This window comes from Ruegeria sp., from assembly GCF_028066395.1.
GTDB lineage: Bacteria > Pseudomonadota > Alphaproteobacteria > Rhodobacterales > Rhodobacteraceae > Ruegeria.
Genome location: NZ_JALCBM010000023.1, coordinates 1 through 55924 on the forward strand (window position 1 = coordinate 1; position 55924 = coordinate 55924).

Sequence of the window (55924 nt, forward strand, 5' to 3'; positions counted from 1 at the left end):
ATCCCGGAATACAAATCTCTCAAAGTGTCACAACGATCAAAATCGTTGCATTGTCCCAGGTCAGGACAGCGGAAAACCCATCTGGGCGGCATGGGGCGATGTGACATGGGTCTGCAGCTTTGCAAATGATGCGACACATGCCTTCCTTGGCGCCAACCAGTGGGGTTTCTTTCCGATCTTCGAGATGACCGGAGACCCCGAGATGGCGAAGGCCGGGCCTGACCTCTACACCGGGTACTCGGGCCGGTTCGACACGGAACGGCCACCTCCTTTCCCGCGAAGCATCAAAAAGGAGGCCAACGATCTTTCGGTAAGGGGAAAGACCGGCTTGTGGGCGGTTTTAGCGCGACCAGTCGCCTTCCAGATCCTTCTGCGGCGCACCGAGCAGCATGCTCAGCATCCGGCGCGAACGATAAAGACGCACTTTGGCCAAGCAGAGGAAGGCAAGAAGGCGTTCTTGCCCTCCGCCCACCCGGCGCGAACGCAAAATGGTTCGGATTTCTGCCAAGGGTGACCCCGCCATCGCGATCGCCCGGATCAGCCAGCGCGCCTTGCCTGCAGAGGTGGTCACGTAATCCGGATAGGCGTGGGCGATGTGCCGGTCCCATTTCTGCGCCAGTTCCGCGAATGTCTTGCGCGCCGGGTGATAGGCGATCATGTCGGCGACATAGATGGTGGTGAAGCCCATCGCGCCTGCCCTCAGCCCCCATTCCTTGTCTTCCGCCACACCAAGCCCGACGAACGGACCGACCTTGTGGAAAATCTCGGCCCGCATGGCCAGATTGCCGGTGCCGGAATAGCCTTCGGCGATATGTTCGTGGTTGCGGTAGGAATAGATGCTCTCATACGGCTCTAGAAAGGTCGGGTGACCGGGGGTGGCGTATTTCACCTGCACGTCACCACCGATCACTTGCGTGCTCGACGATTGGAACGCAGTTTCGATTGCGGAAAGCCAGTGGTCATGGGCGTGGCAGTCGGCGTCAATGAAGGCCAGAATATCTCCGGTCGCGGTGTTTGCGCCCAGATTGCGGGCCGGACCGGGGCCGGGTGTTGTTTCCTGCAACAACTGCACATCGGGGAATTCGGCGCAGATATCGTCAGGCAGGCGTTTCGAGCCATTGTCGACCACGATGATTTCCAGATCGGCGGTGCTGTCCGCCTGCTGGCGCAGGGTCGTCAGGCAGACCCGAAGATATTCGGGTTGATTGTAATGAGGGATGATGACTGAAATCCGCATCGCGAGCCCCTAGAAAAATTCCTGCAAGAAGGTTTCCAGCGCATAGACCGCCCACAACGTCTTGGAGTGGTCCGCCTGACCTGCACGGTGTTCCTTGGCCTGTTGCAGGATTTGCCCCGCATCCAGATAGTTTGCCGAAACGCTGCCGGACCCGGACATCAGATCACAGAGCGGATCATAGAGCGGGCCCTGGAACCATTCGGCCACGGGCATGCGGAAACCGATCTTGGGGCGGTTCAGAACGGCCTCGGGCAGGCGCGATTGCATGGCGGTGCGCAGGATGCGCTTGGTGACACGACCCTTGATGCGCCAGTGATCGGGCAGGGATGAGGCGAACTCGGCCAGCCGGGCATCCATGAACGGCGCGCGGCCCTCGATTGAGGCGGCCATCGTCATGGTATCCATCCGCTCCAGCAGATTGTCAGGCAGCCATGAGGTCTGGTCGAAATGCAGTACGCGGCGCAGGGCGGATGCCCCGGGGGCGGCGTTGAATGGCACGGGGTCGCGGGGCCGGTCTGACGCCCCACCTTTCCAAAGGGCGGCGCGTTCTGCTGGGGACATCAGGCCGAACCAGCGGATCATGCGGTCCTGAAAACAGGGCTCTTTCAATGCATTCGCAGCGATGCGCAGGCGGCGCGCACGCACCGGTGTCACCGAGGTGGCCGCCAGCAAAGACCGTGAGGCCAGCGGCAACAGACCGGCGGGCATCATGCGGCCCAGATGCCCCTCGGCCAGATGTTTGGGGTATCCGCCGAACAGCTCATCCGAGCCTTCGCCGGACAGCACGACCTTTACATGTTTTGCGGCCTCCAGCGACATCATATGCAGCGGGAAATCGGCGCTGTCGGCCATGGGCGCACCACGATGGCGGCTGAGTTCGGGCAGTTTCTCGGAGATCTGGTCGGTGTTCAGCTCAATCGGCGTATGGATCGCCCCCAGCAGATTGGCGGTTTCTTCCGCCGCCGTCAGTTCAGTCTTCCGGTCGCCCTGAAACCCGATCGAGAATGTGCGGATCTCGGGCACGCCCAGATGTGCCAGCGTGGCGACGATGGCCGAGGAATCCAACCCGCTGGACAGAAACGCGCCCACCGGCACGTCCGAGCGCATGCGCAGGCGGACAGAGGCATCGAACACGTCCAGAAACTCTTCGACCGGGTTGGTGGGCGGCGTGAAGGCATCGGCCCCGCGCTCTTCGGGCGGTATCCAGAACCGTTTTTCTTCGATCTGGCCCGCGTTCCACCGCAGATAGCTGCCGGGCCGCAGCTTTTGGACACCTTGGAAAAACGTGTTGGGTGAGGGAACGTAGCGTTGGCACAGATATTCGTAGATCGACTGAGTATCGAGCGATGTGCGGAACTGGGGATGACGCCGGAGGCTGGCAATTTCCGAGGCGAACAACAGCCCCTCACCCTTGCTGGTCGGGAAGCGGTACAGGTACAGGGGCTTTTTGCCGTAAGGATCGCGGGCCAGAGTGACCGACCGATCCGCGTGATCATAGAGGGCAAAGGCGAACATGCCGCGGAACCGGGCCAGCCCGTCAGCCCCCCAGAGACGCCAGGCTTCCAGAATGACCTCGGTGTCGGAATTCGTTCTGAACTGTGCACCTTTTTCGGCCAGTTCTGCGCGCAGCTCGACGAAATTATAAATCTCGCCGTTATAGACGATGGTGAACCGCCCGTCATGGCTCTCCATTGGCTGGGTTCCCCCGGCCAAATCAATGATCGACAGGCGCCGATGCCCCAACGCGGCCACGTTTTCGTTGTCCAGCGGCAGGACGATAGCGCCTTCGCCATCCGGGCCGCGATGTGCAATGGCATCCGTCATGTTTTTCAGGACACCCTGATCTTCGGGTGCGCCTATCCAGCCGGCGATGCCACACATGCGAAATGTCCTCGTACAAAGAAACTAAAGACCAACAGGGTATGTGTAGGCAAAGGGTAAACGTTTCGAAAGGGCATAAATTTCAGGGTTAGGTCAATTTCGCCGGAATTGAGCGGTTTGCCGCGTTCCGGTCATTGTCAGTACGGAAATTTCCGTTTCCGAAAAGGCGACTATCTATGACTTTTCCATGTATAGAATGGTTTTGGGCAACAACAGGTTGGGTTGCTCGGCAACCTTGCGACCGGCAGGGTGTCTTCCCTGCCGGTCGCGGCAATCATGTCCTAGCCATAGACCAGATTGGGCAGCCATGTGACGACCCATGGGAACAGCATACATACGGCCAGCCCAACGATCTGCAGGAACAGGAAGGGTAGGGCGGCCTTGAAGATATCCACCATCGGAATCGACGGGGGAGCCACGCCGCGCAGGTAGAACAGGGCGTAGCCGAAGGGTGGTGACAGAAAGCTCATTTGCATGTTGACCAGGTAGAGAACCCCGAACCACAGCACCAGATCGTTGGGATCGTCAAAGCCGAAGGCCGCCGCCCCCAGCGCCTTGATGATCGGCACAAAGATCGGCACGCAGAGCAGCAGGATACCGACCCAGTCCAGAAACATGCCCAGCACCACCAGCAGGATCTGCATGACGATCAGGATGCCCCATGGACCCAGACCGGCGTTCTGCATGGTCTCTTGCACAAACTGCTGACCGCCCTCCAGCACGTAGAGGCCGACAAAGATCGTCGCGCCAAACATGATCCAGATCACCATGGCCGAGGCTTTGAGCGTGGTCAGACACGCCTCGCGCACAGTGGGCCAATCCAGCTTGTTGTGGATCGCCGCCACGATGAAGGCGCCGAATGTGCCGATGCCTGCGGCCTCGACCGGGGTGGCCACGCCCGAGAAGATGACGCCCAGCACGATGATGATCAGTGCAATAGGGGCGGACATCTTGCTGAGAAGGCGCAGTTTTTCGGCATTCGAGATACGTTCTTCGACCGGGATCGGCGGGCCAAGCTCCGGGTTGATGTAGGATCGGATCACCACGTAGAGGATATAGAACCCCGACAGCATCAGGCCGGGGATAACCGCACCGATGAACAGCTCTCCGACCGATTGTTCGGCTACCACGGCGTAGATGATCGCCAAAATGGACGGCGGGATCAGGATACCAAGCGTACCCCCGGCCATGATCGAGCCCATGGCGATTTTGGTGTCATATCCGCGTTTCAGCATCGCGGGCAGGGCGATGATGCCCATGGTCACCACGGCGGCACCGATCACGCCAACCATCGCGGCAAGAACGGTTGATGCCAGAATGGTCGCCGCCGCCAACCCGCCTTTCAAACCGCCCAGCACCTTGTAGATCACATCGAACATGTCGTTGATGATCCCGGCGCGTTCCAGCATTGCGGCCATGAAGATGAACAGCGGGATGGCCGATAACTGATAGTTCGTCATCAGCGGGAAAATCCGGCTGGGCACGATATTCAGCGCCCGCGCATCGCCCAGCACGAACAGAAAGACACAGGCCAGACCCCCGGTCACAAAGGCCAATGGCAGACCGGCCATCAGCAACACCAGAAGCGAGCCGAACATGACGAGCGTCAGCAGCTCGATGGACATTTCCAGACCCATCGGTCAGTACCCCCGTGCAATCGTTCGGATGTCTTTGGACAGTTTCGACACCCCCTGCAAAATCAAAAGTGCCGCGCCCACGACCATCATCCATTTCATCGGCCAGAGCGGGATTTCCCATTCGTTGAAGCTGATCTCGCCCCAGCGGATATTCGGATCGGTCCAGTCGCCGAAGGTCAGTGCGCCGAACATCTCGAAGAAACCCATATTGCCGCGCGCCCATTCCGAGACGACCGAGTTGCCGGTCGGCACCGCAATCGCGTCCATCGCAAAGATGTACGAGGTCACCAGCAGGGTCCCGGCAAAGATGAAGAAGAAGATCGAGGTGAACAGGTCCGCCCAAGCCTTTTTCGGCCTGGTCAGCGGCGCGTAGAAGATATCGACCCGCACATGGGCCTCGGTCAGCATCGCATATGATCCGGCGATCAGATATTGCATCCCGAACATCAGATACATGGATTCATGCGCCCAATTGGTTGGCGCGTTGAAGACATAACGGACGATGACTTCGTAATAATAAACGAACACCGCGATCACGGCCCAGTAGCTGACGAATTCCCCGGCATAAAGCGACAGGCGGTCGATCCAGTTCTCGGCATATTCATGGTCGGCTTTGCGCGCGCCCGGGTCCATTTCAGCGGCACGCGCGGCGGTTTCTTCGTCGATTTCCATTTCCGGCTCGTCCGGTTCGGCATCTGCCTTGGCCCGCGCGCTGGCAACCAGTCGTGGCAGCAGCAGGGCGTCGATGGCGATGAAGGCCAGAATGGTGAAAAAGGCATAACGCGCCACCGAGCTCCACAGCGCGCGTGCCGCCCCCGAGGTTTCGGCCAGCGGCTGTGCCTCAGCCCGTGCGGCTTCGGATTCAGCCAGCCGTTCGCGCCCGGTTTCGATGGCTTTCTCGGCCCGGTCCAATGCCCGTTCGGCGCGCCGTTTCTGCAGGGCGGTGCCGTCCTGGGCCGCGTCAACGGCGGCGCGCAGCTCATCCAGACCGCTTTCGGCGGTGGCGACGCGTCCGGTTTCCCGTTCGATGACACGCTCGGCCTGACGGACCGTGTTGATCGCGTTGGAAAAATCATTCCGCGCGGTGCGTTCCTGACCGTTGGCATAGAGGATCAGCAGGAAGACCGGCAGATAGACCAGCCCCAGAAGGCTGCGCAGATAGAACCGGTGCAGACCCAGTATCCCGCCGGTCACAAGGATCAGATAGCCCAGCGGCAATCCATAGGTGCGTTTTTCGGGTTGGGCGCGGCGTGCCAGCACCATGGCCAGAACGGGAAAGGCGATCAGCCCGATCCAGTAGAGCCAGTGCGGCAGCGTGAAATCGACGCTCGGCATGTTGTATTCCGAATTTCTAGTACAGACAGGCCCGCGCGGATTGAATCCGCGCGGGCTGGTGGTCTTGCGTGGGGGTTACAGATTCAGTGTCTGCCCTTCGATCATCTCGGGCGTCACGTAGCCCAGCGAACCGGACATCATGTAGTCGAGCTGAATTTTGAACACGCGCGCGGCGTTCTTGTCGCGGTTGGCGTATTTGAACCAGATCGGCACGGCGATCTCGGTCATCAGTTCCACGTCGTCCTGCGACAGACGGGTGATCTCGGTGCCCTCGGCCTCGAACTTTTTCCAGGCTTCCTGATCGGCGGCCTGAATCGCGGCATGGTGCAGGTCGGAATAGACATGGGTTTCCATTTCCACGAATTCCTGCATCTGCGGGCTGAGCTTGTCCCACGCGGTCTTGCCGACGGTGATGTCCATGATATCGACCGGCTGGTACACCGACATGAAACCCGGAGGACCCATCACGATGTAATCGGTCACCTGGCTGAAACCCAGGGCGTGATTGACCGCAGGCCCGACAAAGTCGGCCACGTCGATGGTGCCTTTCTCCAGCGCCGGGAAAATCTCGGACCCCGGCAGAACCGTGGTTTCCGCACCCAGTTCTGAGAACACCTCGGCCACCATACCGCCGGGCAGGCGCATCTTGCGGCCCTCGAAATCATCGACCGAACGGATCGGCACCTTGGAGTGGATGATGTTCGGCCCGTGATGGACCGGCCCGACAAAGTGCAAGCCCTGCGCGCCCAGCAGCTCGCGCGCAATTTCAAGACCGCCGAGACCGTAGTAGAACGTGTCATATTCATGCGGCTGGCGCAGACCCAGCGGGTATGAGCTGAGGAACACAGCCGCCGGAATGATACCTTGATAATAGATGGTAAACGGGTTGATCGCGTCCAGAACGCCGTTTTTCACCGCATCGGCCAGCTGAAAATCGCCCACCACGTCATTTGCGCCGAAGGCCTGAAAGGCCAGTTCGCCGCCCGTCTTTTCCTCGATGGTCGCGCACCAGTCCTTGAAGACCTGCAGCCCGATGCCGCCGGGCCAGGATGTCTGGATTTTCCACGTGGTCCCTTCACCCGCAGCTGTTGCGATATGCGGGGCCGCCAGAGTTGCCGCCGCGCCACCAGCCAGGCTTTTGAACGCGTTGCGGCGTGTCATAAGCAATTTGGTCATATTTTCCTCCCGTTACTGCACCGATGTGTCGCGAAAAGACACAGCGATGCGGGACCACATAGGGCGGGGTCGGAAAATTGGTAATAATTTTTTTCCAATACCTGTCGCCCTCAACGCAACGTGAAGGTTAGCGGGCGGCGAAGTGCATATTTTGTCTGGGGATTTTCTCGGCAAACGCAGCCATCAAACCGCGTGGTCAGGGGTGAGGCCGCGCCTTTGGCACGGCCTCAGGATGTATCAGAACCGTTTGGTCACCGTCAGGAAGTAACGACGGCCTTCGGTGTTGAAATCGTCGCCGAACGCGTCGGTGCGTATCAGCGTGTTGTTGGTCACGTTCAGGATGCCGCCATACATGGTCACGCTGTCGGTGATGTCGTATTGGGCCAGCAGGTCTGCCGTGGCGATGGCATCGACCGTGGTTGCCTGTGAAAGAGCGCCACTGTCGGGAATCCAGGTGTATTGCTCGGACACATAATTCCCAGCCACCGACAGCAGCAGCTTGTCATTGACCGCCCAGTCGGCCCGCAGGTTGATCGTGTGATCGGGCTGATAGGTCAGCGGGCGTTCCACGGATTCCGTCACTTTTGCATCCAGATAAGTGTAGTTCCCGGACAGGGACACAGTGCTTGTCAGCTCGGTCGAAAAGGCCAGTTCCAGACCGCGGGTCGTGACCCTTTCAAGGTTCTGGTAGGTGAACATCGGATTGCCATCACCGGCAAAGCCTACAAAGTTGTCATAGGTCGGTGCCAGCGCCGTATCAAAGGTCCGCGCAGGGGGGAACTGGATCATGTTCTTGATGCGGTTTTCGAACAGGGTGGCGTCGAAGTTCACCCGCGCGGTGGCATAAGATACCCCGATTTCCGCGTTGATGCTGGTTTCGGCCTCAAGGTCTTCGGAGCCGACCAGATAACACCCGCCACCACAGGAAATCTGCGTCCAGTTCGGGCTGGTCTCCAGCAAGGTTGGCGCCTTGAAGCCGGTCGATACGCCGCCCTTGACGATCCACTCATCGCTCAGCTCATAAACGCCATAGATGCGGGGGCTGAAGTTGGTGCCGTATTTCTCATGATGGTCCAGCCGCGCGCCAAAGGTCACCTCAAGCCGGTCCGAGAACTCGATCCGGTCCTCGGCAAAGATCGCCGCCTCCCAGTTCGAGGTGGTGCCATCCCCGGTCAGGTTGAACGGGTCATCCAGGCTTTGCGATTCAAACGAGGTGCCGATGGTCAGGTTGTGCAGAGCGTTTGCCCCTCGGACCGTGGTGATCTTGCCGTCCAGACCATAGCTGCGCGACGTGTTGGGTTCTATGTTGCCAAGCGAACCGCTGACGCCGACCTCGTTCTTGATCTGGTCGGTCCACAGCCGAACCTCACTGTCACCAAAGGAATGGTTGCCGAAATATGTGATGTTGGCGTCATTGCGCGTCATCGGCACTTCGGCGTGTTGGCGTTTGGAATAGCCATAGTTGAAATCCAGCCTGTTGGCGCCATCGATTTCCCAGGCCAGCGTTCCGTCGAAATAGCGGTTCTTGCTTTCCGGGATGCCGGTGCTTGGAGGCCGGTTGGAACTGGTTCGGGGCGGGTTGATATCCGCGTCGTCGGCCTCGCGCCGGGTATAGCCGCCACTCAGACGGAAGGACAGGTGGTCATTGATCGGGCCGGTCAGGGTCAGGCCGGTGCGATAGGCATCACCTGCCTTGGGGTTGTCCTGCAAGGTGTAAGAGCCGGTGATCGACCCGCTCAGCACGTTTTCGGGTTCTTTGGTGATGATGTTGATGACCCCACCGATGGCATCGGCCCCGTAAAGCGAGGACATTGGGCCGCGCACGATCTCGACCCGCTCGACGGTTTCGATATCCACCCAGTCCAGATCAAAATCGTTGCCGCGGAACAGGTTGGGGTCGGAATTGACACGCTGCCCGTCGATCAGGATCAACGTGTATCTCTCGCCCAGACCGCGCAGCTGAACCTTATTGAGGTTGGCGCTGCGCTCGATCGTGACACCAACGGACCGGGCCAGAACCTCGGACAGGTTGTTGGTGCCGTATCCGGCGATCTCTTCGGCGGTGATGACCGAAATGCTGGCCGGGGCCTTGCGCACCTCGGTCGGTGTCCCCGAGGCGGTGACGACAATATCTTCCAGTTCGGTGATTTCGGCATCCTGCGCGGCAACCGACGAGGCGGCCGTGAGGCCCGCGACGACAGCCAGAACAAATCTGTTTGTCTTTGTTGCAGCTTTGTGTCCCGGTCGCAGGCCGGACATTCGGGTGGTCGTGTACATAGTGGCGAAGCCCTCGTCTTGATTTATCGTTGGCGGATCAAGAGACGTTTGGCTGTCCGGCCCGGCATGTTTTTGCAGACAGGAACCAGGTCGCTCACGCATTCTTGACTTTTTTGGTGGGTTATGAGACATCCGTGCCGCTAGCTCTATGAGAACCGCTATTGAGAAAGCGACAAAGGTATTTGCACAGGTACCAGCACGGCTCGGGGACATGGCAAGCATCCACACTGAGACAGCTGTGAATGCAGGTAAGACAATGACAGTTGACTATTATCCCGGCGGATTGCGCATCGGGCACATGAACGAAAACGTCGATTGCCCCCGCAACACCGACGCCTTTCGGATCGAATCCAAATTCATCGTCCTGATCGTGCTCAGCGGGCGGCAGATTTTCACCATTGATGGTCGAAAATTCGTGCTTGAGGCAAAGGAAGGCGATACTGGCGCAAGTGCGGTGACCCTTGCGGTCAGGTCCAGCGCACATGTGCAGTATCTGGAATCGTCGGGCCATCCGTTGCGCAAGCTGGCGATTGCCGGTCAGCTTGACTGGTTCAACCAGATCCAGCTTGAGGCCGAAGATACCGACCCGACCCATACCCCCGAAACGGATGCGGGCCGGTTTACCCTGGGTTCGGGCAAGTGTTCAGCCACGCTCTGGACCCCCAGCCCGCGCGTGGCGCGTCTGGCCACGCAGATCATTCTGCCCCCGCCCGAGGATAACTGCCAGCAACTGGGGCTTTACCGGATGTCCAAAGGCATCGAGATTCTGCGCTGCATGACCGAGGAACAGGACACCCCACGCCCGGTTCTGGCGCATCAGGTTGATGGGCGGCGCAAGGCCGAAGACATCCGCCTGTATATTCTGGACAACCTCAGCCGTGATCTGACCACTGATCAGTTGGAAGACAGGTTTTGCCGCAACCGCAGGTCCTTGCAGCGGATTTTCAAGTCCGAATACGGTGTCGGTATCTCTGAATTTGTGCGTGGCGAGCGGCTTAAACGTGCCAATTCGGCCTTGCAGAATGACGGGATTTCCATTGCCGAGGCCGCGTTTCTGGCGGGGTATTCCAACACGGCCAATTTCTCGACCGCGTTCCGGCGGGCCTTTGGGATGCCACCCGCGCAGGCGCGCGGGTGTGGGGTTTAGGCCGGTTCGGACAGGCGCGCCTCGCGCAGTTGCTGACGCAGGTCCTTGCGCGACAGCTTGCCCACAGCCGTCTTTTGCAATGTGGTGACGATTTCGATCTCATCGGGGATTTTGAACCCCGCGATCTGACGTTCGCGCAGAAAGCGGCGGATATGGGCGGGCCGCAAGGTCACCCCGTCGCGGGGCTGGACAAAGGCACAGCTGCGCTCGCCCAGGGTGGTGTCCGGGATGGCAACGATGGCCACATCCATCACGCCGGGCAGGGCGAGGATATGGTCCTCGACCTCTTCCGCCGAAAACTTTTCGCCCGCGCGGTTGATATGATCACCGGACCGCCCGCGCACCGTCAGGTTCCCCTGCTCGTCTCGCGAAACAATGTCACCGGTGCAATAGAACCCGTCTTCGGTAAAGGATCGCGCGTTGGCGGATGGGTCGTTGTGATAGGCGCAGATCGTGTAGGGGCCGCGCACTTGCAACTGACCGGGCTGGCCCAGGGCAACGGGATTTCCGGCTTCATCAACCACGCGAATGTCGTCTGCTTCGCTGATCGGGCGGCCCTGCGTGTTGATGCGCACCTGTTGCGGGTCGTCAAGGCGGGTGTAGTTCACCAGACCTTCGGCCATGCCAAACACCTGCTGCAAACGGCACCCGAAGGCCGGTTCGATCTGCCGCGCGATTTCGGGCTGCAACTTGGCCCCGCCGATCTGCATCACCCTGAGAGAGGACAGATCAAAGCGGATGTCCGGCAGCCCGTTCAGCCAAAGCTGCGCAAGCGGCGGCACCAATGCGGTGATCGACACCCGGTAGCGTTCGACCAGCGACAGACAGGCTTTGGCATCCGAACTTGGGGGTAGCACGACGCACCCTCCGGCCAGGAAAACCCCAAGGCTGCCGGGCGAGCTGAGGGTAAAGTTATGCGCCACCGGCAACACCGCAAGATAGCGGCTGGTGCGGTCCAGCCCGCAGATGCGGGCGCTTTCACGCAGAGAGTAGATATAATCGTCATGGGTGCGCGGGATCAGCTTGGGCAGCCCGGTGCTGCCGCCCGAGATCAGCAGGAAGGCAACAGATGCGGGGGAGGGGTCCCGAGGCAGGGTTGCGGGATCTGCACTAACTGCGCTGAACGCCGAAAACTCTTCGGCGGCACCATGCACGATAACCTGTTGCAGGCGGGGGCATTGCGCGATCACATCTCGCGCCATGGGGCGATAGTCGAACCCGTCATGGCTGTCCGCGATGATCAGCCCTTCAGCCTCGGCCCGATCCACGAAATGCGCGATTTCCGTCTGGCGGTGGGCGGGCAGGGCAAAGACCGGATGCATCCCGGCGGCGAACAGGCCAAAGACGGCCACGAAGAACTCGGCACAATTGGGCAGTTGTACAACCACCCGCGCGCCCGGCTTCAGGCCCTGCGCAATCAGTCCGGCCCCAAAATGTGCGGCCCGATGATGCAACTCGCCATAGGTCAGGACGCGGGTGTTTTGTTGCGACGCGTCAATGATCGCGGGCGCGGCTGGTCGTTGACTGGCCCATTGCCGCAACAGCTGCGGAAAGGTTTCGCCACGCCAGTACCCTGCGGTGCGATAAGCTGCGGCACGGGCGTCGGGATAGGGTTGTATAAGCGGTCGCATGTTGCCTCCTTTCGGATATGTGTCGGCTTTCCGTGGCATTCCGCTTAGATCGCCTGATCGTAAATCAGCATGGGCCGCCCGTGCGAGCAGCGCTCGATCCGGCCCTCTACCTTGTAGATATCGGCCAGCAGATCGGGGGTGATGACCTGATCTGGCGGGCCGCTGGCGGTGATGCGTCCGTCCGACAGCGCCACAACCCGGTCGGCCCATGTCAGCGCCAGGTTAAGGTCGTGGCATACAAAGACCCCGATCACCTGTTCGGCCCGGGTGAAATCATGGACGCAGCGCATGACCGCCAATTGATGATGCGGGTCCAGCGCACTGGTGGGTTCATCCAGCAACAGGATATCGGGGTCGCGGATCATCGCCTGAGCCAGCGCCACCATCTGCCGTTGCCCCCCCGACAAGGCGTGCAGCGGGCGCAGGGCCAATGCCTCGATGCCCAGCTTGTGCAGGATGCGCAGGGCGCGGTCCTGCAGCGCCTGATCTGCCGGGGCAAAGGGGTTGGTGGTGGACCGGGCCGGGATAATCACCGTTTCCAGCACGGATAGGGACAGGCCATCCGGCAGGTGCTGTGGCATATAGGCGATATGCTGGGCCCGGTCGGCCCATGAGGCGGTCAGCAGGTCGCATGCTCCGAACCGCACCGTTCCGGTGGCACGCTGCAAACCGGCGATGGCGCGGATCAGGGTTGTCTTGCCTGCCGCATTCGGGCCGATCACCGCCGTCAGGCTGCCCGGCGTCAGATCGGGCAGGTCCACACCACAAAGCACGCGATTAGGCCCGTAACTGGCATGCAGGTTCGTTACAGTCAGCGCTTTCATCAAATCTTGCCTCTTCTGAGGATCAGAACCGCGAAAACCGGAATACCGACCAGCGAGGTCACAACCCCGATGGACAGCAGTACGCCGGGCACCAGGATCTTGCTGACCAGCGAGGCCAGCGACAGGATCACCGCGCCGCTCAGCAGGCTGGCGGGCAGGAACACGCGGTGATCTTCGCCCACCAGCAGCCGTGCGATATGCGGACCGACCAGCCCGACAAACCCGATGGTGCCCACAAAGGCCACCGCGATCGAGGCCAGCAGGCTGATGCGCAGCAGGGTGAAAAACCGCAGGCGCTTGACGTCGATCCCGAAGCTTGCGGCGCGGTCGGTGCCGAAGGCCAGCGACGTCAGCGCATTGCCGGAGGCCAGCGACAGAGGCAGGCAGATGGCCAGGGCGGCGGCAAGAATGGCCAGTTGAGCCCATCCAACTTGCGAGACATTGCCCAGCGTCCAAAACACGAATTGCTGCAGGGCGGCCTCGGACGCCACGAATTGCAGCAGGGCCACGATGGCGTTCAGGGCAAAGACCAGCGCGATGCCCAGCAGGATCAGCGTATCGTTGCCTGTCCCGTGCCGATGCGACAGCGCGCTTAGCAACATCACGGCACCGAAGGCGAAGACAAAGGCATTGCCCGGCACCAGCCAAACGCTCGCCAGACCCGGCAGGCCGATGCCAAAGACAAAAGCCAGCGCCGCGCCCAATGAGGCCGCCGCCGACACGCCCAGTGTAAAGGGGCTGGCCAGCGGGTTGCGCAGAATGCTCTGCATCTCGGCCCCGGCCAGCGCCAGCGCGGCCCCGACCAGAACGGCGGCCACCGCCTGCGGCAGGCGGACGTGACGCAGGATGACGATGTCGCCATGGCTGGCACCGTCCGCGCCAAACAACGCGGCAAGGCTGCGGGACAGGCCCATCCCCGATGGGCCCACGGCCAGATCAAGGCTGATCGACACCGCCAGCAGGGCTGCCAGCGACCAGAGGATCATGACGCGCCGCCGCCGCATCCGGGCGAAAGATGTCAAAACATCAGGCATGGCAATATCTGTCATGGCTGACCGTCCAGACTGGTCCAGATCGCGCCCTTGAACTCGAAGGGCAGGAACCGCGCATTGATCTCATCCAATGTCTGCTGCGGATCGAGATCACCGAACAGATCGGGATGGAACCACTGCGCCATCAGTTCCAGCGCCAGAATATTGAGCGGTGAGTTGTGGATCGAATGCCACATGCCATAGCTGCGCCCGTTGGCCACGGCGTCCAGGTCCCGGATCAACGGGGTGTTCCGGGTCAGGTCAACCAGCGACCTGCGTGCCAAGGCGGGGGGAACGCCGGGGCCGGTAATCAGCCCTTCATCCTGTTCCAACTGCCGCCCGCCTGTGGCGATATAGATATCGGGTTGATAGGCCAGAACAAATTCCGGCGCGATCTGGGCGAATGTGCCGGGGATGATCTCGGCCCCGATATTGTGGCCTCCGGCGGCGGTGATGAACCGGCCCAGGCTCACATCGCTCAGCGACATGCAGCATTGGCGCACCTGCGTGGCCTGCAGATGCATCAGGACCGAGGGGCGTTCGGTCAGCATGGCGGTGCGTTCGGTGATCCGGTCCCGGTGGCTGCGGTAGAATTCGATGAACGCCTCGGCCTGCGCGCCGGACCCCATGGCGGCGGCGGCAATGCGCAGGCTGGGCAGGGTGTTGTCGAACGGGTTGATGCGGAAATCCACATAGACGGTAGGGATACCGGCATGGCCAAGCTGATCGACCAGCTGTGCGGTGGCCGGGCCTGCCGGGTCGCTCAGGATCACCAGATCGGGGGCCAGTGCGATAACCTGTTCCGCTGACACTGACGGAGAGGTCTCGGCCAGTTCCGGCACCCCGGTGATGCCGGGAAACCGCGCCTCAAGTGCGGCGCGCAGTTCCGGTCCGACCCGGGATTTCGAGCCCGCGCCGACAACCCGCCCGCCGATCTCGGGATCGATCAGCGACAGGCCTATGATCTGGCGGAAATCGGACAGGACGATCCGCCGGACGGGGCCGTCAATCGTCACCTCGCGCCCGGCAATATCGGTGACGGTCACGGGGGCCGCAGCAAGGGGTGTCAGACCCACCAGCAACAGGCCGATTATGGCAGTAAGTAATCTCATTCAACGTTGTCCTGAAGCGGAGAGTTTGCGGTTACACCGGCCAGGCCTGCATCCCTTGGCAAACCGAGCGCTGCCAGCATGGCCCCGAATTTCGCGCCGGTTTCTTCGGTCTCTGATTGCGGGTCCGAGCCCGGCACAATGCCCGCCCCGGCATAAAGCCGCGCCTGAGCGCCGCAAATCTCGGCACAACGGATGGCGACGTACCACGCGCCATCGCCAGAGCCATCGCACCAGCCCACCGCCCCGGCATAGAAATCGCGGTCCACCGGTTCCAGGTCCCGGATCAGTTCGGTCGCGGGGCGGTGCGGGACACCGCAAACTGCCGGGGTCGGGTGCAGGGCCGCAGCCAGCACGGCGCTGGGGGTGTCGGGGTCGCGCAGATGTCCTTCGATCCAGGTGCCCAGATGCCACATGGTGCGGGTGCTGGTCAGGCTGGTGCCTTCGGGCATGGTCAGCCGGTCACAAAAGGGGGCCAGCGTATCAAGGATGTATTCCACCAGAAACTGATGCTCGCGCCAGTCTTTGGACGACTGCGACAGCAGCGAGGCCGCCTTGGCATCCTGTGCCAGATCGGCCTGCCTGCGTGCTGATCCGGCCAGAGGATGCGAGCGGATTGCACCCCCGGATTTTGAGATCAGCAATTCCGGGGTTGCCCCCACCAGATGGCGGGACTGCCCATCGCGATCGGGCAGCGGGATCTGAAAGGACGTCACCCCCGGATCATGAGACAGCGCGGCAAACAGCGCACCGGGATCAATCGGTTGCTCAGCCCGGGCCAGCAGGGACCGTGCCAGAACCACCTTGCGCAACCCGCCCGCCGTATCGGCGGCCTTTTCCAGATGCACAAGCGCCCGGGCCACACTGTCATGAAACACTTGCGGTGCGGGTTCGGGATGAACCGAATGAAATCGGGCCGTCATGGCGGGCAAGCTGTCCGCCCGGGGATCGCGGGTGCCTTCGGCCAGGCTGAACATATGGTCGTTGCGGCTGCGATCAAAAGGGAAGGCTCCGGCCACGATGGTATCTACGCCATGCTCGTCGAAGTGACGGGCAAGGCGTATGCCCAGACTTTCGCTGGTGCCGCCGGGCAGGCACCGCATGGGGCCTTGGCCCAGAACCCGGCCTTCCTTGCCGGCAAAACGAAACGCCATGCCCTGCGCCGCCCGGGCCGGGGTGAAATGTTCGGTTTCAGGATGCATTCTGCTCATGACCGTTGTCCTTTCTGCCACCTCTGGGCACTGTCGGGTTTCATGCAGCCCCTGCCGTGGTTTCGGCCCATTCCTCTGCGTTCCCCTGCGCCTTGGCGATCAGCAGGTTCATCAGCGGTCCCAGAACCTCAAGCGAGGCGGGTGAGATGATGTCCTCGTGCGAGGCATGGGGCAGATGGTGGACATCCTGCGCGCCGACATGGCCCAGCCAGCTGGTATCGGGATCGATTTCGGGCAGGTCGGATTTATCGGCGACAAACAATGTGATCTGACCCGAGAACTGCCCGGTGCGCGCAGTCGACAACAGTCGCACGGCATCCCGGTAATTGTCGAAGATATGGCTGAACATTTGTGATTTTTCCCGGTGGAATTCCGCGTCCGCCACATCTGCCATTGCGTCGTTCAGCAGTTGTTCCTGCTCGCGCTCGGCCCCGGCTTCGGCCTCGTTCCCGTCTGGGTCGGTCCAGTCGTGGTGTTCAGCCGGGTACGTGTCCAGCAGGCCGAGGAAATGCACCTGCTGACCGGCAGCTTCAAGACGTTCGGCGATACCAAAGGCGACGTTGCCGCCCAGCGAGTAGCCCAGCAGGTGATAGGGACCCTCGGGCTGAAGTTCACGGACCAGATCATAGTGGCGGTCACAGAGCTGATCCAGATTTTGCGCGGTTGCGATGGGGCCGTCCGGGCGCGGCGATTGCAGGCCGATGATCGGCATGTCGCTTTTCAGATATCGCGCCAGAACGCTGTATTGCCACGACGCGCCCGAGCCGGGATGGATGCAGATCAGGGGCCTACCCGTACCCTTGCGCAGGTGGATCACCGGATCGAACCCGTCCTGGACCAGCGTGCCGACCAGGGCGCCTGCGGCCAGATGTCGGGCCAGATGTTCGACCGTCGCCATGCTCATGATCTGACCCACCTGGATATGACGCTTGAGGTCCTGACGGATGCGGGCCGCCAGCCGCATGGCCAACAGTGAATGCCCGCCAAGGGCAAAGAAATCATCGGTCGCGCTGACCCGTTCCACGTCCAGCAGATCGCAGAATATCCGCGCCAGATCCTGCTCGATCCCCGGTGCAGGTGCGCGCCCCATGGTCTGGCCGCCGGTATCTGGCTGCGGCAGGGCGCGGCGATCCAGCTTGCCGTTGGCGTTGATCGGCAGCCGCTCCAGCACCAGACAGAAGCGCGGCACCATATATGCGGGCAGTTGGGCCGCTAGCGCGGCCAGTGTGGCATCGGGATCAAATGAGGGTCCCTGCGGGACAACATAGGCAACAAGATCGGGGTCTGCCCGGCCTTCGGGCGTGATGGCCAGCACCACGGCCTCGGCGATGTCGGGCTGTCGCAGCAGGCTGCTGGCGATTTCCTGCGGCTCGACCCGTTGCCCCCGGATCTTGATCTGGTGATCGGTGCGGCCCAGATAGATCACCCGCCCCTCATCACCCCACCGTGCCAGATCGCCGGTGCGGTACATGCGTTGACCATCGGCATGGGGATCGGCCACAAACCGGTCCGAGGTCAGCGCCGCGCGGCCCAGATAGCCATCGGCCAATTGCGTGCCGCACAAATACAGCTCTCCGGCCACGCCCACAGGAACGGGGCGCAGCAGATGGTCCAGAATGCGCAGGCCGGTGTTCCAGACCGGTTTGCCGATGGGCACTCCGGTGGCGCTGTCCGCGTGTGGCAAGGCCGGGCAATAGGTCACGTCGATCGCGGCCTCGGTCGGGCCGTAAAGGTTGTGCAGATCAGCCCCGCAGTGGCGGGCAAACCCGGCAACGGCCTGTCCGCTCAGCGCCTCACCGCTGCAAAAGACCTGCCGCAGGCTGGGGCAGGGGGTGCCACCTGCCGTCGCCATGGCCTCGTTAAAGACAGTCAGGACCGAGGGCACAAAATGCATTGTGGTGATCTGATGCTGCCGGATTAGTTCCATCAGCATCTGCGGATCGCGATGGGCATCGGGCGGGGCCATCACCAGCCGGGCGCCCACCAGATAGGACCAGAAGAATTCCCAGACCGAGACGTCAAAGCCGCAGGGCGTCTTTTGCAGGATCGCATCCGCGCCGGTCAGAGGGTATTCGGCCTGCATCCAGAGCAGGCGATTGACGATAGCAGCGTGCGAGATCAGGGCCCCCTTTGGCCGTCCCGTCGTGCCCGAGGTATACAGAAGATAGGCCGGATCACGCCCGCTCAGGTCCGGGGCATCGACCAGATCGCGCACGTCCTGCCCCGGACCGGCAAAGACATCGAAACACAGCCTGGGACAGGTGGCTGCGCCGATATCGATGCCGGTCTGGGTGATAACCAGGCTGGGTCTGCCATCCGATTGCAGAAACTCCAGCCGGTCACGCGGATAGCTGAGATCGAGCGGCAGGTAGATCGCGCCGATTTCGATCACAGCCAGTATCGCGACCGACAGCCGCGCCGAACGCGGCAGGGCCACACCGATCACATCGCCCTTGTGGGCCCCGGCCTGCCGCAGCCTGTCGGCCAGATGCAGGACCTGATGCCGGGTCTGACGAAAGCTCAGCCGGTGGTCGGCATCTTCCAGCGCCGGGGCATCCGGGGTGCGGCCGACCTGCGCCGCGATCAGATCGTGCAAGGTGAGGTCTGGCAGGTGCTGCCCGGTCCGGTTGGTTTCTTCGATCACCTGCGCATCCGGCGCAGGAAGCAGGCACAGCTGTGCAGGGCTTGCAGCCGGATGCTGTATCAGCGCATCGATCATACGGTGCAGCATGCGGCCCACGCGCGCGGCATCCATGGTGGTCTCGCGACTTTCGACGATGAAGCTGATCGTGTCCCCGGGCAGCACCAGCAGCGCCAATGGATAGTGGCTGTAGCCCCGGTTGTGGATATCCGTCACCCGCAACCCGTCCAGGTCCTGATCGAGATAGCTGTTGTCGGGGTAATTCTCGACCACAAGCAGCGTGTCGAACAGGGCCTCGACCCCGGCGATTCGGTGCAGGTCGGCGAGGTTGAGATTGTCATGCTCCATTGCCTGCGCGTGGATATCCTGCATCTGCGCCAGTTGCGTCAGAACCGGGCGGGCCGGGTCCAGATCAACGCGCACCGGGATCGTGTTCAGGAACATGCCGATCTGATCACCGATGCCACTGACCGGGGCCGCGCGCCCGGCAACGGCGGTGCCAAAGACCACATCCTGCCGCCCGGACACTGCGCCGATCACATTGGCCCAAAGCGCCTGCATCACCACATTCAGCGTCACACCACCCTGACCGGCGTAATCCCGCAGGGCGCGGCTTTGTCCGGGTGTCAGCGTCAGGTGATATTCGTCCACCGATCCTGTCGCGCGGTCTTTGTCAAACAGACATGTCGGCGTGCAGCCCTGCAATTGCTGTGCCCAGAAGGTCTCGGCCCCGGTTTTGTCGCGGCTGGCCAGCGCGCGGATAACCGACCCATAGCTTTGATCCAGCGCGCGCGGGCTGTCACCTGCATCGCGATAGGCATCGAACAGGTCACGCAGCAGGATCGGCGTTGACCACCCGTCGATGATCGCATGGTGGATGTTGATCAGCAGAACGTGATGGTCCGGGCTTAGCCTTACCAGCTCCGCCGCAACCATGCAGAGCGGATCGCGCGTCAGGCGCAGATTTCGGCTGGCGGCGGCTTCGATCTGCTGCAGACGGTGATCCCGCGCCGGGCCGGTCAGGTCCGAGATGTCGTGGTCCTTCCACGGCCAGCGCAGGTGTGAATCGGCGGGCAAGGCCATGTAAGGGTCGCCTGCCGGGTCGGACAGGAAAAACCCCGCCAGTTGCGGATGCCGCCGCAAAACGGCGTCGAAGGCGTGGCGCAACCGGGCCGTATCAAGCGCGCCTTGCAGAACCAACCGGGTATGGGCGTTGTAATTTCCCGCCGCATCGCCCAGCGTTGCATGGAACAGAATGCCTTTTTGCGCGGGCAACAGGGGCAGGATTTCGGCAATCTCAACCGACACCCCATCGAATTCCGAGGGGTTAGGCACGTCCGGCGCGGCTATTTCCGTATCCGCGCTGACAGGTTCTAGGGCGGAGGTCAGATCAGCCAATCCCGGCGTCGCAAAGATATCCCGGGTCGTCAGGTGCCAGCCCCGCTTGCGCATCTCGTTACACAGAACCATGGCCGAGATACTGTCACCGCCACTTGCGAAAAAGTCGTGATCCAGCCCGATGGGGGCCACACCCAATACCTGTCCGACCACCTCGCAAACCACCTTTTCCACGGCGGTTCGGGGCGAGCGGCCTTCGGTAAATTGCGGTTTCGGCAAGGCGTTCGGGTCGATCTTGCCATTCACGGTCAAGGGAAAGTGTTCAACCGGGACAATGACAGAGGGGACCATGTAGGCAGGCAGCCGGTCAGATAGCTGCCTGCGCAACAGATCAATGGCGTCACTGTCCAGATTGCCGGTGCAATAGGCCAGCAGGCGATGACTGCCATGCACGGGCTCAGCCACAACATGGGCATCCGATACGATGTCGAACGCTGCGAGGGCCGCGGCCACTTCGGACGGTTCGACCCGGTGCCCGCGCACCTGAACCTGCGTGTCGGCGCGGCCCAGCAGCTCTATCGTGCTGTCATCCCTCCACCGGGCGCGGTCGCCGGTTCGATACAGGGTCTGGCCTGTCGCAAAGGGGTTGGGCACGAAACGTTCCGCCGTCAGGCCGGGTTTGCCGATATAGCCGGTGGCGATGTTGGGGCCTGCCAGGTACAGCTCACCTACTGTGCCAATGGGTTGCGGCGACAGGCAGGCATCCAGAACATGTGCCTGCGCGTTGCCGATGGGGCGCCCGATCACTGGTTGCGGGCGTGTCACAAGGCGCGACATGCAGGCATCGACGGTAAATTCCGTAGGCCCATAAGCATTGTAGGCGATCACGCCTTCCTGTTCGGCCAGTGTATTCCACACTGCGGGCTGCATCGCTTCCCCGCCCAGCAACAAGACCGATGGCCGGTGCGCGGGATGGGTCAACAGCCCCATCTCAAGCATTTGCGCGCAAAATGACGGGGGAATATCCAGCGCATCCAACCTGTGCTGGATCACGGCATCCAGAAACCCCTGCGCATCGTGGCGCTGCGCGTCGCTGAGCACGACGACCTGTTGCCCCATGAGCATCCAGAACAGCTGCTCCCACGCTGCATCGAAAGCAAAGGAATGGGAATGGCCCGCGACCAGAGGGCGGTTCGGGTGGGTTTGCAGATGATGATCCAGAGCCTCACGCAGGAACCCGACCCGGTGAACCGAAAACAGGTTCAACAGCGCCCGGTGCGGGACCATGACCCCTTTGGGCCTGCCGGTACTGCCCGAGGTAAAGACGATATAGGCCGTATCTTCGGGGCGAATCCGGACCTGCTCGGGCCCGGGCGCCGTATCCGGGCACGTCATGAGCCTCGACAGGGTGTCCGGCGCGTCCAGATGCAGGGCAGGCACCCCGCCGGGCAGGTTCTGTGCGGCCTCTGTCGTGGTCAGAATGATCCGGGGCAGGGCATCTTCGCAGATCGCGGCAAGGCGGGCCTTGGGATAGGCGATATCCATCGGCAGATAGGTCGCGCCGCTGATCAGGACGCCAAAGATCGCAATCACCGAAAGTTCGGATCGAGGCAGGGCGACTGCAACCACATCCCCGCGACCCACTCCGCTGTCGCGCAGCAGGTGGGCCAACCGGCAACTGCGACGCAGCAGGTCCGCGCCCGACAAGGTGGTCTCGCCAAAGCGCAGCACTGTGTCCGTGTTTCCGGCCAACACCCCACCCAGCAGGACATCCACAAGGGTTTCCTCGTCCGGAGGCGTCGCAACCAATGGCCCGGGCTGCCAAACGGCCAAGTCTGCCCGTTCCTGCTCGGTTGTCATGGCAAGGTCAGCCAGCGGGATTTCGGGTGTTGCGATAAACTGATCCAGCACGTTGGCAAGCCGTGCGGTGTGGCGGGCAAGATCGTCCTGTGAATATCGGTCTGACGGCGCACGCAGGTCCAGATGAATGCCATCATCGTCCACACGCAATCCAAACTCGGGCTCTTCCAGCGGCCCGATTGCAAGACGGTGCAGCCGGGTTGCATGGCCAGCGAGGGTCGGCTGCTTTTCATAGAGCCGGAAGTTGAGCGTGGCGCTCCACATCCCCTGGCCTGTGCCGGTCAGGCCCAGATCACGTTGAATCTGTTCTACCGGATAGCGTTGCGCCTTGCGCATGTCGCGCATGGCTTGCCGGACCTGCATGGCCAACTCCAACAGGTCTTGCGCAGGGTTCAGACGCAGGCGCAGAGGCAGAACATTGACCACCGGCGCGCTGGAAGAGATCGCCGCAGACCCAAGGCGGCGCATCATCGGCACACCCAGCACCAGATCGAACTGACCGCTGATCCGCGCCACATATGCCGCGATACCTGCGGTCAACAGATCGAAGGCAGCGAAATCATGGCCGTCCACCCGCGCTTCGAACCGGGCAAACCTGTCACGGTCGATCAGGATGGTGCTGAATTGTGCGTTTTCACCGATGCTGGCAGTGCCCTTCGCGCTGTCTGCCAGTTTTGGCGCGGCGGGCAGGTCCGCGCATTGCGCCAGCCAAAATGCGTTGTCGCGCCGCCACGCATCTGACTCACGATAGGTGTGCTGTTCGGCAACCACCTCGGCCACGGATGTGAACGGAGAGGGGGGCGTCTGCGTCCCATCCCGCGCCGCATCATACAAAGCAATGATCCGGTCCGTCAGCACATCCAGACTGTAGCCATCCAGCATGATGTGGTGATAGCGCTGATACCAGATCCAGTGTGCTGCCCCCTCATCCGATCCGATCCGCAGCAGCTTGTGCTTGGGCGCAAACGGGTCTTTCCCCTGATCCAGATCAGATCGCAGAATATGCCATGCCTCGGTTCGGGCGTCCGGGGAGCCGGTCAGGTCCGTGACCTGAATATCGGGCCGTACCGGGGCCGAGGGGATGTCCTGCCGCGCGGTCCCGTTGACCTCGGCAAAGGTTGCGTTGACTGTATCCGCCTCGGCCAGTGCCTGTTCGATTGCGGTGGTCATCCGTGCCGCATCCAGCGGGCCGAAAACCTCGATTGCATGCGCAATCAGGTAATCCTGTGGCCGCGCGGCGATCTGCTGCGCTGTCCAGATGCCTTGCTGTGTGTCCAGCAGTTCCAACATAGTCATGACGGGCTCTCCGCACAATTGGTTTGCCCCGATGTTCAGGGGCGCAGGTCGGTCCAGTTGTCTTCGACGTAGCTGAGGCAAGCCTTGCGGTCGTCAGGGCCGTGCATCTTTTCCCACCCTTCGGGGATGTCACGGAAATCGGGCCAGATACTGTACTGGCCTGCTGCATTGCGCAGCGCGTAGAACTTGTACCGGGTGTCATCGAACGGGTTGGGCTGGGCGCTATCCATCGATCAGGTCCCCGGCTGCGGCCAACTGGTCGCCCAGCACCGACAGGATGGCGCCCATCGTGGGATTGCGGGCCAAACTGTTGAAATCCGCACGGATCCCCTTGGCTTCCCACCGTGCCACCAGGGTCATGAATTCGATCGAGTTCAGCCCGTAGTCGAGCAGGTTTTCGTGGTCGTCCGGCACATCGTCCAGAAAGCTCAGGACATCCTTGCGGATGGTTTCGAGGGTGGGTCTTTTCTCCATGGGTCGCGCGGTCCTTTTCTTTCGGTAAGGGGGATCAGGCAGGGCCTGCATCGACATCAAGCGGTTTGGCGGATCGGGTCAGGGCCAGACCTGTCAGCCCCAGAACCAGAAATATTCCAAGGCTGGAAAGGCCAAGCACCAGCACCGCATGTAACGGCATGACCATGCTGGCCAGTGTGCCCAGGGCCAGAGCGCCCAGAATGTCGCCCATCGCGTCCTGCGCCAGCCACAGGCTGTTGACGCGGCCCAGATAGGCATCCGGCGTCTCGCGCTGGACGATGCCGTATTGCAGAAGCGAGGCGAGCGACATCAGGTAGCCAAACACCACCAGCAGGGTCATCACGGCCCAAAGGCCCGGTGCCACGCCGATTGCCGTAAAGGCCAGCAGCGCGCAGGCGCATAGCAGGATCATCAGAGCAAAGGGCTGGGCCTTGTCGTGGACCCAACCGCTGAGCAGCGCCGCCAGAGTGGCCCCAATCGGGCCCATGGCGTACAGCAAACCGGTCGCCGCATCGCCGGTGGCGAAAACATCCAGGGACAGGGACGGGAACAGCACCCTGATCCCGGTGCAGGCCGTCAGCAGCATTCCCAGCAGAAAGACCACCAGCACCCGTCTGCGCGACACCAGAAAGACAAGGGCGTCCCCCAGCATCGCAAAGGGGTTGCGCGGGGTGGTCTGTTCCGCAGGTAACGGAGCCAAACCACGCAGAACGCTAACAGTGGCGATGGTCGCAAGAGTGGCAAGACCATAGGCCCAGGCCACATCGGCCACGGCCAAAAGCAAACCGGCCAGAGCTGGGCTGCCGATATTGATTACCCGCGAGGTCAGCATGCCCAATGCCCCGGCCTCGACGATCCGCTCGCGCCCGACGACCTTGGGTGCAGCGGCCATCAGGGCCGATACGCCGATGGCTCCGAAAATGCCATCGATGAAGGCCAGCCCGACCAGCGCCGTGACCGACGGGGCAGGCAGCAGCGCGTTGATCGTCAGGGCGGCAAACCCCACCCCGCACACGCTGCGCGCCATCAGGATCAGCTTGCGCTGATCACGGGTGTCCGCCAGCACCCCGCCCAGCAACAGACCCAGAAACAGCCCCGTGGCATCGCTGGCCCCGACAAGGGCGACCCAAAGGGTGGATGCGGTCAGTTGGTAGGTTTGAACCGGCACCGCGACGATCAGAAAGCCAAGCCCCAACAGTGACAGGGCCCGCGCGGCCAGCAAACGGCGGTATTGCGCGTTGTCCCGAAGCAGTGAAAGGCGAATGAAAACAGTGTTTGCCATCGGTCAGCCCCCTGTGCGCCTGTTGTTGCGTGCGCCCGGGCCAAACAGGGTTTCCAGAGCCTCGATCAGGGCCGGGGCCCAGATGGCATAGTCATGCCCGCCGGCATAGGTGCGCGTCTGCACACCCGCACCTTGCGCGCGCAATCGGGCGGCAAGCGCGGCGGTGCTTTCGAGAATGCCCACATCGCCTTCATGCCGCGCGCGCTCATAGCTGCCTGCGGTCAGGACCGCCCGCAGCCCGGGATCGACAGGCAGCGAGGCCATATAGGGTGAAATTGCCTCCCATCCCGGAGGCGCCCACCAGAACGACCCCGAAAGTGAGATGAAATTGCCGATCTGTTTCGGGCGTACCAAGGCGGTATAGGCGGCGGCGAGGCCGCCAAAGCTGGACCCGGCAACGACTACGCGACTTGCATCGAAGTCCTGACCAAACCAGTCGTAGGCGAAAGGGAGGATTTTCCCGGTCAGCATTTGGGTGAACTGATCGTCACAGCCCAGATCCTCGGCCCGTCGGTGCGGCGACACGGCATCGACAAAGACGGTGGCTATCGGGGGTAAGCACCCATCCTGCACCTGTTGTTCGATCCGGCAGGGCAACCCCAGCTGATGCAGATAGGTCGCCCCGTCGAACAGGATTTGCAGCACATTTCCGGGCGCGCCGGGAATGAAACCGGTTGGACGGTGCAACCAGATGCGCCGCCCGGATTTCAGCATGGGATCGGCAATGCGGTGTTCGGTAACATCCCTCGACACCCGACCCAGCACCTGTTTTGCCGCGCGTGTTTGACCTCGCAGGTCATGCAGGCTCCATTGTGCGAACGGGTCGTTGACATGCGGAAACAGAGGCGTCCTGTTCATCGGATCGGCCTGCGCCACGGCCAGCAGAGCCAGACGATTTTCACGGGGTGAGGCGTTGATATCCGGGACATCCGGTGCCAAACGGTAAGAAAGGCGCAGGTCTAGCGGCACGCGAAACGAGGCGAACCACACATCCGTGCCGGTCAAGCGCTGCATCCAGACGTGATCCGGGGCCGGTCCGCCAACCAAGCGGACATTCCGGGCCTTCCCCCGCCACAGGAATGTCACCAACCGATGATCGGCGCAGCCTTCGGGGTCAGGTTCGATCATGGGTGTGCCTACGGACATCACATCTTGCCAGAACGTCGCCACCGAAACGTGTCCCTGCACGACTTTTTGCAGGCGGGGGCTGATCGGCGCGGCACACTCCTGTCCGGTTGTGCCGGTGCCCTGATCCTCTGGCGTGACCACCTTTGTGATGCGTAGTTCGGCTTGGGTGGCCGCGTCCTTGCGAATGGTCAATGTCAATGCATGACCGGTGGCAACAAAGCGAAAACTGTGCAGGTCCTGCGCGCTGTCTAGCAGCACCCGATCCTCTTGACCGTCCTGGCAGAGGATCAGATCGGCGCTGCCTGTGGTGCAGTTCAACCAGCCTTCGACATAGGTGCCCGGTGTCGTTTTTAGCTGTTCTTCCAGCCCAGAAGGGGGCGCTGAAACCATAGTCGGCATGAAATTTTCCAAAGTGATCGCCCAGTATGCATCGGTGTCGAGGGAACGCAGGCTGAAGAAAGAGCGATCTGACTTTGGCTGATGCCCCTTCATGCCTTCACAACCTATGGGCGTCCAGAGCGGTTACGTTTGGGAACGCGACAAATTTGTTTGTCAAACGCCCAGGCCCGCTGTCGCAGGCTGTCTGCCAGCCGGTGAGCGTGGAAGAATTGCCGCATGCCATGAATGAACGTTGATGATGGAATGTGCGTTTCTGCACCCTAACCGGCCCAATGGTTAACCAGGCTGATCAACCCTTAGGGGCACAACAAACCTTTGATCCTATGCGAAAATGCGTTCGAGCCAGCCTTCGAATATCTGAATAGTGGCGGCGTTGGGCTCTGGCCTGTTGCCCCGCAGCAGAAAATGACTTTGCTCGAACGGGACGGCGTCGCCGACGATCGCAATCTCTCGGCCGGTTTCAATCGCCGTCTTTGCGAACCGCTCCAGAATCACGGCATACCCGCCGCCACCGGCCACGATATCCACGGCTGCAATCGTGGTATCGACGGAGTAAGAGGTCGCGGTTTCGGATTGCTGCACATCAAAGGCCGACAGGTATTTTTGCCCCATGTCCTGAAAGCCAAGGATATGTATCAGCGGTTGGTCGGCAAGCTGAGCCATGGACGGGATCCGCCCCCCGGATTTGGCCCCAATCGGGACAATCCGTTCTTTGGAAATCCGACGGGCAGGCATATCCTCCCAATCCCCCAAGCCCAGGCGCAGCTCGACATCGACATTTTCCCGGTTCGTGGATTCAGCCCAGATATTCGAAACCAGACTGACCGAGACCTCGGGGTGGTTTTGCACGAAATCAGGCAGCCGATGCGCCAGAAACAGGGTCGCCGTTGAAATCGGAACCCGCACTGTCAGTTTCTGCAGATGGCTGGTGCCAAACAGGCTGGTGGTGGACAGGTCAATCTCTCCCAACGCGCGGCGGATGGAAAAGGCATAGGCCTGACCAACCTCGGACAGGCTGAGATTGCGGGCGGCGCGGGTGAACAGCTTGCAGCCCAACTGCGCCTCAAGCGACCGCACATGCAGGCTGACGGCGGTCTGGGTGATGCCCAGTTCCTCGGCGGCGGCGGTAAAGCTCATGTGGCGGGCGGCACATTCGAAGGATCGCAACCAGACAAGGTTCGGGGTCTTGGGCATATCACCACCAAAAATTTTTGGCCATTTCCTCGCTTTTTATTCATTTTACTTTGCTCGATCAATGTCTCTAAATCTCCGGCAGGAATGAAACTCCGGCTCAGTAAGGGCGGCATGCGAATAAGGGAGCGCGCGCATGAAAGTAGGATTTATCGGACTTGGGAATGTCGGTGGCAAGCTGAGCGGCAGTCTGCTGCGCAATGGCATTGACCTGACGGTGCATGATCTGAGCCAGGAACTGGTCGACGATTTTGTCTCGCGCGGGGCCAAGCGAGGCGAAAGCCCGGCGCAGCTGATGCGGGATTGCGATGCGGTGATTACCTGTCTGCCATCGCCCGCCGCGTCCGACGCGGTGATGCAGGAAATGCTGCCCGAAATCGGCCCCGGCAAGATCTGGATGGAGATGTCCACCACCGATGAAGAAGAGGTCAAGCGTCTGGGTGCCATGGTGATGGAACGCGGTGGCGCGGCGGTGGATTGCCCCGTGTCGGGCGGCTGCCACCGTGCGGCGACCGGCAATATCTCGATCTTTGCGGGCTGTGACCGCGAGACCTTCGACCAGATCGCGCCGTTCCTGAAAACCATGGGCCGCCGCATTCTGCACACCGGCGAACTGGGCTCGGCCTCGATCCTGAAGGTTGTGACCAATTATCTGGCGACCGCCAATCTTGTCACCTGCTGCGAGGCACTGGTGACCGCCAAGGCGGCGGGCATGGACCTGAACACCACCTATGAGGCGATGAAAATCAGCTCGGGCACCTCGTTCGTGCATGAGACCGAAAGCCAGGTGATCCTGAACGGCAGCCGCGATATTTCCTTCACCATGGATCTGGTGAAAAAGGATGCGGGCCTGTTCCAGCAGGTGGCGGACCGTCACAACGTGCCGCTGGAAATCTCGCCCATGCTGGTTGATATCTTTGACGATGGCATTTCGCGCTATGGCGAGCGGTGCTATTCGCCCAACATCATCAAACGTCTGGAAGAGGCCACCGGTCTGGACATCCGCGCACCGGGCTTCCCGCCCGAAATGCTGGATGATGAGCCCGAAGAGCCCGGCTATGAGGTGATCCCGCAGGGCTCGCAGCTCAAGGCAGCGGAATAAGGCCCGGGGGCGGTTGCTATGAAACGGATCTATACCTTTGGTGGGTTTCCCGCGACGCGCAATCTGACGGTTGCCGATATTCAGGCGGGCAAGGGCACGCGCAAATTCGTGCAGACCACCGCCGTGAACCGGGTCGAGGCCGCCGCCGCCGAAGCCGCCGGGATCGATCATCTGTCGATTGTCGATCATGACCTTGTTGAGGTGCGCGCAGGCGCGCCCAACACCTTTACCACAACGGCCCTGATGGCCAGCGACTATGAAACCCATCAGGACATCCTGCGTGCGGGCATCCGGGCTGCCGCAGCCGGGGCCGATGCGGTGTATACCCTGCGCAGCTTCAAGGTGGTCGAGATGCTGGCCGATGAAGGGCTGGCGGTTCAGGGCCATCTGGGGCTGGTGCCGCGCCTGTCGACCCGCATCGGGGGCTTGCGTGCCTATGGCCGCACCGCCGATGAGGCGATGCAACTGGCCGAGGATCTGCGCCGCCTGGAGGATGCCGGGGCCTATGCGGTGGAACTGGAATGCGTGGCGGATGAGGCGATTGCCGAGATCAGCCCACGCACCGGGTTGATCACCCATTCCATCGGCTCGGGCGGGGCTGCCGACGTGATCTTTCTGTTTCAGGAGGACGCCTGCGGCGACACCCCGAACCCGCCGCGTCATGCCAAGGCTTTTGCCGATATGGCCGCCGCCCGCGCCACGCTTGAGGCCGAGCGCATGAAGGGCCTGACCGCCTATCGCGCCGCCGTTCTGGACGGCAGCTATCCCGATGCGGCCACCAGCATCGCCATGAAGCCCGGCGAACATGAAAAACTGCGCGAAGCGCTCGACAAGCGCCGCCCGTTTCACGAGTAGACCCATGTATCGCAAAGCGTCCCGCAAATATCCCTATGAGCCCCCGCCGTCTCTGACCTGAAGGCAATTGGTTTCTTTCAGGAAAGGACAGGATATGACGACCGCAGACACCAACCCAAACGAACAGGCCAAAGATACGAAATATGACCCCGGCCCGATGAGCCGCGAGTGGTATTGGCACCCGGAACTGCCGGTAAAATACGCCCCCTACTGGAACTGGCCCCCAAAGCTGGGCGTGCTGGGCAAATGGATCTGGCAGAACTGGCTGCAATTCTCGGACCGGTCGATCTTTTTGCTGCTGGCCTTTGCCGTGGCCTACTGGCTGCAGCCGGTCGGGCCAGAGCAGGCCAGCCTTGCATTCGGCTGGGTGGCTTGGGTGTTCATCCGCAACTGGGCACTGTTGCTGATCGTCGCCGGAGGGCTGCATTTCTGGTTCTACGGCATCGACGGGCAGGGCAAGCTGCTGAAATACGACCCGCGCCCTTATATGAAGCGCAAGAATGCGCTGTATAAGTTCGGCTACCAGACCTGGGACAACATGTATTACTCTCTGGTCTTCGGTGCGCCGTTCCTGTCGGTGCTCGAAGTGTTTCTGCGCTGGATGTATGCCAACGAGTATATCGGCACGCTCAGCTTTTCGGCGCACCCGATCTGGTTCATAGCGCTGTTCCCGATCCTGGCCATCTGGCAGAGCTTCCATTTCTACGCCGTGCATCTGCTGCTGCATCAACCGTTCATCTACAAACATGTCCACGCGGTGCACCATCGCAACGTCAACACCGGCCCCTGGTCCGGCATGTCGATGCACCCGGTCGAGGCGTTCGGCTATCTCAGCGCCATCCTGATCGTGCTGATCCTGCCCAGCAACCCGGTGCATATGGTATTTCTGGGCTATTGGCTGATGCTGGGCGCGGCGTCGTCCCATTCGGGTTACGAGGCGCTCTGGGCTAAGGACCGTCAGGCCCTGCTGCTGGGCGCGTTTTTCCACCAGTTGCACCACCGTTATTACGAGTGCAACTACGGCAATGCGGAAATGCCCTGGGACAAGTGGTTCGGCACCTATCATGACGGCTCTGAGGATGCCACCAAACGCACCCGCAACCGCAAGCGCGAGATGCATGCCAAGGGGCAGGTGCACAAGAGCAACTGACAAAAAGGGGGCCGGTTGATCGGGCCCTTTTTTCAACAGAAGGCGACAGTCTTTTGACCGCCCGGGCCGGGATGACGGCGTTTGGCCGGGCCAGCGATACCCAAGCCCATCTTAGTTGTCATCGTTCGCATGATCAGACCGTGGTGATGTGGTGCGGCGAATCCCTTACCTGACCATCGTGCCCGGTGCGTCCGGGCACCGGCATTCCCTAACCGTCATCCGCGTGAACAGACAAAATTCCGTGAGGCGGAGAGCAAATCTGAGTCTGCGCTATTATCACGATTTTTCAATGACTTAAATCTCAATCCCATGGTCAGTGGGCGTCGCGCCCAGCACGTCCTTCACAATCTTACAAATTTGTAAAAGTCGCGCAAGGACGCGGTATCGCTGCTGTGCTTATTGCTCAGTTCAATCGAAGCAGGAATGGATTTGGAATAGTCCGAGACTCACCTCGTAAATGGGCAAACCCGGATCTTATCAAGCAGCCATGGCGCAGTTCGACCACAGCAAGGGCCCGGCCTTTGACAAGCGGAACTGCGCCATACCCGTTACAGGCCATTCTGACCGGGCGACCCGGGTCAGGATGGGACATCGAAGACTACGAAAGGCGCGGCAGATGCAATGTCCGCGTGGAAACAAAAACTGAAGTGTAAAGAGAACGAGGGTGAAATGACGAAGACCTGGCTCAACAACGCAGCCAAATTCATGCTGTGTGCTATGCTTTCCACCGGTGCGTCGCAAGTTGCGGCTCAGGGGTTCGACGATGATGACGACGATGATGACGGCGGCAACTGGGAATTCTTCCTTGGCGCAGGTGCGGAATATGAGCCGGAATATGAAGGTTCCGACCGCTACACGACAGAATTTCAGCCCGGTTTCCAGATCGTCTACAAAGATCGTCTGCTGATCTCACCGCAAGGGATCGGGGCGTTCATCGTCAATCAGGACAGGCTGCGGATTCAGACGGCAATCGGATATGGCGGTGGCCGTAACGAAAGCGACAGCCCCGATCTGGCCGGTCTAGGCGACATCGATGATGGCGCGGTCTTCGCCTTCGGCGCCCAGTACGATCTGACCCGGCGCCTCGCCGCGACCGTGGATGTCGAGAAATACTTCAGCGGCTCCGAAGGGACGCTGGTCACGCTGGGCCTTCAGACGCAGGTGCCGTTCGGCGTTGTCCGCGGCGCCTTGCTGCCCACCGGCGTGCGGCCCGAGGATGTCACCCGCGAACGCGGTCTGGCCCTGTTTGGCGGTGTGTCGGTCGATTGGGCGGATACCAACTATAACCAAAGCTTCTTTGGCATCTCGGCAGCACAATCGGCGGCGTCCGGCCTGTCTCAGTTCAGCGCCGGATCGGGTTTCAAGTCGGTGAATGCGGAAATCGGCTTTCTGCAGCCGCTGGGCAAAGGCTGGGGCCTGACCGGCGCCATCGGCTATTCCCGCCTGCTGGGGGATGCGGTTGACAGCCCAATCGTCAAGTCCAGAGACGCGGTCACCGCTGAACTGGCCGTTGGTTTCAGGTTCTGAGCCACGGCAATCGGTTAGAAGCAGCAACGACCGCCCGAGCCACCACTCATGGATACCCCGGCAGCCGTGCCGGGGTGTTGGCGCGCGGTCTCATGCTTCGAATGGGAAGTTATCCTTTTTGGTCTCAGGAGTTTAGACCCCCTCACCTGAATACGGATCATGAGGATAACTTCCCACTTTCTACCCGGGCAGGTCGGATACGCATATGCGGTCCGGGTCGCGCCCAAGGTTGTTTACAAATTTGTATGGCTGTTTTCAGGGCCGCAACAGTTTCACAACCTATCTAGGTATTGACGCAGTGTGGCGAACGACATTGCCAACGCGTCTGATGATCAAGTGCTGCTGTTATTTGGGAACCAAAAACAAAATGACCAACGATACATGTGAAAACCGCTCTTTCCGTATGAATCGCCGTGGATTTCTGGCGGGTGGTCTGGCCTCGGCCGCTGCGACCAGCCTTCCGTATCAGGGTCTTGCAGCCGAGGATGACCTGTATCTGATCGCGCTTGAGGAACATATCGCAACACCCGAGCTGCTGGAGCGGAACGGCATCAAGTTCCCGCCCAAGGCCCCCATCGGCAAGCTGATCCTTGAAACCGGTGCCAAGCGGATCGCCGACATGGATGCGGCAGGCATCGACATGCAGGTTCTGTCTGCGATGACCCCGGGCGCGCAGGACATTCCCGGGCAGGAAGGGATCGATTTTGCCCGCCGTTTCAACGACTGGATGGCAAATGAGCTGGTCTCGGCCTATCCGAACCGCTTCCGTGCCTTTGCCACGCTACCGATGCAGACCCCCGAGGCTGCTGCGGACGAGCTGGAGCGCGCGGTGAAAGAGGATGGGTGTCTGGGCTGCATGACCTATGGCAGCATTGGAGGCAAGTTTCTGGACGACCCGATGTTCGCGCCGGTTCTGGCCAAGGCCGAAGAGCTTGATGTTCCGATCTATATCCACCCCGCCGCCCCCACGCCGCAGGTGCTGGACGAATATTACAGTGGTCTGGGCAATCCATGGCTGGAAAAGGTCCTGTCCGGTCCCGGCTATGGCTGGCATCAGGAGGTCGCCCTGCAATCGCTGCGGATGATCGTCGCTGGCACGTTCGACAAGTTCCCCAACCTCAAGATCGTCATCGGCCATATGGGCGAGGGGCTGCCATTCTACTTCTGGCGGCTTGAAGGCGATCTGACCTTTGCCACCCGCGACACGCTGAGCAAACCTCCGCAGCAATATCTGCGCGACAATTTCTGGATCACCACCAGCGCGTTCTTTCAGGATGAACTGCTGGATCTGGCCCTTGCCACTATGGGCGAAGACCGGGTGATGTTCGCCGTCGACTTTCCGTTTGCCAAGAACCAAAAGGGCGCGGACTGGCTGCGCGCGGCGGATTTGCCGTTTGAGGTCAAACAGAAGATCGCATCGGGAAATGCGGAAAAGCTGCTTGGTCTGAACCGGTTCTGACCGCGCCCGATTGCCCCTGACCGAAATCACAAACGTTTAATTCAAACCCCAGCGCACCAGCGATTGGTTCGCAAGGAACAGACAACACATGCCAAACGCCGGTAAACTGATCATCTTCTTTGTTCTTGCGCTGTTTACGGCGGCATTCTGGATTCCGGTCAGCCTGCAGGGCGATTTCGGGCTGGATGACCCTTCTGTCTTTATCGGCGGGCTGGCCTATCTGAGCATGTCGCTGGGGATTTTCCTGTCGGCGCGCCCCCGGTTTCTGGAACCGGCCTTTGGCGGGTTGGACAAGATGTACAAGGTGCATAAATGGCTCGGCGTCGCGGCCTTCATCCTGCTGCTGGCACATTTTGCAACCGCGATCGGGGCCGAGAATGATCTGGGCGACGCGCCCGGGCTGGAGGAGCTTGAGGAAGATGATGAGGACAATGATGGCCTGATCGGCGCCTTGGGTCTGTTTTCCATGATCGGCTTTGTCATCCTGACCATCCTCACCCTGAACCGGAAGTTCCCCTATCACCGCTGGCTGCCGACGCACCGCCTGATGGGTCTGTTCTATGCCCTTGTCAGTTTCCACATGTGGCTGGTTCTGAGCGGCGGAGAGGTCCTGCCGATGACCAGCCCCGCCGGGATGATCCTGCTGGTTGCAATGGTGGTTGGTCTGGCTTCGTTCATCTACAAACAGGTGATCTATCCCCTGTTGCACCGTCACGGGTATGAGATTGCCGAGATCCGCGTGCTGGACCGCATCACCGAACTGGTCCTGTCCCCGGTCGCCAATGCGGTACAGTTCCGGCCCGGCCAGTTCGCCTTTGTGACGGTGCGCGCCAAGGGGTTCAAGGAAACCCATCCCTTTACCATCGCTTCGGGGGCCGAAGAGTCGCATTTGAAGGTGTCGGTCAAGGTTCTGGGCGACTTCACGCGCCGTTTGCAGAATGGGTTGCAGCCGGGCACGCAGGTGTCGATTGACGGCCCTTATGGGTGCTTCAACCCCACAGCGGTGCTGGGGCATCAGGTCTGGATCGCGGGCGGTATCGGCGTGACCCCGTTCCTGTCTGCGCTGCGTTCGCTGCCGACAGACAGATCGGGCAGCATCCGTTTCTACTACTGCGTCCGCCATCTTGAGGACGCGGTTTATCTGGACGAATTGCAGCAACTGGCCCGCCAGCATCCCGATATTGAGATCAAGCCTGTTGTCTCGGGCTTCGGGGATCGCATGTCCATCGACCGCCTGAAGGAGGATCTGGATCATCCGTTGCCCGACTGGAACTATTTCTTCTGCGGCCCATCCGGTTTGGGGCAGTCCCTGTTCGCCAAGCTGCGCGAGGCCGGAGTTTCCAAGGCCCAACTGCATCGTGAAGAATTCGAAATGCGCTGAGCCTGCAGCGTCGCCTACGCCGTAAACTCCATTCGGATGAACAGCCCCGATCCCTCCAGTTCCGGGTTCGGGGACAGGACCAGCCGGGCATTGTGCAGATCGGCAATGGTCTTGACCAGCGCCAGCCCCAGACCCGCGCCGCTGTCCGACCGGCTGCGATCCAGCCGGACCGAGGGTTTGATCACCTCGGCATAAGCTTCGGGTGGGATGCCCGGCCCGGTATCGGCCACGCCCAGGGCGTTGGCATTGGCGATCAGGGTGATCCGGCTGCCCTTGGGCGTATGTTTCAACGCGTTCTCAATCAGGTTGACCAGCGCCTGATACAGCAACACCCGGTCTCCCTTTACGGTCACAGGGCCAGAGATTTGTGGAACCAGCGTGTATCCGGCATCCTCGGCCACCGGTTCGAACGTGCTGAATACCTCTTCGGAAAGTTCCGCAATATCAACAGGTTCAAACCTGTTCCTGATGGTGCCGGATTCCAGCCGTGCGATGCGCAGAAAGGCATCGATCACGGCGATGATCTGGTCACATTGCTGCAACGCCTCAATCGTTTCGGCGCTTTCGATCTGATCTTCGGTCTGCGCGATGATGGCCTGTTCCAGCCGCAACCGCAGCCGCGCCAGCGGCGTTTTGAGGTCATGCGCGATGTTGGTGGCGAAATCCCGGGACTGGCGCAGAACGATGTCCAGCCGGTCGATGGTCTGGTCGATCCGATGGCCCAGCACGTCAAGGTCATCCAGCTCTTTCTGCGTGTCGACGCGCAGGTCCAGCCGCCCCGAAGCCACATGTTCCAGAACCAGAGAAATCCGGTTCAACCGACGCTGAGTGCGCAGCCCGAAAAACGCCCCGATCCCCAGCGTAACTGCTGCGATCACCGCGCCGACGATCAAAATGGTGCGCGCGATAACCGACAGGAAATGGGTCCGTAGAACAAGGTTCACGCCGACGATAAGCTTTTGCCCGCTCACGTCACCTGCGTAATACTGCCATTCCTCACCCCAGCGCAGACGGGTCAACTGGAAGGGCTCAAGCTCAAAATCGCCGCTTCTGTCGAAAATCCCCTCGGGCGCGACCGCCTGACTGGCGGCGTCGCTTTGATAATACACCACCACCGTCCCGGAAATCGGATAGTCGTCTCTTTGGAACCCCCGGATGCGGATGTCCGAGGCGATGGCCTGAAACCGCGATTGCAGCTCCAGCGCCACCTGATTGTCGAAATCCCGGCGCACCAGATTGTCGATAATCAGGGCGCCCAGAAAATGCAGGAACAGAAAGACCAGCGCCAGCAGCATGGACTGCCGCAGCGCCGACATTTGTGCCAGTTCTCCCAGAGTGTATCTTCGGCTCAATGACCTGCCCTGTTTATCCTGAAATCAGCAGCCGCAATCGGCAATTCCATTTGTGCCTCAATGGGTTGAACGCCATGTCCAATCGCTGATCCAAGTGGTGTATCCGGGGTTGATGATAGAGCCCTGATGGCGGCTGAACAACTGATAGTTTGCGGGGTTAAGCCTGTGAGGGGGCATCTTTTGCCGACTGTCGATTTTCTTGGCCGAAAGGGATCAGCACAGTGGATTTCGCGTGTTTTCCATCGGGTAAAAAGGTAAAGAGAGGCAGCGGGATGCGCCCTCGGATTGAGGGTGAAAACCCCGACGCGAAACTGCCGGGCCATCCGCCCGAATGCATGTGCCCGAGAAAGGAAAAACCCATGACCAGCCCCATTCGTCTTTTGGCAGATGGCCACCCGGAAACAGGCTTCGGCCCATCAAGCGCCGTCGCCAAAAGTGATTTCACCACCGAGAACACATCTGAAACCATCAGCAGCTTTTTCCAAAGCAAGGATGAAAAGATTTCGGTTGGCGTGTGGGAATGCGCCCCCTGCCGCGAGGAGTTTGATGCCTATCCGGTGGATGAGATGATGACCGTGATTTCCGGGTCGTTAACTTTGACAAGCCCCGATGGCACTGCGCAGACTTTCTCTGCCGGGGATACGTTCTTCATGCCCAAGGGCACGCCCTGCACCTGGGAAATCACCGAGACGCTGCGCAAATTCTACATGATCGCGTCCTAAACGCGTTGCGGCGCAGGATGTCCCTGCGCCGCTCAAAGCCTTTCGGGAGGGGCCTTAATAGCTCAGGTCGTCCAGAATGCGGTCCATCATCGCATCGCAGGCGGCCAGTTGTCCCAGTTCCAGATATTCATCCGGTTTGTGGCCCTGCTTCTCCATCGAGCCCGGGCCGCAGACAATTGTCGGAATGCCCAATTCGTCAAAGAACCCGGCCTCGGTGCCGAAGGCCACCTTGGTTGTCGCATTGCTTTGGGCCAGTTTCTGGGCATAGGCGATGACGGATTCCGTCTCGGCCACATCCAGCCCCGGATAGGCGTTGTATTGTTCCACCTCGACACGGGCCTCGGGCCAGAGGTGCTGATAGGCGGCCCCGACCCGGGCTGCCGCGGCCTGAATCTGATCCAGAATGTCCTTGCCACGATCCGCTGCCAGATGACGGTATTCAAAGGTCAGCTCGGCCCGGTCAGGCACGATGTTCAACGCCTTGCCACCTGACAGCATGCCCACATGCAATGTGGTGTAGGGCACCGAATAGGCAGGATCGGTGTTGCCGTTTTCGGCAAAGATTTTTTGCAGGCTGCGCAGTTCCGACACGAAATCGGTGGCCAGATGCAGCGCGTTGACAAAGTTGGGCGCCAGGGCGGAATGGCCGTTTTGCCCATGACACACCGCGCGCAACGCTGCTTTGCCCTTGTGACCGATGGCCACCTGCATCTCGGTCGGTTCCCCCACGAAACAGGCGCGGGGCTGACCCAGCATGGGCGCCAGCCGATCCAGCATCTGCTGAATGCCGACGCAGCCAACCTCTTCATCATAAGACAGCACGATCTTGAGCGGTTCGCGCAGGTTCGCCGCCGCCGCCCGGTCGGCCAGCGCCAGCACCGAGGCGACATAGCCCTTCATATCGGTCGTGCCGCGCCCGTAGACGCGGTTGCCCTCTTGCGTCAGGCGGAACGGGTCCTTGGTCCAGCTTTGGCCTTCGACCGGAACCACATCCGTATGCGCCGACAGCAACACCCCGTCGCCGCCCGGACCCTTTTCGGCATAAAGCCCGGTCTTGTCACCGGTCGGATCGGTGATGCGGTGAACGACAAACCCGCGCGTTTCAAGGAATTCTTCGGCATAAGCCGCCAGTTCAAGGTTCGAGTTCTTGCTGACGGTGTCAAAGCCAATCAGCTTGTCGAGAATGTCCAGTGTTGTCGTCATGCGCGTGCAACCAGCTTTCAATTTGATTGCCCGACGGCGCAACAAGGGGGGCAGGGCCGTCGGGGAGTTATCAATCGGGGGTCTTTGTTGATATCTTTGGCTGGCAGTTTAAGCGCTTTGGGCCAGACATAAATCTGGATTACCCAAAACAGTGGTTAGGTAAAATCGAACCCCTTGACCAAATTACAGGGTCGAAGGCTGAGCTTGTGAAAATGGCAACTTGTCCGCTTCGACCGCGCTCTGGCAATGGGTGATGAAGGCGGTCATCGTGTTGGTTTCGTTTTCGATACGCGCCTTCAGCAAACCGAACTTCATCGGCCTCAGATCATCCTTGAGCGGAACGAAGATCAGTTCCTTGCCGTCCGGAGACAGGTTGTTCAGCGGGCGGACGTTGGCGATGGAAAAGCCGAACCCGTTTGCCACGAGACTGCGCATGACGGACATGTCTCGGGTCCGTTCGGCCACGTTCGGTTTGATATCGGCCTGTCGGAAGAAGGACAGGAAATATTCACTGCTATAGGGCAAGTCCAGCAAGACCATCGGCAGGTCCCGCAGATCGGTGATCGCGATCTGATCGCGGGTCGCCAGAGGGTGCCCTTCGTTCAGAACCACATAGGGTGGCAGGTCCAGCAGGGGCTGGAAATCCAGATCGGCAGGGATATCGAGGTCATAAGTCAGCGCAATATCCAGTTCGGCCCGGCGCAGTTGGCTGAAGATGTCGGCCTGATTAAGCTCGCGCTGGTCGATGCGGACGGCGGGGTAGATATCTTCGAACTCGCGCCGCAGCCGTGGCAGGACGATCTGCGCGAAGGTGACCAGACAGCCCACGGACAGAACACCCTGAACCTTGCCGGTGATCTCTCCGGCAAGGGTGGCCAGCAGTTCGGCCTCTTTCAGAACGAATTCGGTACGTTCCAGAAACTTGTGCCCGGCCTTTGTCAGCGACAAGCCGCGCGCATGTTCGCGGACAAACAGGTCGATGCCAAATTCGGCCTCAAGCTGGTTTATCGCCGCCGAAATGGACGGCGACGATACGTTCAGAATGTCACTGGCAGCCGAGATGCTGCCTGCCTTGCCAACAGCTACAAAGTATTCAAGCTGACGTAACGTGTAGCGAAATGGCAAAGGCGTGTCCCCGAGATGCGAGGATCAAGCCTTGTACTTGATCCACGTTGTTTTCAAAGCAGTATACTTCTCAAGGGAATGCAATGACAAATCCCGCCCGAAGCCGGATTGTTTCATGCCGCCAAACGGAGTTTGCGCCGACAATGCATCAACCGTGTTGACCGAAACCGTGCCCACCATCAGCTTTTCCGATACGCGGCACGCACGGCTCAGGTTGTCGGTCCAGACCGACGCTGCCAGCCCGTAGATCGAATCGTTCGCCATGGAGATTGCTTCGTCTTCGCTGTCGAAGGGGATGACCGACAGGACCGGGCCAAAGATTTCATCCCGGGCCAGCGGGTTGTCATGGGCCACGTCGTCAAAGATCGTAGGTTGCACGAAACAGCCCTTACCGTCGACGGTGACACGTTCGCCACCGGCCACCAGATTGGCGGATTTCTTGCCTTCCTCGACAAAGCGCATGATGCCTTGGGTCTGCTTTTCGTCGACGATGGCCCCCATTTTCGAGGCCGGGTCCAGCGGGTCGCCGGGTTGGGTGGCCTGCGCGCGGGCGATCAGTTTCTCGACAAAGGCGTCCTTGATCGAGCGTTCGACATAAAGCCGGGAATTGGCCGAGCAGACCTCGCCCTGATTGAAGAAGATACCAAAGGCGGCCATGTCGGCGGCGGCGTCCAAATCCTCGCAATCGGCAAAGATCAGGTTGGGGCTTTTGCCGCCGGTTTCGGGCCAGACCTGTTTCAGGTTCGACTGGCCGGAATACTGCATGAACATCTTGCCGATGCCGGTCGAGCCGGTGAAGGCCAGACAATCCACATCCATATGCAGACCCAGGGCTCGGCCTGCGGTCACGCCAAAGCCCGGCACCACGTTGAACACGCCATCGGGCACACCGGCCTCAGCCGCCAGTTCCGCCAGACGCAGGGCCGACAGCGGCGATTGCTCCGCCGGTTTCAGTACGACCGAGTTGCCAGCGGCCAGCGCGGCAGCACCTTTCCACGTCGCCATGTCCAGCGGGAAGTTCCACGGGGTCACGGCGCCGACAACCCCCAGCGGCACACGGGCGACCAGAGCCAGATCGCCGGGGCCGGTGGGGGCCACCTCGTCATAGATCTTGTCGATGGCTTCGGCATACCACTGGAAGAAATGCGCCGAACCCGGTGCGTCCACGGTGGCCGCATCTTTGACCAGCTTGCCCATGTCGAGACTGTCAAGCAGCGCCATCTCTTCCAGGTTTTCGCGGATCAGATCGGCCAGTTTCAGCATCACGGCCTTGCGGTCGCCCGGTGCCATACGCGACCAGCGGCCGTCTTCGAACGCGGCGCGGCCCGCGGCGACGGCGCGGTTGATGTCTTCTTCATCACCTTCGGCAACCTGCGCCAGAACCTGGTCGGTGGCGGGGTTGATACAGTCGAACGTCTTGCCCGATGCGGCATCGACGAATTTGCCGTCGATGAAAGCCTGACCCCGGAAAGACAGACCCGCCGCGCGGTTTTTCCAATCCTCGTAGGTGTAATCCAGCATATCTTGTCTCCCTGATTATTCGTCGCCGGGCACGCCGTAAGACGGTGCCTCGCGCGGATCGAGTGCGCGCTGGACATAGGCGTCCAGCTGCGGTTTGTAGATGTCCCAGGCGGTTGCGATGGCCTCGATCGGACAATCCTCGGTCCAGTCGCAGCGCAGATCGGCCACGGGCCAGCTGACTTTATCGACGATCTTCATGCCTGCGGAATGGACGGGACCGGCCTCGCCACCTGCGGCCAGCCCGGCGCGCATTGCGGCAATCAGGCGGTCGCCGATATGGCCGGACGCGGACAGATAGCCATCGACGATGGCCTGCGGAATGCCGTCATTGGCCAGCAGGTTGCCGCCCGAGGCGACATCGTCCGCCTGCGCCTGTGTCCAGATACCCAGCGAGTTGGGGCCGGAATGAATGGCGGTGCGGCCCTGCGTATCGACCGCCAGAACCTGACGGTATTCGATGAATTTGCCGCGTTTGGTGACCTCTTCTATCGCCTCAGGCGCGGACATGCCCTGTTCCATCAGGTCCAGCGTCAGCGGGCCAAGGCTGGGATCGGTCACGTTCTGCGACGCCACGGCGCCCACACCGGCACGGGCAAAGGAACAGCGGGCGGCCACGGCAGGCGAAGAAGACGAGATTGCCAGCCCGAACATGCCGGTATCCGGACAGCGGGCGACCAGAGAAAAGGTCATGTAAATCTCCTGCAAAGAAAAAATTCGGACCGGGTCGCGTCACGGAGGGGAGAGGGGGACGCGACCCGGTCGTTTTTGATCAGCCGAGGCCGATCAATCAGGAATGACAGCGGTGCCGTCGATTTCAACCAGCCAGTCGGGGCGCGCCAGCGCCTGAACCACCAGCCCGGTCGAGCAGGGATGCACCCCTTTGATGTATTCACCCATGGTGCGATAGACCGCCTCGCGGTGGCGCACATCGGTGATGTAGACGACGACCTTGACCAGATGTTCCATCGAGCCGCCAGCCTCTTCGATCAGCTGCTTGATGTTCTGCATGACCTTGTGGGTCTGTTCGACCGGATCATGGCTGTCGATGTTGACGGCATCATCCAGGTTCTGCGGGCACTGGCCACGCAGATAGACGGTTTTGCCGCCCTGGGTTACGACCGCCTGACACAGATCGTTGTCCAGGTTCTGCTCGGGGTAGGTGTCCGAGGTGTTGAACTTGCGAATACGGGTATGAGCCATTTCGAATATGTCCTGTCTGTCTGATGTTATTCGGCTGCGGTGATGATGGCTGCTTCGCCTTCATACTTCGCATAGGAACACTGGATAGCAATCTGGTCTGCCACGTATTTGGCGTCATGCCACACGCCCCACAGGAATGAGGAACCACGGCGCGACTGCCACGGCAGGCCCAGGAAATAGACATCCGGCACTTTTGACACACCACGCTGATGGATCGGAGCGCCTTTCTCGTCGAAGGCATTTTCCTTGAGCCAGCTAAAGTCCTGACGGAAACCGGTCGCCCAGATGATCGTAGTCACGCCTTCCTTGGCCAGATCAATACCGGTCAGCGGGTTGGCAAGGCTGTCGGGATCAGGATGAACGACGCGGGCTTCAGGCTCTTCCGGCAAGTCGATGCCGGTACGCTCGACATAGGCGTCGGCCGCGTCCAGAACCTCAAGGTAGTTCGTATCACCATTGGCAACGTTTTCCTGCAGATCGCCCTTGAAGCTCAGAACGCCATCGGCATAGCCCGCAGTCAGACCGGTCAGGGTTACGCCTTCGTTGCCCAGACGGCGGAAATCCATCGTGCGACCACCATAAGCTCCGCTGACCGAGATGGTCACATGCTCGGTGCCCGGCGCAGGTGCCGCCATGTCCCACAGGCCCAGAACGCCCAGCCACCAGACAAAGTCACGGCCACGGTAGCGGCGCGGCGGGCGGTCATGGGGACCAACCGACAGGAAGACCTTGCGGCCTGCGCGGTTCAATTCATCGGCGATCTGCGCGCCAGAGGACCCTGCGCCCACAACCATCACGGCGCCATCGGCCAGTTGCTCGGGGTTCTTGTAGTAAAACGAGTGGATCTGCTCGACGCCCGATGTTTCCGGCACGATCGGCGGAATGACCGGATGCTGGAACGCACCGGTGGCGGCGACGATGCGCTTGCATTCGATCTCGCCCGCGGTTGTCTTGACCAGAAAACCGCCTTTGCCGGGCTGACGGGTCGCTTCGAGCACTTCGACACCCTCGCGGATCGGCGCTTTGATCATCGCGGCATAATCCACGAGATACTGCGCGAAACGGTCCTTGGTCACGAATTCATCAGGGTCGTTGCCCTCAAACAGCATGTTCGGGAAACGGTCATGCCAGGCCGGGCCGTTTGCCACCAACGCATCCCAGCGCCCGGTCCGCCATGCCTCGGCTGTGCGATTTTTCTCCAGAACGATGTGCGGTACGTTATTGCTGCCCAGATGTTCGCTGCAAGCGATGCCCGCCTGACCACCGCCAACAACCAGCGTGTCCGTCTTTTCGATTGGCATAGTTTCGGTTCCCTTTTTTCAATCTCTTGACCCGGCCTGTTCGACCTTGGCGGCTTATTTGCCGGACCAACCGGATAAGGCATTCCCAAGCCAACTCGGACGAGCGGGTGGATCAGGAAACAACCATATTCGGACATCGGCACCGGGCTGTTGTCACAACCCGACCCTCAGCAGTTTGAACCCGCAGATTGCGGTATTCCGTGCCGGTCCAGCACGCCATTGCGCGTTTCGAGGTTAAAATTCCACAACTTCAAAACCGGCGAAATTACTGTCTAACTTACCCGTAATTAGGCTTTGGCTAATCCAGAATGTTTCCTGCACGTTTTCGAATGGGTTACCGGTTTTGCGCCAGAAAAGGGGCGATCAGGTAATAAAGTTCCCCCTGCGATGAGATCGAGCATTTCTTGTACAGCTGCTTGCGGATGACCTTTACGGTCTGGGGGCTGATCCCCAGCGTCAGCCCGATCGAGATCGAGGAATGCCCCTGAAGGATCAACAGCGCGATTTCGGATTGCCGCGCGCTGAGTGAGATGGATTTTTCCTCGGTCAGCCGCCGCCGCAGGGTTTCGGCTGCGTTCTCGGTCGAGGCATCTTTTGCTCCTTTCAGATCGCGCCAGTTCCTTGTGGCCAATGCATTCACGACCGGCGCGATACGATGGGCCGCCGCCAGATCCCGCGCTGAAAACCGCGACGCGGTCGAGGCATCCCGGCCAATGCAGATGGTTATGGACACACCCGGGGCAGGGCGCGAGAAAAACGCCAGCTCGTCCACCAGCGTCGTGCGCTGATAGTAGGATTTGAAGTACTCGTTGCGCTGGAACTGGTCCGGGGCCACATCGGCCAGACGGTACAGCCCATCCGACGCGCCGGTCTTGTGCAGGGTATAGAAAGGGTCCAGCAGATAAGCGCCATTCACATAGTGACTGCTGATCCGTTCGAACACACGGTGTTCGGCGGCTTCGGTCACGAAAACTTCGGGCTTTCGATTCTCGAAAAACGCCAGCATGGTGATGTTGTCAAAGCGGCATAACCCGCCCAGCCAAACGCGCAGGTGCTGCGCAAATTCTGACGATTCGATTGCCAGAATCACTTGGGCCAGTTGATCCTGTGCTGGGTCCTGTTCCTTCAAGCCATACCTCCCTGGGGGTATATACCCCTATTCTTTGGCTGATTTATGATTGGTGCCAGAAAACGGGGGTATAAATCCAGTCTGACGCGCGGAATGTGTATGGATATGGGACACCCGACAACCCGGTGGTGCTGAACAGGCATCACTCAGCCAGATGTCCAAGGGAGATCAAGCATGCGCGATTCACGCTATGATATTCTGTTCGAGCCGATGAAAATCGGCCCTCATACAGCCAAAAACCGATTCTATCAGGTGCCGCATTGTAACGGGGGCGGCTACCGCGATCCCTCTGCCGCCGCTGCCATGCGCGGGATCAAGGCCGAAGGCGGCTGGGGTGTGATCTTCACCGAACAGTGCGAAATGCACCACACGTCCGAGATTACCCCCTTCATCGAACTGCGCTTGTGGGAAGACAAGGATATCCCGCAACTGCGTAAAATGTCTGAAAAGATGAAGACCCATGGCGCGTTGGCCGGTATCCAGCTGGCCTATTCCGGGATCAACGGTCCGAACCTTTATACCAAAGAGGTCCCGCTGGCCCCCTCGGCGCTGCCGATCCGCACCTTTACCAATGATCCGGTGCAAGCCCGCGCGCTGTCGAAATCGGACATCAAGGACCTGCGCCGCTGGTTCGTGAATGCGGCCAAACGCTCGAAAGAAGCCGGGTTTGATCTGATCAACCTCTATGGTGCCCACGGTTTCGGCATCTTCCAGCACTTCCTAAGCCGCGCCACCAACCACCGGACCGACGAATATGGTGGCTCGCTGGAGAATCGCTCGCGCTTTGCCAATGAGGTCATCGGAGACATCAAGGACGCGGTCGGCGACAAGATCGCCATCGCCCTGCGCGTGTCGTTGGATGAAACCATCGGCGATCTGGGCTTTTCCAACGCCGAGGTGCGCGAATTTGTCGAGATGAACCGCAACCTGCCCGACATCTGGGATCTGGCGCAGGGCACGTGGGAAGATTGTTCCGGCCCGTCGCGCTTCAAGGAAGAAGCGGCGCAAGAGGAACTGGTGCGTGGCATCCACGACCTGACGGACAAGCCCATCGTGGGCGTTGGCCGCTTCACCTCGCCCGATGTGATGGTCAAGATGATCAAGTCCGGCACGCTGGACATGATCGGCTGCGCCCGCCCGTCGATTGCCGACCCGTTCCTGCCGAAAAAGATCGAGGAAGGCCGCATCGACGATATCCGCGAATGCATCGGCTGCAACATCTGCATCACCGGTGACATGACCATGTCGATCAGCCGCTGCACCCAGAACCCCACCTTCATGGAGGAATGGCGCAAAGGTTGGCACCCGGAGAACATGAACGAAAAGGGCGACAGCTCGAACGTTCTGATCGTGGGGTCGGGGCCTGCGGGTCTTGAGGCCGCCTGGGCCCTGTGCCGCCGTGGCTATGACGTGGCCGTGGCCGAAGCCAAGGACGTGATCGGTGGCCGCGTGACCCGTGAGCGCCAATTGCCGGGCCTCAGCGCCTGGGGCCGGGTCGTGGATTACCGCGATTATCAGCTGAGCCAGCGCCCGAATGTCGAGATTTACCGCGAAAGCGAGCTGGATGTGGACAGCATTCTGGAGTTCGGCTTTGAAAATGTCTGCATCGCCACCGGCGCGACCTGGCGCCGCGACGGCGTCTCGCGTCAGCACGTGGTGCCGATGCCGATTGCCGAGGGCGCCAAGATCTATACCCCCGATGATCTGATGGACGGCACCATCCCGTCGGGCCGTGTCGTGGTCTATGATGACGACCATTACTACATGGGCGGCGTTCTGGCCGAACTGCTGGCCAAGAACGGCGCGCAGGTCACTCTGGTCACCCCATCGGCCTATGTCAGCGACTGGACCAACAACACGCTGGAACAGATCGCCATCCATCCGCGTCTGGTCGAGGCCGGGGTCGAGATCGTGCTCAATCAGGGTGTCTCGGAAATCCATGCCGATCACGTGGTGTCGAACTGCGTCTATACCGACCGGACCTGGAAGATCGAGGCTGACGCGGTTGTCATGGTCGCCTCGCGTACCGGGGATGACGCCCTGTTTGAGGGTCTGGTATCGCGTGAGGCCGAATGGGCCGATGCGGGCATCAAATCGGTCAAGCTGATCGGTGACGCCAACGCGCCGGGTCCGATTGCCTGGGCCACCTATGCCGGCCACCGCTATGCGCGTGAACTGGACACGCCCGATATCGGCGACGCGCTGCCCTTCCGCCGCGAGATCACGGAACTGGCAGCCGAGTGATTTGATCCAAGCTGTTCTGCCCCCGGAGGGTCGAGATTTGCCCAGCGCAAATCTCAAACCCCGGGGGCAGAATTATCGGCCCCGGAGTGGGCCGTTTTTTTTGACATGGAATAAGAGGTGCCGTCGCTCTGCCGGGCACCTGATCTTGTCTGATCCGCCGACCTGAACACCCAAACGGCCGTGTGGATATCTGCCCCAGCGTCGGGCCGATCTGTCCCTCAGACATGTGAAAAGAACGCCCGAAGGGGACGCTGTGCCGCGCGCAGCGATGTCACAATCAGTATTCAGGAAGGTTCAAAGTGCAGGAAACCGATCCTCAGGGGTGGTTTCACGCAGATCACGCGCACAAGGGCAGCATGATCAGAAAAAGAAAACGGGCGGCGATGGTACGCCGCCCGTTCAGGGATCAACTTACTTCTTCAGGTTGGTCCAGATCTGGTCATAGACGGCCTGAACTTCCTCGGTGCAGACCTCGATGAACACGCCGGGGCCAGCATCCGCGTGGGGGTTGTTTTCAGGCTGGGTCGCCAGGCTGGGGTCCAGGAATTCCTCGACACCATCCACGCCAGCGTTATAGCGGGCAAAGTTGGTGACGGCGGCGATGTTTTCCGGCTCTAGCAGGAAGTCCATGAATTTCAGCGCATTTTCACGGTTGGGCGCATCTTTCAGCAGAACAACATTGTCCATCCATGCGACATAACCCTGGGTCGGGAACGCATATTCGACATTGGCGCCTTCTTCACGAGCCTTTGCCGAGAAGCCGTCATAAATCTGGCCCGCGGCAGCGTCACCCGAAACCAGCACTTCCTTGGCGGTGTCCGAGTTGAACGAGACCCAGTGCTGTTTGGCGTCCTGCAGCAGAGCGTTCAGCGCCTTCAGCTGCTCACGGTCGGACGAACATTGCGGGATACCCAGATGCAGCGAGGCCATTGCGATCACTTCGCCTTGCCCGTCCAGCATGTTGATCTTACCGGCCAGTTCGGCAGGCGGGGTGAACAGGATATCGGTGGTGTTGATGTCACCCTGATAAACGTCGCGATTCACCGCAAAGCTGGTGGAGCCCCACTGATAGGGGATCGACGACTGGCGACCCGGGTCGAACGAAGGATCGGCCCACTCGGCCTTGATGTTGCCTTTGTTCTTCAACTCACCATCCGCGATGGTGTCCAGCATGCCTTCGCCGCCCATAATCGACACCATGTAATCGCCGGGCACGGCGACGTCATAGGTGCCAAGCGCGCCGGCCTTCAGCGAAGCCAGCATTGCCTCGTTCGAGTCATAGGTGTCCAGGGTCACGTTGACGCCATGTTCCTCGGCGAACTTGTCCAGCAGTTCCTGGGGCATGTATTCGAACCAGTGATAGATCACCAGATCGCCTTCGGCGAGGGCCGCATTGGCACCGATGGTCAGGGCCAGAGCGGCAGCGCTGCCTTTCATCAGATTTTTCATTGTTCTCTCCATCTGTTGGTTATTTGGTGTTGTCAGACTTGCTGACGAAGTAGCTGATTGTGACCATGACGACGGACACGCCCAGCAACATGGTCGAAATGGCCATGATATTGGGTTTGATGCCTTGCTTGACCGCACCGAAGATCGCTGTCGGCAGGGTTTCGACACCCGCGCCCTTGACGAAGTTGGTGATGATGAAATCGTCAAGTGAGACGATGAAGGCCAGCAGGAAGCCCGAGATGATGCCCGGCATCATCAGCGGGATCAGGATCTTGGTGAAGGCCTGTTTCTTGGTGGCATACAGATCCATCGCTGCCTGTTCATAGCTGTCCTCGATCCCCTGCATCCGGGCCGAGATCGGCAGGTAGGCAAAGGGAATGCAGAACGCGATATGCGCCAGCAGGATGGTCATGATCCCCCGATCAAACCCGATCGAGTTGAAGAAGATCAGGATGGCCACGGCCGACACGATTTCCGGCACCATCAGCGGCAGGCTGATCAGGCCGAAGGACACGGTCCGCAGCTTGAACTTGCCACCGCGCACCATCCCTGTTGCCGCCAGCGTCGCGATGGTCGTGCTGACCGTAGCCGCGACGATGGCGATGACAAAGCTGTTGCGTGCCGCCAGCTTGAACTTCTCGCTTTCAGGGCCGGTAAAGACATCGGCGTACCAGCGCAGGCTGACCCCTTCCCAGACTGTCAGCGAAGCTGAAGCGTTGAAGCTGTAGATCGTGACCACAAGCAGCGGCGCATACAGGACAAACAGGCACAGCAGTGTGATTGCCTTGAAGCCCTTATAGCTTTTGATGTCGAACTTTGCGGATTTTGCAGTTGCCATGATCTTATCCCTCCGCATTCTCGGCTTTTGCCTGCTGACGCGCATAGGCCATCAGAAGGATCAGAACCATGGTAAGCAGGATCATTGATGCTGCTGCCCCAAAGGGCCAGTTGCCCGCGTTGCCCTTGAACTGCTCTTCGATCAGCGAGCCGATCATGAAGTTCTTGGCCCCGCCCAGCAGGTCAGGCGCAAGGAACGACCCCATCGAGGGTACGAAGACCAGGATACAACCCGCAATCACGCCCGGTTTCACCGCTGGCAGCAAGATGCGCCGCAGAGCAACCCATTTGGTGGCATACAGGTCCGCCGCTGCCTCGGACAGCGAGAAGTTGTAACGCTCGACCGCTGCATAGATCGGCAGCACCATGAAGGGCAGATAGGAATAAAACAGCCCCAACTGCACTGCGAAGTTGGTGTTGACGATGGTGATCGGGCTGTCGATCAGACCGATGCTGAGCAGGAAGTCGTTAAAGGGCCCGTTGTCACGCAACAGAAACTTCATCGACACGGTCCGGATCAGCAGGTTCACCCAATAGGGGATGGTGATCAGGAACACCCAGATCGGGCGCTGACTTTCGGGTCGTGTGGCGATGAAATAGGCCGTGGGGAAACCGATTACCAGACTCAGGATCGTTGCCGCACCCGCCTGCCAGATCGACCGCCAAAAGATCAGGATATAGGTCCATTCGATCTTGGCCGGATCGTCCCCGAAAAGCCCGCGATCAAAGAAGAACTGGTCATAAGCCGCCAGGCTGAATTCCCAGATCACCCCGCCCCGGAATTCCTTGGTCAGGAACGAGTAGATCAACATCATGCCCACAGGGGCAAGGGTCAGAATGGTCAAGGTGACCCAGGCTGGCAAAAGCAGCCATGTCCGGGCTTCCTTATATGTGTCGGTTGTTGCGCTGCCGCCGCTTGCTGCACCTGCCGCCATCAGTCCACCAAGAGGCGCGCGGCCCCCAGCTCCATGTTGACATACATTTCGGTGCCCGGCTCGAAGATCCGCTTGTTGCCGCGATCCGAGTTCGATGTGCGCACGATAAAGTCCGGCCCATCGGCCAGATCGACGATGGTGGTGATATCGGTGCCGACAAATATGTTTTCCTTGACGCGACCTTTCAGGCTTTCGCCTTCTGCCGGTTCATCCGACATGAACAGACGCTCGGGCCGGATCGACAGATGCACTTTTGATCCAACGCCGATGCCTTCGACCTCGTTACAGGTCAGTTCGTGCCCGCCACCCAGGTGGCACACGGCGCGGCCCTCGGCGATGTTGTCGACAGAAACCTCCAGCAGGTTGGTCTCACCGATAAAGTCGGCCACGAACATGTTGCGCGGACGCTCATAGATATCGGTGGGCGAGCCCAGTTGCTGCATCTCACCCGCCGACATCACCGCGATGCGGTCGGACATGGTCAGGGCTTCTTCCTGATCGTGGGTGACGAAGATGAAGGTAATCCCGGTTTCCCGCTGCAGGTGCTTCAGTTCCAGCTGCATTGCCTTGCGCAGCTTCAGGTCCAGCGCCGAAAGCGGTTCGTCCAGCAGCAGCACCTTGGGTTTGGGTGCAAGGGCGCGGGCCAGGGCCACACGCTGTTGCTGACCCCCCGAAAGCTGGCTGGGCTTGCGCGCCGAGAATTGCGACAGTTGCACCAGTTCCAGCATCTCGCCGGCGCGGGTGCGTGCATCCGCTTTGGATGCGCCACGCATCTCAAGGCCAAAGGCCACGTTGTCCAGAATCGTCATATGCGGAAACAGCGCATAGTTCTGGAACACCGTGTTCACCGGCCGCTCATACGGCGGCAGGTTTTCGATTTCGTCCCCGTACAGGAAGATCGCCCCTTCGGTGACATCCTCAAACCCGGCAATCATCCGCAACAAGGTCGTCTTGCCGCAACCCGACGGGCCCAGCAGGGTAAAGAACTCGTTGTCCATGATCGAGAGCGAGATTTTCTTCAGCGCCGTGAAGTCCCCGTAACGCTTTACAGCGCCGCGAACATCAATCGCTATTTGTTCTTTATTAGACAAGCGCGCCTCCCTCAGCACTGCAAAAATTCCATCCGGTTATATATCGCAGGCGGTTCACTCTGAATTATCGAGTTCCTCAGCAAACATTAGGTTTAGCCTAATCATTTACTTAACCGGCTGTTTTGAAGCGGAATCATCGCATTTCGCCATTTGCATAAGTTTCCGACCAGTTGATTTTTTGACGCGCGCCCTTACCGCCCTGCTTCGCAATGTCCTAATCAGTGCAAAGGAAACACTGTCTTTAGATTGCCGGGCCGCTCTTGTAATCCTCATTCAAAAGTCATCTTTGACCAAAGTGAAGTTAAAATGCCCCAACACCGGACCGAGACGGATTCGATCGGCAGCGTGGACCTGCCTGCAACCTGCGCCCATGGCATCCAGACCGAGCGGGCACGGCAGAACTTTCCGATCACTGGCGTTCCACTGTCACAATTTCCCAGCCTTGTTGTCGCACTGGCCATGGTCAAAAGCGCGGCGGCCCGGGCCAACGGTGATATCGGCGGGATTGATGCGGCCAAGGCGACGGTAATTGCCGAGGTTTGCCAAGAGATCATCGATGGGCAGCATCACGAACATTTCGTGGTGGATATGATTCAGGGCGGGGCGGGGACCTCGACCAACATGAATGCCAACGAGGTGATCGCCAACCTCGCCTTGGGCAAGCTGGGCCATGCCCCGGGCGCTTATGAACATCTGCACCCCAATGATGATGTGAATCACGGCCAATCCACCAACGACGTCTACCCCACAGCGGTGCGTCTGGCCGTGCTGTTTCAGGTCGCCCCGTTGTGTGAGGCGCTGGCCCGTCTGCAAGCCGCATTCGAAGAGCGCGCGCAGGCTTTTGCCGGTATTGCCAAGGTAGGCCGGACACAGTTGCAGGACGCGGTTCCGGTCTCTCTTGGGGCCGAGTTCAAGTCCTTCGCCGTCACCGTGGGCGAGGATATCGACCGCATCCGCGAAATCGGCCGCCTGCTGACCGAGATCAATCTGGGCGGCACCGCCATCGGCACCCGCGTCAATGCCGAGGCCGGATATGATGACCGCGCCGTGGCCTATCTGGCGGAAATCTCGGGCTTTGACCTCAAACAGGCCAGCGATCTGATCGAGGCTTCCTCCGATCTGGGCGGATTCGTTACCTTCTCGGGCATCCTCAAACGGCTTGCGGTGAAATTGTCGAAGATTTGCAATGATTTGCGTCTGCTCTCCTCGGGCCCCCGTGCCGGGCTGGGAGAGATTATCCTGCCTGCGGTTCAGGCCGGGTCTTCGATCATGCCGGGCAAGGTGAACCCGGTCATTCCCGAAGTGGTCAATCAGGTCTGCTATCAGGTGATCGGCAATGACCTGACGGTCACCATGGCCGCTGAGGCCGGGCAGTTGCAGCTGAACGCGATGGAGCCGATTGTTACCTACAATCTACTGAAATCCCTGAAGATTCTGATCAGTGGTATCGATGTTCTGACGGAAAAATGCGTGTCAGGGATCAAAGCGGATGCGGATCGTTGCGCCGCGCTGCTGGACAATTCGCTGGTGCTGGCCACCGCGCTGGCCCCGCATCTGGGATACGATGCCGCCGCCCGCATCGCCAAACAGGCGCTGGCCTCGGGTAAATCGATCCGTGAAGTGGCCATGGAAAGCGGGCTGGTGCCTGCGGAAAAACTGGATAGCATCCTGTCGCCGACAGCTATGTTGAATCAGGATACCGCCACATGAACCAACTGTATTTCTCCCCCGTCTCCCCCTTTGCACGCAAGGTCCGTGTCGCCGCGCTGGAAAAGGGCGTTGCGGATCAGATTGAAGAGGTCGAGGTTGCGACCTCACCCGTGGACACAAACCCCGATCTCGCCGCCCGCAACCCTTTGGGCAAACTGCCCTGTCTCGTGCGCGCGGATGGGCGTGTGATCTATGACAGCCGCGCAATCCTGCGGTTCATCGACGGCTTGACCGGGACTGCCACGCTCTATCCTGCCGATGACAGCGTATTTGACCGGCTGACCGTTGAAAGCCTGGCCGAAGGCGTGCTCGACGCCGCGGTTCTATGTGTCTATGAACGGCGCACCCGATCCGCAGATCAGGTGTCGCAAGCCTGGCTGGATGGGCAGGCAGGCAAGATCAACCGGGCCCTTGACTGGTTCGAAGCCCATGTGCCTGACGCGCTGGAACCCGATTTCGATGCCGCGTGTATTGGCTTGGCCTGCGCGTTGGGATATCTCGATTTTCGCCAGCCGACCGGGGATTGGCGCCCCGGCCGCCCGCAACTCACTGCCTGGTACGAAACCGTATCCGGGCGCCCCTCACTTACTCAAACCAAACCCAGTTAAACAGAGGAGAACGCGATGAAGGTGTTAGTGCCTGTCAAGCGCGTGATTGACTACAATGTGAAGGTTCGCGTTAAGGCGGACGGGAGCGGAGTTGATCTCGCCAATGTCAAGATGTCGATGAACCCGTTCGACGAGATTGCGGTTGAAGAGGCGATCCGGCTGAAAGAGGCTGGCAAGGCTGATGAGGTCGTTGCGGTTTCGATCGGCGTGAAGCAGGCGCAGGAGACGCTGCGCACGGCTCTGGCCATGGGTGCGGACCGCGCCATTCTGGTTGTGGCCGCCGATGATGTGCATCAGGACATCGAACCGCTGGCCGTGGCCAAGATCCTGGCCAAAGTGGTCGAGGAAGAGCAGCCCGGCATCGTTCTGGCGGGCAAGCAGGCGATCGACAACGACATGAACGCCACCGGCCAGATGCTGTCGGCGCTGCTGGGCTGGTCCCAGGGCACGTTTGCGTCTGAGCTGGACATCGAAGGCGACAGCGCCAAGGTCACCCGCGAGGTGGACGGCGGCCTGCAGACGATCAGCGTCAAGATGCCGACGATCATCACCGTCGACCTGCGCCTGAACGAGCCGCGCTATGCGTCGCTGCCCAACATCATGAAGGCGAAGAAAAAGCCGCTGGATGAGAAGACCGCTGCCGATTACGGCGTCGACGTCACCCCGCGTCTCGAGGTCGTCAAGACCGAAGAGCCGCCGGCGCGCGCGGCCGGTATCGTTGTGGGCTCGGTCGACGAGCTGGTGTCGAAACTCAAAGAAGCGGGGGCTGTGTAATGGCTGTACTTCTCCTTGCCGAGGTTAACAATGGCGAGCTGGCGCTGGACGCGACCGCCAAGGCTGTTGCTGCCGTGACATCGCTGGGCGACATCACGGTTCTGGCCGCAGGCGGTTCTGCCGCTGCTGCCGGTGAGGCTGCCGCCAAGATCGACGGCGTGTCAAAGGTTCTGGTGGCCGAGGATGCATCGCTGGGCCACCGCCTGGCCGAATCGACCGCTGCGCTGATCGTCAGCCTGGCCGATGGGTATGAACATATCGTTGCGCCTGCCACCACCGACGCCAAGAACGTGATGCCGCGGGTTGCCGCGCTGCTGGATGTGATGGTGATCTCGGACGCTTCGGGCGTTGTGGACGGCGCGACGTTTGAGCGCCCGATCTACGCGGGCAACGCGATCCAGACGGTGAAATCGTCGGACGCCAAGAAGGTTGTCACCATCCGGACCGCCAGCTTTGACGCGGCGGGCGAAGGTGGCTCGGCTGCGGTCGAGACCATCGCGGTCGGCGACAATCCGGGCCTGTCGGAATGGGTCGAGGACACCGTCGCGACAAGCGACCGTCCGGAACTGACCTCGGCGGGTGTTGTTGTTTCGGGCGGCCGTGGGGTTGGCTCGGAAGAAGACTTCAAGCTGATCGAAACCCTGGCCGACAAGCTGGGCGGTGCCGTTGGCGCGTCGCGTGCTGCGGTGGATTCGGGCTATGCGCCGAATGACTGGCAGGTCGGTCAGACCGGCAAGGTCGTGGCGCCGGACCTGTATGTTGCCGTCGGCATCTCGGGCGCGATCCAGCACCTTGCGGGGATGAAGGATTCGAAAGTGATCGTTGCGATCAACAAGGACGAAGAGGCACCGATCTTCCAGGTCGCCGATTTCGGCCTGGTCGCGGATCTGTTCGACGCGGTTCCGGAGCTGACCGAAAAGCTCGGCTGAGGCCGGGCAGAGATTTTTCGTCGAAAAATCTTGGAAAGGCCCGCCATCACGGCGGGCCTTCTTTACGTGGGGGTTGGCTTACGCTAATGGATCAAAGCCGATCTCGATCAGTTGCGTGAACAGCAAACCGTCTTCATCCAGAATTGCATTATTGGCATCCGCCAGGAAATTCGCGCGGCTCAGATCTTCGGCCTGCACGCCAACCAGCGTGGTGA

At 60.5% G+C, this 55924-nt stretch carries 42 protein-coding genes; 13 read left to right on the plus strand and 29 right to left on the minus strand.

From position 1 onward, the window contains the following. Positions 1 to 340 precede the first annotated feature (340 nt). The 6 genes from MPJ51_RS09410 to MPJ51_RS09435 all read right to left on the minus strand — a co-directional run bounded on the left by MPJ51_RS09410 (position 341) and on the right by MPJ51_RS09435 (position 9543). Positions 341 to 1237: a glycosyltransferase gene (locus tag MPJ51_RS09410; protein ID WP_298385210.1), complete on the minus strand. Its 897-nt coding sequence runs from the start codon at positions 1235 to 1237 to the stop codon at positions 341 to 343. Positions 1238 to 1246: 9 nt separating this feature from the next. Further along, positions 1247 to 3118 (minus strand): asparagine synthase (glutamine-hydrolyzing), encoded by a 1872-nt coding sequence (asnB, locus tag MPJ51_RS09415; RefSeq protein ID WP_298385213.1) that lies wholly within the window; start codon positions 3116 to 3118, stop codon positions 1247 to 1249. 281 nt (positions 3119 to 3399) lie between these two features. Continuing rightward, positions 3400 to 4743: a TRAP transporter large permease subunit gene (locus MPJ51_RS09420; RefSeq protein WP_298385217.1), complete on the minus strand. Its 1344-nt coding sequence runs from the start codon at positions 4741 to 4743 to the stop codon at positions 3400 to 3402. Positions 4744 to 4758: 15 nt separating this feature from the next. Beyond that, positions 4759 to 6090, minus strand: coding sequence for a TRAP transporter small permease subunit (locus tag MPJ51_RS09425; protein ID WP_298385219.1), 1332 nt, complete (start codon positions 6088 to 6090; stop codon positions 4759 to 4761). Between the two features lie 75 nt (positions 6091 to 6165). Then, a complete protein-coding gene (gene dctP / locus MPJ51_RS09430) occupies positions 6166 to 7266 on the minus strand; it encodes a TRAP transporter substrate-binding protein DctP (protein WP_298385223.1) in 1101 nt (366 codons plus the stop codon). 237 nt (positions 7267 to 7503) lie between these two features. Beyond that, positions 7504 to 9543, minus strand: coding sequence for a TonB-dependent receptor (locus MPJ51_RS09435; protein WP_298385226.1), 2040 nt, complete (start codon positions 9541 to 9543; stop codon positions 7504 to 7506). A gap of 256 nt (positions 9544 to 9799) precedes the next feature. Here MPJ51_RS09435 and MPJ51_RS09440 point away from each other — a divergent pair, with 256 nt between their 5' ends. Next, positions 9800 to 10690, plus strand: coding sequence for an AraC family transcriptional regulator (locus tag MPJ51_RS09440; protein WP_298385229.1), 891 nt, complete (start codon positions 9800 to 9802; stop codon positions 10688 to 10690). Here the strand turns inward: MPJ51_RS09440 and MPJ51_RS09445 are convergent. From MPJ51_RS09445 to MPJ51_RS09495, 11 genes are all read right to left on the minus strand, one after another. Beyond that, a complete protein-coding gene (locus MPJ51_RS09445; RefSeq protein WP_298385232.1) occupies positions 10687 to 12321 on the minus strand; it encodes an AMP-binding protein in 1635 nt (544 codons plus the stop codon). The two genes, MPJ51_RS09440 and MPJ51_RS09445, sit on opposite strands and share 4 nt — an antisense overlap. A 44-nt stretch (positions 12322 to 12365) precedes the next feature. Then, positions 12366 to 13145: an ABC transporter ATP-binding protein gene (locus tag MPJ51_RS09450; RefSeq protein WP_298385235.1), complete on the minus strand. Its 780-nt coding sequence runs from the start codon at positions 13143 to 13145 to the stop codon at positions 12366 to 12368. Further along, on the minus strand, positions 13145 to 14194 hold the full coding sequence (locus MPJ51_RS09455) for an iron ABC transporter permease (protein WP_298385237.1): 1050 nt from the start codon (positions 14192 to 14194) through the stop codon (positions 13145 to 13147). The genes MPJ51_RS09450 and MPJ51_RS09455 overlap by 1 nt, the downstream gene beginning before the upstream one ends. Next, the gene (locus tag MPJ51_RS09460; protein WP_298385240.1) at positions 14191 to 15288 is read right to left on the minus strand and encodes an ABC transporter substrate-binding protein; all 1098 of its coding nucleotides are present in this window, start codon (positions 15286 to 15288) and stop codon (positions 14191 to 14193) included. Before MPJ51_RS09460 ends, MPJ51_RS09455 begins: the two co-directional genes overlap by 4 nt. Continuing rightward, positions 15285 to 16496: an isochorismate synthase gene (locus MPJ51_RS09465; RefSeq protein ID WP_298385242.1), complete on the minus strand. Its 1212-nt coding sequence runs from the start codon at positions 16494 to 16496 to the stop codon at positions 15285 to 15287. Before MPJ51_RS09465 ends, MPJ51_RS09460 begins: the two co-directional genes overlap by 4 nt. A gap of 40 nt (positions 16497 to 16536) precedes the next feature. Next, the gene (locus MPJ51_RS09470; RefSeq protein ID WP_298385246.1) at positions 16537 to 23631 is read right to left on the minus strand and encodes a non-ribosomal peptide synthetase; all 7095 of its coding nucleotides are present in this window, start codon (positions 23629 to 23631) and stop codon (positions 16537 to 16539) included. A 35-nt stretch (positions 23632 to 23666) separates the two neighbouring features. Further along, positions 23667 to 23861 (minus strand): MbtH family protein, encoded by a 195-nt coding sequence (locus tag MPJ51_RS09475; RefSeq protein ID WP_298385249.1) that lies wholly within the window; start codon positions 23859 to 23861, stop codon positions 23667 to 23669. Then, entirely contained in the window at positions 23854 to 24105 is a 252-nt protein-coding gene (locus MPJ51_RS09480; RefSeq protein WP_298385252.1) for a phosphopantetheine-binding protein, read from the minus strand. The genes MPJ51_RS09475 and MPJ51_RS09480 overlap by 8 nt, the downstream gene beginning before the upstream one ends. A 34-nt stretch (positions 24106 to 24139) precedes the next feature. Then, positions 24140 to 25387, minus strand: coding sequence for an enterobactin transporter EntS (gene entS / locus MPJ51_RS09485; protein WP_298385255.1), 1248 nt, complete (start codon positions 25385 to 25387; stop codon positions 24140 to 24142). A 3-nt stretch (positions 25388 to 25390) separates the two neighbouring features. Continuing rightward, positions 25391 to 26914 (minus strand): alpha/beta hydrolase-fold protein, encoded by a 1524-nt coding sequence (locus MPJ51_RS09490; RefSeq protein ID WP_298385258.1) that lies wholly within the window; start codon positions 26912 to 26914, stop codon positions 25391 to 25393. A 321-nt stretch (positions 26915 to 27235) separates the two neighbouring features. Next, entirely contained in the window at positions 27236 to 28108 is an 873-nt protein-coding gene (locus tag MPJ51_RS09495) for a LysR family transcriptional regulator (protein ID WP_298385261.1), read from the minus strand. Between the two features lie 133 nt (positions 28109 to 28241). On the opposite strand from MPJ51_RS09495, the gene MPJ51_RS09500 reads away from it, so the two are divergent. From MPJ51_RS09500 to MPJ51_RS09525, 6 genes are all read left to right on the plus strand, one after another. Next, the gene (locus MPJ51_RS09500; RefSeq protein ID WP_298385263.1) at positions 28242 to 29207 is read left to right on the plus strand and encodes an NAD(P)-dependent oxidoreductase; all 966 of its coding nucleotides are present in this window, start codon (positions 28242 to 28244) and stop codon (positions 29205 to 29207) included. 18 nt (positions 29208 to 29225) lie between these two features. Next, on the plus strand, positions 29226 to 30062 hold the full coding sequence (locus tag MPJ51_RS09505; protein ID WP_298385266.1) for a 3-methyl-2-oxobutanoate hydroxymethyltransferase: 837 nt from the start codon (positions 29226 to 29228) through the stop codon (positions 30060 to 30062). Positions 30063 to 30156: 94 nt separating this feature from the next. Beyond that, positions 30157 to 31212 (plus strand): sterol desaturase family protein, encoded by a 1056-nt coding sequence (locus MPJ51_RS09510; RefSeq protein ID WP_298385269.1) that lies wholly within the window; start codon positions 30157 to 30159, stop codon positions 31210 to 31212. 669 nt (positions 31213 to 31881) lie between these two features. Further along, a complete protein-coding gene (locus MPJ51_RS09515; protein ID WP_298385272.1) occupies positions 31882 to 32739 on the plus strand; it encodes a MipA/OmpV family protein in 858 nt (285 codons plus the stop codon). 367 nt (positions 32740 to 33106) lie between these two features. Further along, positions 33107 to 34198, plus strand: a complete 1092-nt coding sequence (locus MPJ51_RS09520; protein ID WP_298385275.1) for an amidohydrolase family protein — start codon at positions 33107 to 33109, stop codon at positions 34196 to 34198. Between the two features lie 88 nt (positions 34199 to 34286). After that, entirely contained in the window at positions 34287 to 35579 is a 1293-nt protein-coding gene (locus MPJ51_RS09525; RefSeq protein WP_298385278.1) for a ferric reductase-like transmembrane domain-containing protein, read from the plus strand. A gap of 14 nt (positions 35580 to 35593) precedes the next feature. On the opposite strand, the gene MPJ51_RS09530 is transcribed toward MPJ51_RS09525, so the two are convergent. After that, on the minus strand, positions 35594 to 36931 hold the full coding sequence (locus MPJ51_RS09530; protein ID WP_298385281.1) for a HAMP domain-containing sensor histidine kinase: 1338 nt from the start codon (positions 36929 to 36931) through the stop codon (positions 35594 to 35596). A gap of 359 nt (positions 36932 to 37290) precedes the next feature. Here MPJ51_RS09530 and MPJ51_RS09535 point away from each other — a divergent pair, with 359 nt between their 5' ends. Next, positions 37291 to 37653 carry a cupin domain-containing protein gene (locus MPJ51_RS09535; protein ID WP_298385285.1) on the plus strand — a complete coding sequence of 121 codons (363 nt, stop codon included), beginning with the start codon at positions 37291 to 37293 and terminating at the stop codon, positions 37651 to 37653. Positions 37654 to 37707: 54 nt separating this feature from the next. Here the strand turns inward: MPJ51_RS09535 and argE are convergent, their stop codons facing one another. The 7 genes from argE to MPJ51_RS09570 form a co-directional block, all read right to left on the minus strand. Further along, positions 37708 to 38856 (minus strand): acetylornithine deacetylase, encoded by a 1149-nt coding sequence (gene argE / locus MPJ51_RS09540; protein WP_298385287.1) that lies wholly within the window; start codon positions 38854 to 38856, stop codon positions 37708 to 37710. A gap of 183 nt (positions 38857 to 39039) precedes the next feature. Continuing rightward, positions 39040 to 39981 carry a LysR family transcriptional regulator gene (locus MPJ51_RS09545; RefSeq protein ID WP_298385290.1) on the minus strand — a complete coding sequence of 314 codons (942 nt, stop codon included), beginning with the start codon at positions 39979 to 39981 and terminating at the stop codon, positions 39040 to 39042. Positions 39982 to 40005: 24 nt separating this feature from the next. Beyond that, a complete protein-coding gene (locus MPJ51_RS09550) occupies positions 40006 to 41502 on the minus strand; it encodes an aldehyde dehydrogenase (protein ID WP_298385293.1) in 1497 nt (498 codons plus the stop codon). A gap of 15 nt (positions 41503 to 41517) precedes the next feature. Beyond that, entirely contained in the window at positions 41518 to 42192 is a 675-nt protein-coding gene (locus MPJ51_RS09555) for a DUF1028 domain-containing protein (RefSeq protein WP_298385296.1), read from the minus strand. Between the two features lie 93 nt (positions 42193 to 42285). Continuing rightward, on the minus strand, positions 42286 to 42702 hold the full coding sequence (locus MPJ51_RS09560; protein WP_298385299.1) for a RidA family protein: 417 nt from the start codon (positions 42700 to 42702) through the stop codon (positions 42286 to 42288). 26 nt (positions 42703 to 42728) lie between these two features. After that, the gene (locus tag MPJ51_RS09565) at positions 42729 to 44003 is read right to left on the minus strand and encodes an NAD(P)/FAD-dependent oxidoreductase (RefSeq protein WP_298385302.1); all 1275 of its coding nucleotides are present in this window, start codon (positions 44001 to 44003) and stop codon (positions 42729 to 42731) included. A 334-nt stretch (positions 44004 to 44337) separates the two neighbouring features. Continuing rightward, positions 44338 to 45132, minus strand: a complete 795-nt coding sequence (locus tag MPJ51_RS09570) for a helix-turn-helix transcriptional regulator (protein ID WP_298385304.1) — start codon at positions 45130 to 45132, stop codon at positions 44338 to 44340. Between the two features lie 174 nt (positions 45133 to 45306). Between MPJ51_RS09570 and MPJ51_RS09575 the strand changes: the two genes are divergently transcribed. Beyond that, on the plus strand, positions 45307 to 47376 hold the full coding sequence (locus MPJ51_RS09575) for an FAD-dependent oxidoreductase (RefSeq protein WP_298385307.1): 2070 nt from the start codon (positions 45307 to 45309) through the stop codon (positions 47374 to 47376). Between the two features lie 411 nt (positions 47377 to 47787). On the opposite strand, the gene MPJ51_RS09580 is transcribed toward MPJ51_RS09575, so the two are convergent. Genes MPJ51_RS09580 through MPJ51_RS09595 form a run of 4 tightly spaced genes read right to left on the minus strand, consistent with a single transcriptional unit; the run spans position 47788 to position 51688 of the window. Next, positions 47788 to 48825 carry an extracellular solute-binding protein gene (locus tag MPJ51_RS09580; RefSeq protein WP_298385309.1) on the minus strand — a complete coding sequence of 346 codons (1038 nt, stop codon included), beginning with the start codon at positions 48823 to 48825 and terminating at the stop codon, positions 47788 to 47790. Between the two features lie 19 nt (positions 48826 to 48844). Then, on the minus strand, positions 48845 to 49663 hold the full coding sequence (locus MPJ51_RS09585; protein ID WP_298385312.1) for an ABC transporter permease: 819 nt from the start codon (positions 49661 to 49663) through the stop codon (positions 48845 to 48847). Positions 49664 to 49667: 4 nt separating this feature from the next. Beyond that, the gene (locus MPJ51_RS09590; RefSeq protein WP_298385315.1) at positions 49668 to 50597 is read right to left on the minus strand and encodes an ABC transporter permease; all 930 of its coding nucleotides are present in this window, start codon (positions 50595 to 50597) and stop codon (positions 49668 to 49670) included. Then, positions 50597 to 51688, minus strand: a complete 1092-nt coding sequence (locus tag MPJ51_RS09595; RefSeq protein ID WP_298385320.1) for an ABC transporter ATP-binding protein — start codon at positions 51686 to 51688, stop codon at positions 50597 to 50599. Before MPJ51_RS09595 ends, MPJ51_RS09590 begins: the two co-directional genes overlap by 1 nt. 306 nt (positions 51689 to 51994) lie before the next feature. On the opposite strand from MPJ51_RS09595, the gene MPJ51_RS09600 reads away from it, so the two are divergent. From MPJ51_RS09600 to MPJ51_RS09615, 4 genes are read left to right on the plus strand one after another with little or no spacing between them, the layout of a single operon-like run. Next, positions 51995 to 53398 carry an aspartate ammonia-lyase gene (locus MPJ51_RS09600; protein ID WP_298385323.1) on the plus strand — a complete coding sequence of 468 codons (1404 nt, stop codon included), beginning with the start codon at positions 51995 to 51997 and terminating at the stop codon, positions 53396 to 53398. Beyond that, positions 53395 to 54006, plus strand: coding sequence for a glutathione S-transferase family protein (locus tag MPJ51_RS09605; protein WP_298385326.1), 612 nt, complete (start codon positions 53395 to 53397; stop codon positions 54004 to 54006). Before MPJ51_RS09600 ends, MPJ51_RS09605 begins: the two co-directional genes overlap by 4 nt. 15 nt (positions 54007 to 54021) lie before the next feature. Continuing rightward, a complete protein-coding gene (locus MPJ51_RS09610; RefSeq protein ID WP_298385329.1) occupies positions 54022 to 54780 on the plus strand; it encodes an electron transfer flavoprotein subunit beta/FixA family protein in 759 nt (252 codons plus the stop codon). Then, positions 54780 to 55709, plus strand: a complete 930-nt coding sequence (locus MPJ51_RS09615) for an FAD-binding protein (RefSeq protein ID WP_298385332.1) — start codon at positions 54780 to 54782, stop codon at positions 55707 to 55709. Before MPJ51_RS09610 ends, MPJ51_RS09615 begins: the two co-directional genes overlap by 1 nt. The last annotated feature ends 215 nt before the right edge of the window (positions 55710 to 55924 follow it).

What these genes read in the sequence shown, in the direction of transcription:
- MPJ51_RS09410 (WP_298385210.1), bottom strand. Translation starts at nt 1,237, where the DNA reads ATGCGGATTTCAGTCATCATCCCTCATTACAATCAACCCGAATATCTT.
- asnB (WP_298385213.1), bottom strand. Translation starts at nt 3,118, where the DNA reads ATGTGTGGCATCGCCGGCTGGATAGGCGCACCCGAAGATCAGGGTGTC.
- MPJ51_RS09420 (WP_298385217.1), bottom strand. Translation starts at nt 4,743, where the DNA reads ATGTCCATCGAGCTGCTGACGCTCGTCATGTTCGGCTCGCTTCTGGTG.
- MPJ51_RS09425 (WP_298385219.1), bottom strand. Translation starts at nt 6,090, where the DNA reads ATGCCGAGCGTCGATTTCACGCTGCCGCACTGGCTCTACTGGATCGGG.
- dctP (WP_298385223.1), bottom strand. Translation starts at nt 7,266, where the DNA reads ATGACCAAATTGCTTATGACACGCCGCAACGCGTTCAAAAGCCTGGCT.
- MPJ51_RS09435 (WP_298385226.1), bottom strand. Translation starts at nt 9,543, where the DNA reads ATGTACACGACCACCCGAATGTCCGGCCTGCGACCGGGACACAAAGCT.
- MPJ51_RS09440 (WP_298385229.1), top strand. Translation starts at nt 9,800, where the DNA reads ATGACAGTTGACTATTATCCCGGCGGATTGCGCATCGGGCACATGAAC.
- MPJ51_RS09445 (WP_298385232.1), bottom strand. Translation starts at nt 12,321, where the DNA reads ATGCGACCGCTTATACAACCCTATCCCGACGCCCGTGCCGCAGCTTAT.
- MPJ51_RS09450 (WP_298385235.1), bottom strand. Translation starts at nt 13,145, where the DNA reads ATGAAAGCGCTGACTGTAACGAACCTGCATGCCAGTTACGGGCCTAAT.
- MPJ51_RS09455 (WP_298385237.1), bottom strand. Translation starts at nt 14,194, where the DNA reads ATGACAGATATTGCCATGCCTGATGTTTTGACATCTTTCGCCCGGATG.
- MPJ51_RS09460 (WP_298385240.1), bottom strand. Translation starts at nt 15,288, where the DNA reads ATGAGATTACTTACTGCCATAATCGGCCTGTTGCTGGTGGGTCTGACA.
- MPJ51_RS09465 (WP_298385242.1), bottom strand. Translation starts at nt 16,496, where the DNA reads ATGAGCAGAATGCATCCTGAAACCGAACATTTCACCCCGGCCCGGGCG.
- MPJ51_RS09470 (WP_298385246.1), bottom strand. Translation starts at nt 23,631, where the DNA reads ATGACTATGTTGGAACTGCTGGACACACAGCAAGGCATCTGGACAGCG.
- MPJ51_RS09475 (WP_298385249.1), bottom strand. Translation starts at nt 23,861, where the DNA reads ATGGATAGCGCCCAGCCCAACCCGTTCGATGACACCCGGTACAAGTTC.
- MPJ51_RS09480 (WP_298385252.1), bottom strand. Translation starts at nt 24,105, where the DNA reads ATGGAGAAAAGACCCACCCTCGAAACCATCCGCAAGGATGTCCTGAGC.
- entS (WP_298385255.1), bottom strand. Translation starts at nt 25,387, where the DNA reads ATGGCAAACACTGTTTTCATTCGCCTTTCACTGCTTCGGGACAACGCG.
- MPJ51_RS09490 (WP_298385258.1), bottom strand. Translation starts at nt 26,914, where the DNA reads ATGCCGACTATGGTTTCAGCGCCCCCTTCTGGGCTGGAAGAACAGCTA.
- MPJ51_RS09495 (WP_298385261.1), bottom strand. Translation starts at nt 28,108, where the DNA reads ATGCCCAAGACCCCGAACCTTGTCTGGTTGCGATCCTTCGAATGTGCC.
- MPJ51_RS09500 (WP_298385263.1), top strand. Translation starts at nt 28,242, where the DNA reads ATGAAAGTAGGATTTATCGGACTTGGGAATGTCGGTGGCAAGCTGAGC.
- MPJ51_RS09505 (WP_298385266.1), top strand. Translation starts at nt 29,226, where the DNA reads ATGAAACGGATCTATACCTTTGGTGGGTTTCCCGCGACGCGCAATCTG.
- MPJ51_RS09510 (WP_298385269.1), top strand. Translation starts at nt 30,157, where the DNA reads ATGACGACCGCAGACACCAACCCAAACGAACAGGCCAAAGATACGAAA.
- MPJ51_RS09515 (WP_298385272.1), top strand. Translation starts at nt 31,882, where the DNA reads ATGACGAAGACCTGGCTCAACAACGCAGCCAAATTCATGCTGTGTGCT.
- MPJ51_RS09520 (WP_298385275.1), top strand. Translation starts at nt 33,107, where the DNA reads ATGACCAACGATACATGTGAAAACCGCTCTTTCCGTATGAATCGCCGT.
- MPJ51_RS09525 (WP_298385278.1), top strand. Translation starts at nt 34,287, where the DNA reads ATGCCAAACGCCGGTAAACTGATCATCTTCTTTGTTCTTGCGCTGTTT.
- MPJ51_RS09535 (WP_298385285.1), top strand. Translation starts at nt 37,291, where the DNA reads ATGACCAGCCCCATTCGTCTTTTGGCAGATGGCCACCCGGAAACAGGC.
- argE (WP_298385287.1), bottom strand. Translation starts at nt 38,856, where the DNA reads ATGACGACAACACTGGACATTCTCGACAAGCTGATTGGCTTTGACACC.
- MPJ51_RS09550 (WP_298385293.1), bottom strand. Translation starts at nt 41,502, where the DNA reads ATGCTGGATTACACCTACGAGGATTGGAAAAACCGCGCGGCGGGTCTG.
- MPJ51_RS09555 (WP_298385296.1), bottom strand. Translation starts at nt 42,192, where the DNA reads ATGACCTTTTCTCTGGTCGCCCGCTGTCCGGATACCGGCATGTTCGGG.
- MPJ51_RS09560 (WP_298385299.1), bottom strand. Translation starts at nt 42,702, where the DNA reads ATGGCTCATACCCGTATTCGCAAGTTCAACACCTCGGACACCTACCCC.
- MPJ51_RS09565 (WP_298385302.1), bottom strand. Translation starts at nt 44,003, where the DNA reads ATGCCAATCGAAAAGACGGACACGCTGGTTGTTGGCGGTGGTCAGGCG.
- MPJ51_RS09575 (WP_298385307.1), top strand. Translation starts at nt 45,307, where the DNA reads ATGCGCGATTCACGCTATGATATTCTGTTCGAGCCGATGAAAATCGGC.
- MPJ51_RS09580 (WP_298385309.1), bottom strand. Translation starts at nt 48,825, where the DNA reads ATGAAAAATCTGATGAAAGGCAGCGCTGCCGCTCTGGCCCTGACCATC.
- MPJ51_RS09585 (WP_298385312.1), bottom strand. Translation starts at nt 49,663, where the DNA reads ATGGCAACTGCAAAATCCGCAAAGTTCGACATCAAAAGCTATAAGGGC.
- MPJ51_RS09590 (WP_298385315.1), bottom strand. Translation starts at nt 50,597, where the DNA reads ATGGCGGCAGGTGCAGCAAGCGGCGGCAGCGCAACAACCGACACATAT.
- MPJ51_RS09600 (WP_298385323.1), top strand. Translation starts at nt 51,995, where the DNA reads ATGCCCCAACACCGGACCGAGACGGATTCGATCGGCAGCGTGGACCTG.
- MPJ51_RS09605 (WP_298385326.1), top strand. Translation starts at nt 53,395, where the DNA reads ATGAACCAACTGTATTTCTCCCCCGTCTCCCCCTTTGCACGCAAGGTC.
- MPJ51_RS09610 (WP_298385329.1), top strand. Translation starts at nt 54,022, where the DNA reads ATGAAGGTGTTAGTGCCTGTCAAGCGCGTGATTGACTACAATGTGAAG.
- MPJ51_RS09615 (WP_298385332.1), top strand. Translation starts at nt 54,780, where the DNA reads ATGGCTGTACTTCTCCTTGCCGAGGTTAACAATGGCGAGCTGGCGCTG.